This window comes from Phocaeicola sp. (assembly GCF_057861905.1).
Genome location: NZ_DBMACV010000027.1, coordinates 1 through 41,568 on the forward strand (window position 1 = coordinate 1; position 41,568 = coordinate 41,568).

Annotated in this window: 28 protein-coding genes, 3 tRNA genes and 1 pseudogene; 17 read left to right on the plus strand and 15 right to left on the minus strand. The window is 43.7% G+C overall.

The genetic code is table 11. From position 1 onward, the window contains the following. Nucleotides 1–883: 883 nt before the first annotated feature. From ACZM60_RS07040 to ACZM60_RS07060, 5 genes are all read left to right on the plus strand, one after another. A complete protein-coding gene (locus tag ACZM60_RS07040; RefSeq protein ID WP_489521141.1) occupies nucleotides 884–2,320 on the plus strand; it encodes a tyrosine-type recombinase/integrase in 1,437 nt (478 codons plus the stop codon). Nucleotides 2,321–2,357: 37 nt separating this feature from the next. Then, nucleotides 2,358–3,365, plus strand: a complete 1,008-nt coding sequence (locus tag ACZM60_RS07045) for a virulence RhuM family protein/type II toxin-antitoxin system death-on-curing family toxin (RefSeq protein ID WP_151259921.1) — start codon at nucleotides 2,358–2,360, stop codon at nucleotides 3,363–3,365. 97 nt (nucleotides 3,366–3,462) lie between these two features. Continuing rightward, nucleotides 3,463–4,302: a DUF6043 family protein gene (locus ACZM60_RS07050; protein ID WP_489521142.1), complete on the plus strand. Its 840-nt coding sequence runs from the start codon at nucleotides 3,463–3,465 to the stop codon at nucleotides 4,300–4,302. Between the two features lie 182 nt (nucleotides 4,303–4,484). Continuing rightward, on the plus strand, nucleotides 4,485–4,799 hold the full coding sequence (locus tag ACZM60_RS07055; protein WP_022125067.1) for a helix-turn-helix domain-containing protein: 315 nt from the start codon (nucleotides 4,485–4,487) through the stop codon (nucleotides 4,797–4,799). Between the two features lie 4 nt (nucleotides 4,800–4,803). After that, nucleotides 4,804–6,114 (plus strand): DUF3987 domain-containing protein, encoded by a 1,311-nt coding sequence (locus ACZM60_RS07060; protein WP_489521143.1) that lies wholly within the window; start codon nucleotides 4,804–4,806, stop codon nucleotides 6,112–6,114. A gap of 143 nt (nucleotides 6,115–6,257) precedes the next feature. On the opposite strand, the gene ACZM60_RS07065 is transcribed toward ACZM60_RS07060, so the two are convergent. Both ACZM60_RS07065 and ACZM60_RS07070 read right to left on the minus strand, forming a co-directional pair. Further along, the gene (locus ACZM60_RS07065; RefSeq protein WP_489521144.1) at nucleotides 6,258–8,618 is read right to left on the minus strand and encodes a TonB-dependent receptor domain-containing protein; all 2,361 of its coding nucleotides are present in this window, start codon (nucleotides 8,616–8,618) and stop codon (nucleotides 6,258–6,260) included. Nucleotides 8,619–10,457: 1,839 nt separating this feature from the next. Next, nucleotides 10,458–10,530 (minus strand) — tRNA-Phe (locus ACZM60_RS07070). 182 nt (nucleotides 10,531–10,712) lie between these two features. On the opposite strand from ACZM60_RS07070, the gene ACZM60_RS07075 reads away from it, so the two are divergent. Continuing rightward, nucleotides 10,713–10,785 (plus strand) — tRNA-Pro (locus tag ACZM60_RS07075). A 330-nt stretch (nucleotides 10,786–11,115) separates the two neighbouring features. Here ACZM60_RS07075 and ACZM60_RS07080 read toward each other — a convergent pair. The 5 genes from ACZM60_RS07080 to sppA form a co-directional block, all read right to left on the minus strand. Then, a tRNA-Phe gene (locus ACZM60_RS07080) sits at nucleotides 11,116–11,188 on the minus strand. A 177-nt stretch (nucleotides 11,189–11,365) separates the two neighbouring features. Then, complete coding sequence (gene thiL / locus ACZM60_RS07085; RefSeq protein ID WP_489521145.1) at nucleotides 11,366–12,406, minus strand: thiamine-phosphate kinase; 1,041 nt, start codon at nucleotides 12,404–12,406, stop codon at nucleotides 11,366–11,368. A gap of 6 nt (nucleotides 12,407–12,412) precedes the next feature. After that, a complete protein-coding gene (locus ACZM60_RS07090; protein ID WP_022231264.1) occupies nucleotides 12,413–13,222 on the minus strand; it encodes a purine-nucleoside phosphorylase in 810 nt (269 codons plus the stop codon). Further along, entirely contained in the window at nucleotides 13,179–14,288 is a 1,110-nt protein-coding gene (lpxK, locus tag ACZM60_RS07095) for a tetraacyldisaccharide 4'-kinase (RefSeq protein WP_489521146.1), read from the minus strand. The genes ACZM60_RS07090 and lpxK overlap by 44 nt, the downstream gene beginning before the upstream one ends. Nucleotides 14,289–14,302: 14 nt before the next feature. Continuing rightward, nucleotides 14,303–16,069, minus strand: a complete 1,767-nt coding sequence (sppA, locus tag ACZM60_RS07100) for a signal peptide peptidase SppA (protein WP_489521147.1) — start codon at nucleotides 16,067–16,069, stop codon at nucleotides 14,303–14,305. A 519-nt stretch (nucleotides 16,070–16,588) separates the two neighbouring features. Between sppA and ACZM60_RS07105 the strand changes: the two genes are divergently transcribed. Next, on the plus strand, nucleotides 16,589–16,999 hold the full coding sequence (locus tag ACZM60_RS07105) for a PH domain-containing protein (RefSeq protein WP_489521148.1): 411 nt from the start codon (nucleotides 16,589–16,591) through the stop codon (nucleotides 16,997–16,999). 86 nt (nucleotides 17,000–17,085) lie between these two features. Here the strand turns inward: ACZM60_RS07105 and ACZM60_RS07110 are convergent, their stop codons facing one another. Genes ACZM60_RS07110 through ACZM60_RS07140 form a run of 7 tightly spaced genes read right to left on the minus strand, consistent with a single transcriptional unit; the run spans nucleotide 17,086 to nucleotide 27,459 of the window. Next, entirely contained in the window at nucleotides 17,086–19,449 is a 2,364-nt protein-coding gene (locus ACZM60_RS07110) for an ABC transporter permease (protein WP_489521149.1), read from the minus strand. A gap of 18 nt (nucleotides 19,450–19,467) precedes the next feature. Next, complete coding sequence (locus tag ACZM60_RS07115) at nucleotides 19,468–20,058, minus strand: ABC transporter permease (protein ID WP_489521150.1); 591 nt, start codon at nucleotides 20,056–20,058, stop codon at nucleotides 19,468–19,470. Next, nucleotides 20,019–21,794 (minus strand): ABC transporter permease, encoded by a 1,776-nt coding sequence (locus ACZM60_RS07120; protein ID WP_489521151.1) that lies wholly within the window; start codon nucleotides 21,792–21,794, stop codon nucleotides 20,019–20,021. The genes ACZM60_RS07115 and ACZM60_RS07120 overlap by 40 nt, the downstream gene beginning before the upstream one ends. Before the next feature lie 11 nt (nucleotides 21,795–21,805). Further along, the gene (locus ACZM60_RS07125) at nucleotides 21,806–24,160 is read right to left on the minus strand and encodes an ABC transporter permease (RefSeq protein WP_489521152.1); all 2,355 of its coding nucleotides are present in this window, start codon (nucleotides 24,158–24,160) and stop codon (nucleotides 21,806–21,808) included. Between the two features lie 34 nt (nucleotides 24,161–24,194). Continuing rightward, nucleotides 24,195–24,824, minus strand: a complete 630-nt coding sequence (locus ACZM60_RS07130; protein ID WP_489521153.1) for a GIN domain-containing protein — start codon at nucleotides 24,822–24,824, stop codon at nucleotides 24,195–24,197. Between the two features lie 12 nt (nucleotides 24,825–24,836). Next, nucleotides 24,837–26,087, minus strand: a complete 1,251-nt coding sequence (locus ACZM60_RS07135; RefSeq protein WP_489521154.1) for an efflux RND transporter periplasmic adaptor subunit — start codon at nucleotides 26,085–26,087, stop codon at nucleotides 24,837–24,839. A 13-nt stretch (nucleotides 26,088–26,100) separates the two neighbouring features. After that, nucleotides 26,101–27,459: a TolC family protein gene (locus ACZM60_RS07140; protein ID WP_489521155.1), complete on the minus strand. Its 1,359-nt coding sequence runs from the start codon at nucleotides 27,457–27,459 to the stop codon at nucleotides 26,101–26,103. Nucleotides 27,460–27,659: 200 nt separating this feature from the next. Between ACZM60_RS07140 and ACZM60_RS07145 the strand changes: the two are divergent. Together ACZM60_RS07145 and ACZM60_RS07150 are read left to right on the plus strand one after the other, a co-directional pair. Next, a pseudogene (locus ACZM60_RS07145) lies at nucleotides 27,660–29,035 on the plus strand (sigma-54-dependent transcriptional regulator). Next, nucleotides 29,025–30,329 carry a sensor histidine kinase gene (locus ACZM60_RS07150; protein ID WP_489521156.1) on the plus strand — a complete coding sequence of 435 codons (1,305 nt, stop codon included), beginning with the start codon at nucleotides 29,025–29,027 and terminating at the stop codon, nucleotides 30,327–30,329. Before ACZM60_RS07145 ends, ACZM60_RS07150 begins: the two are co-directional and overlap by 11 nt. A 4-nt stretch (nucleotides 30,330–30,333) precedes the next feature. Here ACZM60_RS07150 and ACZM60_RS07155 read toward each other — a convergent pair whose 3' ends face one another. Next, a complete protein-coding gene (locus tag ACZM60_RS07155) occupies nucleotides 30,334–30,735 on the minus strand; it encodes a hypothetical protein (RefSeq protein WP_340318715.1) in 402 nt (133 codons plus the stop codon). A gap of 181 nt (nucleotides 30,736–30,916) precedes the next feature. On the opposite strand from ACZM60_RS07155, the gene rimP reads away from it, so the two are divergent. The 8 genes from rimP to ACZM60_RS07195 all read left to right on the plus strand — a co-directional run bounded on the left by rimP (nucleotide 30,917) and on the right by ACZM60_RS07195 (nucleotide 41,096). Continuing rightward, a complete protein-coding gene (gene rimP, locus ACZM60_RS07160) occupies nucleotides 30,917–31,384 on the plus strand; it encodes a ribosome assembly cofactor RimP (RefSeq protein ID WP_340318716.1) in 468 nt (155 codons plus the stop codon). A 4-nt stretch (nucleotides 31,385–31,388) separates the two neighbouring features. Beyond that, the gene (gene nusA / locus ACZM60_RS07165) at nucleotides 31,389–32,645 is read left to right on the plus strand and encodes a transcription termination factor NusA (RefSeq protein WP_489521157.1); all 1,257 of its coding nucleotides are present in this window, start codon (nucleotides 31,389–31,391) and stop codon (nucleotides 32,643–32,645) included. A gap of 65 nt (nucleotides 32,646–32,710) precedes the next feature. After that, complete coding sequence (infB, locus tag ACZM60_RS07170; protein ID WP_489521158.1) at nucleotides 32,711–35,635, plus strand: translation initiation factor IF-2; 2,925 nt, start codon at nucleotides 32,711–32,713, stop codon at nucleotides 35,633–35,635. A gap of 127 nt (nucleotides 35,636–35,762) precedes the next feature. Then, nucleotides 35,763–36,263, plus strand: coding sequence for a CvpA family protein (locus ACZM60_RS07175; RefSeq protein WP_340318758.1), 501 nt, complete (start codon nucleotides 35,763–35,765; stop codon nucleotides 36,261–36,263). 12 nt (nucleotides 36,264–36,275) lie between these two features. Further along, on the plus strand, nucleotides 36,276–37,751 hold the full coding sequence (sufB, locus tag ACZM60_RS07180; protein ID WP_021971664.1) for a Fe-S cluster assembly protein SufB: 1,476 nt from the start codon (nucleotides 36,276–36,278) through the stop codon (nucleotides 37,749–37,751). Nucleotides 37,752–37,766: 15 nt separating this feature from the next. Next, nucleotides 37,767–38,519 carry a Fe-S cluster assembly ATPase SufC gene (gene sufC / locus ACZM60_RS07185; RefSeq protein ID WP_489521159.1) on the plus strand — a complete coding sequence of 251 codons (753 nt, stop codon included), beginning with the start codon at nucleotides 37,767–37,769 and terminating at the stop codon, nucleotides 38,517–38,519. Nucleotides 38,520–38,521: 2 nt separating this feature from the next. Then, a complete protein-coding gene (gene sufD, locus ACZM60_RS07190) occupies nucleotides 38,522–39,865 on the plus strand; it encodes a Fe-S cluster assembly protein SufD (protein WP_021971662.1) in 1,344 nt (447 codons plus the stop codon). 13 nt (nucleotides 39,866–39,878) lie between these two features. After that, a complete protein-coding gene (locus tag ACZM60_RS07195) occupies nucleotides 39,879–41,096 on the plus strand; it encodes an aminotransferase class V-fold PLP-dependent enzyme (protein ID WP_489521160.1) in 1,218 nt (405 codons plus the stop codon). Nucleotides 41,097–41,568: the final 472 nt, after the last annotated feature.

A 41,568-nucleotide genomic window follows, 5' to 3' on the forward strand; every position in this document is an offset into this window, starting at 1 on the left:
TATTGTTTCTTTGAAAACAAACCGGATGCATTGCAAGGATACTATATTGAGGACTCAAAACAACTGGCCTTATTCTAAACTTATCCCGAACTCAGGTAACTGATATTGGAAAAATAGAAATAAATCTTGGATATTTCCCCAAATGGAGTGTTTATGATGAACAGGCATATTATGAGGGCAATGATGGCTTAACAACTAAATTCACCGATGAATTGACCATTAACAATTCATTGGTGGATGAATATGTGTATTATGTGTTACCACAAACAAACCGTTCCGTAAACTTTACTATTTATGATAAAGCCGGGGCAAAGTTAGGTTCAACAAGTGTCCGAGTTGATTTCTATCAAAACAGACGTACAATTGTCAGTGGCAATTTATTGGACATTATAAGTCAAAAGCCATTTTCGATAACAGTTACTGATGATTGGGAAGATGATGTGATTATTCCTTTGCAGTAACAATAATATTTGATACCTTTGCAAAGCATTGACCAAATGCACAAGACTTTTTTTGTCAGAATCATATTACCGAATTTGGGAATATGTTTTGCGCAATTAACATGGGGCGATTCCATTTTGGGGTTGCCCTTGTTTTTATATGTATTTTTGTATGTACAAAAATAAAATCCCCAATAAATCATTGATTTACAGGGGATTTTGTTTTCTTTATGTGGTGCCACCAGGAACATTAAAGTTAAATCACAATCCATCCGATTAAATCATACTTTGTTTAAAATTACTGACTATCAATTGTTTTGAATTGGATTAAATATAGATGACTGTAACCGAATTGATATTTTATAGTGACTATTGTAGTGACTATTCAAATGAAATTAGTATCTTTGTATTGTTGGATTCATAAAGGAATTGACCCCACAATTATGGCAAAATCACTTTCAAGATTTTATATTCGTAAGCAGGATGAACGGAACGAAACGGCAACTTTGTTCTTTCGCGTTCAAAATAAAAAGCATAAGGTGGATACATTGTTCTCCTCGCAAATCCGTGTGAATGTGGCTGAATGGAAAAACGCTTTGTCCAGTACAGAAAACTGGATGCGTCACCAGCGAAACAACTTCACCCTGCATGATACATTGAACAGAATAGAGTTTGTTGTGAAGTCAGAGGTGGAAGGGATGGTCTTTGACAAGGCGCATGTGGAAGCGGAAATTTTGGCTATCGCTAAACCTAAAAAGGCAGAGGCTTTACTGAAGGCACAGAAAGATGAGGAAATGCGTCAGCAGGAAGAACAACGCATCAAGGAGGAGCAGCAACAGCTGATACAGGAAGGGATAGATAGAGAACGTGCCAATATCTGGAATTTCCTGAATAGGTTTTGTGATGAAATCAAGACTGGTGAACGGCTGAATGGCAATAACCGTTATGCTAAAGGCACGGTGAAGGCATGGGGAAGTTTCCGTAAGCTGTATGACCTCTTTGACAGAAAGCACCGCTATACCTGGAACGATGTTGACCGTAGTTTTGTAACGAAATTCCTTGCTTTTATGGAAAAGGGTGACTACATGGTTTCTGCTCAAAACAAGTATCTTGTCGACCTTCGTGCTCTTGTCAATTATGCCTATTTGGATGGCTTGCATCACAACGACCGTGCCATGCAGTATTTCTCAAAAAAGAAAGTCGAAGAAAAGGATAAGGCCGCAGAGATTTACCTGACGGAAGCGGAATTGAAAGCCTTGTACGAAATGCCCCTGACCGGGAAACAGGATGAAGTGCGTGATATTTTTCTCGTAGGCTGTTATACTTGTCAGCGAGTGAGCAACTACAATCATATCAGTAAGGACAGCTTTACGACTACGGCTAAAGGAACTCCGGTAATCCGGTTGGTTCAGAAAAAGACCCGTAATGAAGTCAAAATACCCATTATGAATCCTAACCTGAAGGCCATCTGTGAAAAGTACAATTATAACCTGCCTTCTGTGGTCGATGTCATTCTCAACCGTTATATCAAGGAAATCCTAAAGGAGTTGTCTGAAACGGTTCCCTCTTTGGCTGCAAAGGTTCACACCAAATTGACCATGAAGCAGAAGAAACAGGAAACGGAAGGGCAGATTGTGGTGGAACGTAACAGTGAGGGGGAAGTGATGATGCCCCGTTACAACTGTGTCACTACGCATACAGCCCGTCGTAGCGGTATCACCAATATGTACCTGACGCACAAATACAGCATCTTGCAAATGATGCATGTAAGCGGACATAAGACGCAGAAGACTTTCATGGATTACATCAAGCTCTCTTCCGATGAGATTGCGGATGAGATTGATGCTATTGCCAATGGTGCGAAAGCTGATGTGTTTTAAATTAGATTACAATATAACAAACTGAAAATCATTTATTATGGATAATTTGAACCAGACAGATAGCATCGTTATATACCAAACTACAGATGGTGAGACCTGTATAGATGTTAAGTTTCAAGATGAAACCGTTTGGCTATCTCAAGCGCAAATGGCGGAGTTGTTTCAGAAGGACAGAACAGTAATCGGACGTCATATCAATAATATATTCAAGGAGGGAGAACTTGAAGAAAGCTTGGTGTGTGCAAAATTTGCACATACCAAGGATTATGGTCGTAGAGAAGGGTTTACCCAGCGTACAGAAACCACCCTTTATAATTTGGACGTAATCATTTCTGTGGGTTATCGCGTCAAGTCAAAGCGAGGTACTCAATTCCGCATTTGGGCAAACAAAATCTTGAAGCAATACCTGCTTCAAGGCTATGCCATCAATGAGCGCATAGCCAGCCAGAAGTTCGATGAACTCAGCCAGCTGGTCAAGGTGCTTGGCCGTACTATTCAGAATCAGGAGAAGTTGACCGAGGACAGCCGTTCGCTGCTCAATGTCGTAGTGGACTATACTTATGCACTCGATACGCTCGACCGTTACGACTATCAGGAGTTGACGATAGAAAAGACCACACCCCGGGCAGCCTTTCATGCCACTTACGAAAATGCCATGGAGGTGATTCGCCAGCTGCATGAGAAGTTCGGAGGCAGTCCGCTTTTCGGCAATGAGAAAGATGACTCGTTTAAAAGCTCCATCGGGCAGATATACCAGACCTTTGGAGGCGAGGATCTTTATCCCTCGGTTGAAGAGAAGGCAGCCATGCTGCTTTACCTTGTCACCAAGAACCATTCCTTCAGCGATGGCAACAAACGTATCGCTGCCACGCTGTTTCTGTGGTTTCTCAATGGCAATGGCATCCTTTACAATGAAGACGGCACCAAGCGCATTGCAGACAATACCCTGGTGGCGCTCACCCTGATGATAGCGGAAAGCCGTACTGAGGAAAAGGACACCATGCTGAAAGTGATTGTAAACCTTATCAACCAGAACAACAGATAGGGAAAATGAAGTCTGTTGAGTAGATTTATGTTGTGCATTTCTTTTTTGACAGGCAAGGCACTTATCTTTGCCTTTTTCAACCCTAAAAAGATTTGCCATGAAAAGAAAAGAAGAAGCTCCGGCCAAAGGAGCGGACACGGTAAAGGAGTGGATGGAAGCTCATCCGCAGGAATATGCCCAGTTTGCAGCCAAAATGAAAACGGAAGGAATAGGAGGCGTCCTGAAATTGGGTGAGGATGCTTTCCGGCTCTCTCCGGATTTCCAGCAGGAGGTGGAACGGATGGTCACCACCGGGCGGTTTGACGTTTCCTCCTTGTTGGAACACCTGGCATTATCGGACTTTGCGGAAAACTACTTGAGGGAAAAGAATGAGGACCACATGGCCATGGCTGCCTGGGTGAAGTACGGAGAGTCAGCTCCGGAACAGGTGGCCGACGAACTGGACAAGGCAGTCGTGGCACAGGACAAACGCACATACAGGGAGATGCTTTCCAGCCTGTTCAAGCTGTTCTGGGGGAAGTTCTTTCAGCGGGTCGAACTGCACCGCAGATGCCGGGAAGCGGAAGGAAAGGAAGCATTTACGGCAGAAAGTTTCCAGCACATGCTTGCCTCGAAGGATGAGAACCGGGTAAAGCGTATCGGAGCATGGCTGGGCTATGGCCGCAGCGGCATGGATATAGCCCATCTGTATTTCGCACTGGCAGAAACGGCGGAAATCAGCTCCAAGGTGGCCGTGACCGACTTTGTTGCAGCCTTGAAGGCAGCCTATCCACAACATTCAATCGTAGGACACCGCCAGGTACAGAAAAGCGTCAATTACCTGAAGAACCTTTCTCCCAACCGGAAGCAATACGGCAAGGATGAACCCGAACATCGCTTTGCCATCGACATCATCAAGACCGAAGTACTGCTCCTTGCCACTGAAACAGCCGACTGAAATCAATTCTTTTCAATTCGTTTAGTTCGTTTTCGGGTCAGCGAACCGAACGAACTCTTATTTCTTTTAAATTCAACTGATTGCCAGTTACTTTTGCGCCATCGTTCTATATCGGAACGCTGGCGCTTCTGTTTTAAATCCGTCCGCAGAAGCCGTCGTAACCCGGACGGAAACCAGTATGTATGGAAGATTTATTCAATATCCTCAGTGAGGGCAAAGCCCATGTGAGAGTGGAAATGGATGCCGCAGACCTCAAGGCATTTTCCGATGAACTAATCCGCCGTGCCAAGGATGAACTCGGCTCGATGGTGGAAGCCGCCCGTAAGGAGCGCATGCTATCCAAGGCAGAAGTAAAGGAACTGTTCGGTGTATGTGATGCCACCCTGTGGCATTGGGACAGGAAAGGCATCCTCAAACCCGTCAAGACCGGCAACAAGGTGCTTTATCCCGAGTACGAAGTGCGCAAGGCGCTTGGACAACGCAACCAAATCCTATGAGCTTATGGAAAAAAACATTCTTTTCCCTCTGGGTATATTTCCTGTGCCCGTAAGGCATATCGTGGAATCCCTGCAGAAGTACGAGCACTATCAGGTGGACTTTACGGCTGTTTCTTTTTTCACTGCATTTGCAGCCGCCATGGGCAATACCTGGTCAGCCCGTTTCATGACCGGGTGGGTCAGCCGTCCCATTCTCTATGTGGTACTGGTTGGTCCGCCCAGCTGCGGCAAGACACCTCCGTTGCGTCAGGCGGTAGCCCCGCTGCTCAAACTGGATGAAGCTTCAGACCATATCTATGCGCAGGAAATCAGGCAGTACCGCAAATGGGAGAGGCTGACCGCCAAACAACGCAAGCAGCACTCGTTGCCTGAAGAAATGGAAATGCCGCAGCGCAAGTGTCACGTGGTGGTCAACTCCACCATCGAGGCTCTTGTGTCCGCTTTGCGCGACAATCCCCGGGGCATACTCATCTACAATGACGAAATAGACAGCCTGCTCTCCAACTTCAACCGCTACAACGGTTCGGACGAAAGCTATTTTCTCAGCCTGTTCAGTGGTACTCCCTTCAAATACACCCGCAAGTCGAACAACGAGTATATCTTCTTGCCCAATCCTTACTGTTCCATTATCGGAACTACCCAACCCGGCATGCTCTCCTCGCTGTTTGGCGGGAAACGCTCGCAGAACGGCTTTTCCTCACGTTTCCTGAAAGTCTATCCGGATATAGCTGCCATGCCATCCTGGAACGAGGCTTCCATGCCGGAAGAAATTCTGGATGAATGGGAACGCATCATCCGTCAGGTGGATGCCGTTCAGCCTCCGGCAGGACAGGAGGGAAAAATAAATCCCTTTGAACTTTTCTTTTCACAGGCAGCTAAACAGCGTTTGATCAGGTGGAAGAACGAAGTGAACAGCCGTATCTATGTGGAGTCGGAAAGCGAGGCGGAGAAAGCCCTTTGCGGCAAGTTGGAAACCTACCTCATCCGCTTCTGTCTGGTCATTCAAGTCATGCGCGGCATCTGTGGAGAAGCCGACATGAACGAGATTGACGAAGAAAGCGCCGACCGTGCCATCCGGCTGACGGAATACTTCCGTGCCATGGAGAGCCGTATAGCGCCGGAAATGGAAGTCGGGATGCTAGACCAGCGGCACACCGAACTGCTATCTCTTCTGCCTTCCTCGTTTACCACCTCCGAAGCGGTAGGCATCGGCAAACGGATTGGCCTCTCGGAATCCACCGTCAAGCGTTTCCTGCGGGAGGGTGCCCGTGAATTCATCCGGAAAAAGGCTCACGGCCATTATTGCAAAATCTAAAAAGGTCAATGACACTTTGACCTTTTTGACACGATGACATTTTAAAAAATAAAAGCCTCCTCTGAAAATACTTTTCAAAGGAAGCTTTTGCTAGGATAGACCAAATAGACTCAACAAAACATATTTTGTTATAATTGATTTATCTATAGTCTGTTGATTTCATCAAAATTGCTGTTGTGATGACTATTTTTTTCTTTACCAAATCTGTAGGTCACATTGAGTCTCAATTGTCTGGATTCACTTTTACCCCAGTTCCATAGTTGGAATCCGTTAAATGAACTGTCATTATCCCATCTATTGGTCCAAAAAATATCGCTCATTGCCAGATTTACCGTCCATTTCTTATTGGCGAAACTTTTACTGAAACCTATATCGACATATCCGGATGGTTTGATATGCTCGTTGGATGCTCCAAGGTGTTTGGTGATGTACGATCCATTTAGCTCCATTTGAACTTGCCATGGCAATCTGATCGTGTTCTGTATGGAGAATATACCAGCAAAACCATCAAGATCGAACTTTCTGTATTGGTCAAATGCTATGTCATTCTTTACATAATATCCTATCAGGTTAAGATTCATTTCCCACCAGCGTGCGATGTTTATACCCTGATACAAGGTAAGCGAAGCCCGCTGCTGCTTTCCGATGTTTCTTGGTGTCATAATTACTTTATTGACCGAAAGTGTATCCGTTATCTGAGCCTTGTAATCCTTCATGTATGAATAAGAAGCAGTGATCGCTGTGCGGCTATGTGAGTAAGTCAAGGCTACCTTATGGTTTTTTTGAGGCGTTAAAAACGGATTACCTTTCCAATAGGATAATTCATCAAGCAGATACTCAAAGGAATTAAGGTCTTGATATGCAGGACGGTCTATGCGGCTTGCATAGCTTAGCGTCAGTGCATGACTGTCATTTATCTGATAGTTCAGATTGAATGTAGGGAATAAGTTGAAATAGTTACTTTTATTGTTTTCATCACCGTCTCCGTCAATAGTGTGCAGTAGACCGTCAGAAAAAGTATATTCTCCACGCAGTCCGGCTTCCATACTGATTTTATCGCCCAGAGAATGAGAATATAAAATATATCCAGCTAGGATCTTCTCTTTGTATCTGAAGTCGTTTGACTGTGATTTGTCTATTGTCTCTTGACCGTTATCTACATTATAGAACTGATATCCGTTATCAGCATTGACTGATGAAAACTTCAGTCCTGATTTCAGCTCTCCATTCCACAGTGGATGTTTCTGGTCGTATGATACGGCATATATATTTATATCTCTGCTGTTTACAGACTTATACAGATTATCCTTTAACACAGAACCATCAGGCGATACATATTTATTGGGCTGCCAGTTTCCTGAACCACCGTCAAACCAAGCATAGTTAAAATCCAAGTTATAGCTGACTCCTTCTTTCGGTGTTGCCATATAGTAAAGATTTCCTCCATATCTGTTTCCTTTCTGAGTATAATAATTATTACTTGCATAAAGAATCTGCTCCAGTTCCATTGTACTTGCATCCCTGATTTCAGTAACAGTGTTTGTTTGTCCGGGGCCGAACAAAGTATTTGCATCAATTCTTGCACCAATCAAATGTTTGTCATTCAAGGCGTATTCCATATTCAGATTACCTGATATAGTCTTACGCTTGTCTGTATCCTGTGTGGGACTATAATAGTCTTTCCCTTCTTGAATGCGGTGCATACCATAGTCCATATTGTAATACCCGAAAGCATGGTTATAGTTTCCAGACAAACTGAATCTGTTTTTTGTATAGCTGAAAGAAAGTTCCGTGTTCTCTCTCAAGTTTTCCCAATATGAAACACCATTGTTCAGAGAGAAGAAGAAACCTTCAGACTTCTTTCTATTCATATTGATGTTTATGATGCCTCCTGACCCTTCAGCATCGTACTGAGCTGATGGGTTGTGCATCACCTCAACGGAAGAAACGGAAGATGATGGAGTAGCTTTCAGAAGTGTTACAAGTTCATCCTTCTGCATATATGTCTGTTTGCCATTAAGGATTACCAGTACACTATTCTTGCCTCCTATACTGATGTTGTTCTCTCCATCAACAAAAACTCCGGGTGTTTTTTTCAGGACTTCAAGAGCCGTACTTCCGGCTATGATACTGCTGTTTTTGGGAGTAAAAATCATCTTTCCTTTTTCTATCTTTACGGATGGAGATTGTTTTTCTCCTACAATCACGATATCGTCCAATACAAAATTCTCTGATTGAAGTTTGATAGGCGGGATTATGGTGTCTGTTTCTATTGTAAATTCATGGCTGATGTGCTGCTTATATCCCATGCAGCTAACGTATATCTGAACCCTCCCTTCTGCGCTCATCTGGTATTTGCCGTCTAAAGAGGTGATTCCTTGTTGTATGACATTTCCATCTTGTGTGTTTATCAATACGACTACGGCAGCATCGATAGGTTTTCCAATAGAATCTGTTACCGTTCCAGCAAGTTGATGTTGTGCAAATGCTATGCAACTTTGCAAAAGAAGGGCGAAGGAGAATAGAGACTTTTTTATGTATTAAAAATATTGATATTGGCAAAGGTACGCATAATCTATAAGAAAACTAGTCTACAATCCCTATTTTGTATAAGATGCATTTTGCATTTTGGTCAGTAGTAGCTATGATTCTATGTATAGAGTAAACAAAGAACCATGCATTTCTATCTGTCGGTTAGCCATTTCTTCTGTGTTCTATAATGGTTTATTAAACACAGGGCGTTTGATGTATTGATGTCGAAAACGATTATCAAAGTGTTTTAGGTATAGCATTATCAGCAACCAATATTCTTATAAGCAGTTCGTTTTCTTTTAAAACGTTCTCTTTTGCAAAGCGAAACAGCGATTTATCGCTCCGCGGCGGTAGCAGTCGGCAAGTCACTTTTGAGGGGACAAAACGAATTTTGTGCCCACAAAAGTACAACTTGCTTAACAAATCCTGTAAGCCTAAATTGACTAATAAAGGATAGTTTTCCGGCCTGATTCTTCAAGCTTTTACCAAGGTGTAATAGACTCAGAAACTTGTTTCCCTCTTGTTGTTGGAACCTTTGCTTGCTGATACCATGGTCGTGGTACCTTTGCGTATTGGGATGCTCAGTCAATCGTGGCGAGCGTTCAATATACAAGAGTACCATGCACTTTGTGTTCGAGTTATGTAAGTCTTAGGATAGTCTTGTATATGGGTTCGGAGTTCTGAAGGCTGACGGTTATCAAGATAAGGATTTTTTTGCGTGCAGTTCTTGGTACATAGAGCGATAGAGCACACAAGCTTTGTGCACAAAGGAACGGAAATCTATGATACTTGGTGTTTAGGGTAAAACGAATCGTGAACTATCGGATGGCTGTAAGGTCTGAAAGAGTGGACAATCTCGGGAAATCCCGAAAAGTAGTCGACAGCTATACGGGAAGGTGACAGCCTATTTTGCATACAGAGCCAAGCAAGTTGTACCCTTGTCATTACAAAACGAGTTTGTCCTCACAAGGGTAACTTGCCGATTGCTGCGCAACGGAGCGAATAAATTCGCTGTTTCGCTTCGCGAAAGAGGGAGAATCAATGAATGTTGAATCTGTAAACTTAATTCTTTGGGGACTTCGGTCCTACGATGCAATGAACGGATAAAAGACAGCTTGATAAACCGGATGTATCCGTTTAAAGTTCTGCCTATATTTGTTTCAGCAGACAATGATTCAAGTTCTTTTATGTTAGATGGAATATTGGATTCCGGGCAGATGAACCGGTGTTTGCCGTATTGAACGTAAATCGTAAGCCAATCTATTGAAGCTGTGGCAAACAAGAAAAGGAAATGGAGCAATTAGGAAATGTATGGATATGGAATGGGATTATCATGATGAAAGGAAGCTATGGCTCATACTCTATTAGAATAATGAACTGAAGTCTTCTGGTCAGTAGTTTGTGTGTTCAGAGGAAGTGAATACGAGCATCAGTGGAAAAGGGTAAAAGGTCAAAAAGTTCAATAAGGTCAAAGTGTCATCGTGTCATTGGGATTTTTGAAAAGTCATAGGATGGGGGGAAGGAAGAAGGTAAAGCGAGTTGAGTAACTTAAGGGAAGGTGTGAGATAGTGACTATCTAATTAAAGGGAAAAGTAGTCACTATGTTTATTGTGTCATCAAAGCTGTCTGTTGCTATTGTACTTTGATTGGGAGTTAAGATTAAAAGAAGTCTTTAAATAGCCTTTAATCAAAGCGATTTAAGCAGGTTTACTGGGTTTTAAATAGTGACTTTTATAGTGACTATTGGGTGTAGTGGCTAAAACGAAAAACTCCGAAATGCTTGATAATGAAGCATTTCGGAGTTTTGCAGGTGGTGCCACCAGGAATCGAACCGGGGACACAAGGATTTTCAGTCCTTTGCTCTACCAACTGAGCTATGGCACCAATGTGTCGTTGCAAAGAATTTTTCTCGTTTGCGGTTGCAAAGGTAAATTAAACTTTTGGAGTATACAAATATTTTGGGAAAGAAATGATGAAAAATATTTTATGTAAATTTTTTCTTTATTTGTTTGGCCGTTTCTCAGAATATGCATATCTTTGCACCGCAAATCAGAAATGACTGCAATCGGAATGTAGCGCAGTTGGTAGCGCACTACGTTCGGGACGTAGGGGTCGGGCGTTCGAGTCGCCTCATTCCGACAGAAAAGGTTTAACTCTTCTCTCTGAGTTAAACCTTTTTTTGTGTCTGTTTGCAAACTGCTGTGCCGGTATGTAATCGGGATGAGAGCAGAGGCTGGGGTTTTATTAAGCGTGTGGAAGATGGAGTTTGCTTGAATTGAAAGGGTTGATGGTGCTTGTGAAGTCTTTTGTGGGCATGGATGGTGTTATTTTAAGCTTTGAAGGCGATTGTTTGTTTTTAGAAAAAGCGAATCTGTAGTTGAAGGTATTTGGGGTGATTGAGTTATGAAAGTGCGGGGTTGTATGTGTGAAAACAAAAAATCCCGATTCGGAAAGAATCAGGATTTTGAGTGGTGCCACCAGGAATCGAACCGGGGACACAAGGATTTTCAGTCCTTTGCTCTACCAACTGAGCTATGGCACCAATTTGTTATTGCAAAGAGTGTTTCTCGTTTGCGGTTGCAAAGGTACGCAAAGTTTTTGAAACTGCAAATTATTTATGGGAAAAATGTAAAATAAAATGCAACTTCTGTAGGAATTATATAAAAAATCCCGCTATTCCGTAAAGGAACAGCAGGATTTACGATATGTTTGTATTGGATTATTCTGCTTTCAGCGGATTCCATCCCTGAGCTTTCAGCTCCAGTTCGTTACCGTCGCGAGTAACCAATGCACAACCCAGTTCGGGCTTTGTAATATGACCGATGACTTTCACTCCTTCTATTTGTGAAACTCTTTCGTGATCGGTCAGAGGGACTGTAAACAGAAGTTCGTAGTCTTCACCACCATTCAGTGCGCAGGTTGTCAGGTTCATGTTGAACTCTTCTGCCATGACTGCCGTCTGGTAGTCGATAGGAATACGGTCTTCGTATACACGGCAACCGGTCTTGCTTTGCGAACAGATATGCATCAGTTCCGAAGAAAGACCGTCGGAAATATCCATCATGGCTGTTGGTTGGATGCCGGCTTTGGCCAGTCGTTCGATGATGTCACGGCGTGCTTCCGGTTTTAAGAAACGTTCCAGCAAATATTCTTTGCCAGCAAAATCGGGTTGCACATCCTTTTCTCCCTGAAAGACCGCTTTCTCACGTTCCATCAACTGAAGTCCCATATAAGCAGCCCCCAAGTCACCACTTACACAAATCAAGTCAGTATCTTTGGCTCCGTTGCGGTAAACCACCTTATCCTTGTCGGCTTCACCGATGCAAGTGATAGAAATAGCCAGACCCGTTACCGAAGAGGTTGTGTCGCCACCCACGATATCTACATGATGCAGTTGGCAAGCCAGTTTCACCCCGTCGTAAAAATCTTCCAGATCTTCGATACAGAAACGTTTGGATACCGCCAGCGATACAGTAATCTGCTTAGGAGTACCGTTCATGGCATAGATATCCGAGAAATTCACCATTGCCGATTTATATCCCAAATGCTTCAGTGGAGTATAAACCAAATCGAAGTGTACACCTTCCATCAACAGGTCGGTTGTGACCAGCACCTGCTTTCCGGCAAAGTCGAGCACGGCAGCGTCATCGCCTACGCCGTACTTGCTTTCCTCATTCTGTAATTTAATATCCTCGGTGAGATGCTTGATCAGTCCGAACTCACCGAGAGTTGATATTTCAGTTCTATCTCCTTCGTGCATAGTTTTTTACGCTCTGTTAATAAGTTCTCTCATGATGGTAGTCATGCGCGGCTGTGCTTCGTCGGCAGCCTTCTGTACCTCTTCGTGTGAAACCTCGACAATCTTGCCTTCCACGCCCAGGTCGGTAATGACTGATACGCCGAATACCTTGATGCCACAATGATTGGCTACGATTACTTCGGGCACGGTGGACATACCTACTGCGTCGGCTCCTAAAATACGGAACATCTTATATTCCGACGGAGTTTCGAAAGTCGGTCCCTGTGTGCCGATGTATACACCCTGCTGCACTTTTATACCCTTTTCTTTCGCAATTTCGAGTGCTTTTGCAATCAGCTCCTTCGAATAAGCCTCGCTCATATCCGGGAAGCGAGGTCCGTAGTCGATGTTCTTTCCACGCAGCGGATGTTCGGGGAAGAAGTTGATATGATCGGTAATGATCATCAGGTCGCCGATTTCGAAATTCGGGTTTGTACCTCCCGCAGCATTCGATACGAACAAAGTCTTGATGCCCAGTTCACGCATGACACGTACGGGGAAAGTTACTTCCTTCATCGAATAACCTTCGTAAAAGTGGAAACGTCCCTGCATGGCCATGATATCCTTGTTGCCCAGCTTGCCGAAAATCAGCTTACCGCTGTGACCTTCTACTGTCGATACCGGGAAGTTAGGAATTTCGGAATAGTTTATTTCATATTTATCGGTAATTTCGTGTACCAAACTGCCCAGACCTGTGCCTAAAATGATGGCTGTTTCGGGATGAGTGTGCATTTTAGCTTTTAAAAAAGCTGCTGTTTCTTGAATCTTTTCTAACATACTCGATTATATTTTGGTTAAATAAATGTTCTTCTTCGTTCAAAAAAGCTACCTCTACCGGCAGCACATATATATAAGGTTTCAGCGCTTCATCCAGTAGCGGATGGGTGATAAGCCGTGCCGCATCCTTTTCGGTGGTAACGATAAAGCGCTTACCTTCGGGAAGTTTCTTGAAGGCTTCCATTATCCGTTTCATATCTGCCGCGTCAAAGTCGTGATGGTCGGGAAAAGTCGACGGGGTAATGAACTGCGTGTAATCCGACAGCTTGTCGATGATAGCTGCGGGCGAAGCAATGCCTGTTACCAGCAGGATATGTTCATCCTTTCGGATTTCTTCTAACCTTTTTTCCGGTTCTGTCGAAAAGAGAGGTTGCAGCCTACCATACGCCAGCGTAGTAAAATAGAGCTGCTGGCAGGGCAGGGGAGCAATTGCATTTCGCAGAGCCTCTTGTTCCGCTTCACTCAGTTGTGCCGGACATTTGCTCACGATGATGATGTCGGCGCGTTTCTTGCCACTTTCCGGTTCCCGCAATCGTCCTGCCGGCAACATCCGGTCGAGATGAATCGGGCGATTGTAGTCTATCAGCAGGATTGTCAGTCCCGGCTTCACGTAGCGATGTTGGAAAGCATCGTCCAGCACGATGACCCGTACTCCGGGAGCCGTATGACCGTCCGTCAGTTGACTGATGCCGTGACAGCGGTTGCGGTCTACAGCCACATAAATATCCGGAAATTTATGTGCCATCTGGTAAGGCTCGTCGCCTATCGCTTCGGCTGTCGTTTCGGGAGTTGCCAGTACAAATCCTTCAGATTTCCGTTTGTATCCACGGCTCAAAACTGCTACCTGATAGTCTTTCCGCAACAGCCGGATAAGGTATTCCGTATGAGGAGTCTTTCCAGTTCCACCCACACTGATATTGCCTACGCAGATGACAGGTATCGGAAAGGACTGTGAATGAAGAATATCGCTGTCGAACATCCAGTTGCGTATACTTACCCCCAGCCGGTAAAGGCAAGCCAGCGGCAGCAGTCCGTAGTAGATTTTTATTTTTCTTTTAGGTTTCATCAGGCACCGGCGCTTTATTTGATAACCAGATCAAACGGCATACGAGCCTGTAAACGGTCGGCATCCTTGAGATTCTTCAGGAAACGAAGCCCGCTGTAATATTCACCGAAGTTATTCTGCATACGGCTGTTGATGTAACGTTCCGGAGTTGTGTTAAGCAGAGAAGTAAAGAAATCCTCTTTTTCCGGATAGTTTACCACGGTATAGCGGTCTATTTTGGCACGCGAAACCGCTGCATCTACAGCCTTATCCAGTCCTCCCAGTTCGTCGACCAGTTTCAGATCCTTTGCCATTTCTCCGGTCCATACACGTCCTTCGGCTATCTTTTTGATATCCTCAATATCCATTTTTCTGCCGTCGGCACAACGTTTCGTAAAGAGTTCATATCCTTTGTTGACCATATTCTGCATCAGTGTTCTTTCCTCTTCGTTGAACGGACGGGTTAAATTACCCAAGTCTGCCAGCTCATTGGTTTTAACAACGTCAAAATTCAGTCCTAACTTGTCTTTCAGTAATCCTTCCGCATTGGGAACCAGACCGAAGATTCCGATAGAGCCAGTCAGAGTTGTCGGCTCGGCCACAATCCAGTCGGCAGCACAAGATATATAGTAACCGCCCGAAGCGGCATAGTCACCCATGGACACAACAACCGGTTTTTCCTGTTTCAGCAGCGAAACCTCACGCCATATCTGTTCGGAACCGTAGGCACTTCCTCCCGGAGAGTTAACACGCAGCACAACTGCCTTCACGCTTTCATCTTCGCGTAACTTACGCAAATCCTTTATGACCTTTTCGGAGTTGATGCCTTCTCCGTCGTTTGACTCACTTCCGTCTATTTCACCATAAGCATAATATACGGCAATGATGTTACCACTTTTATCTTTCGGTACATTCCGTTTTACGTTTATCATATCTTCCAGCGAAAGCGTATTCAGCTTATCATCTTCCTTGCAATCAGTCAGCTGTTTCAGATAGGCCAGCACTTCGTCCTTATACATCAGTGTATCAGCCAGACCGGTACTGAGATAGAGTTCTGCCGGCTGAAGGTCCATGTTGCGACTGGCAAGAGCATTCAGAGAATCGGCAGGAATCTTTCTGGATTCGGAAACCTCGTTCAGAATCTGTTGCCAGATAGAGCCGATAAAAGCCTGTGTCTGCTCGCGGTTTGCCGGACTCATTTCCGTAGCAATGTAAGGTTCCACAGCCGATTTATATGTTCCTACACGGAAAACCTGCATTTCCACGCCCACCTTGTCGAGCAGACCTTTCAGGAACATGGTCTGTGCAGCCAGACCGTGCCAGCCGATGCTTCCCGAAGGATTGGCTATGACCTTGTCGGCAACACTTGCGATGTAGTAAGTTCCTTGTGAATAGGTTCCGGCATAAGCCACGATAAACTTGCCGCTTTTCTTGAAGTCCACCAGCGCGTTTCGTATCGCCTGCATGGAGGCTGTCTGGCAGGCAAAAGCACCAGCATCAATGTAGATTCCCTTTATTTTGTCATTTTCCTTTGCTTTGCGGATGGAAGTCAGAATGTCATCCAGTCCGTAAGTCGTATAATCTTCTCCCAAGAACTGCATGAGCGGATTCTCCTGGTAGCGTTCTACGACATTGCCCTTCAGTTCGAGAACAAATACCGAGCGGTCTTTTACCACGGTTTCCGTACCGGAAGAAGAGGCAACTATTCCGGCAAGACTGATGATACCAAGAATTGTGAAGACTACTCCCGTCAGGACCAAACCACAAACGGTAGCAAAGGTGTATTTCAGAAACTCTTTCATTGTGTGATACTTTTTAGAAATTTATCAAATAACAAAGTTAGTCTTTTTCATGGAATAACCAAAAGCAAACGAATTTTTTCCTGACGCTGGGAGAAGGAGTTGAAAGATATTAGGCAGGATGCGGGCATGTGTGAAATAAGCTTCAGCATGTTTAGAGAAAAACGTCTCGATGTTTTTTTATTTTTTGTACAAAAACAAAAAAAGTTTGTACAAAAAATAGCGGAGATTTTACGGCCTTTTCTTTTTGTGCCAGCAAGTCTTTTAAGGAATGTCGTCAATTATGTATGTTCGTTATTTTAATCTCTTGTTATGAAATCGTTTCTTCGTGAAAAAGAAATAATATACCGCGATAGCGGATAAAAAGTTGGTAACGAGATTATTGAAGAAACTCGGGCCGATTTTTTCTGTTGTAACATAAATTCTTTGCAAACATCATCCGTCGTACAATAAATCTTTGTAAATTCAGGCTTTGAGAATTAGTTTGTGTTTATATTTAGTTAATATAGTAACCGATAAGCCATGAAACAAGTATATAGATCAAAAGTAGATAGCTGGTTGCTGATACTCATTCTGGTAGCCTGGGGTATACCGTTGACACTTATTGTTGTGAACGAGTTTTCAGCAGTGAAATTCAGTATTGTTTCGTTTATGCTTATTTTTACTTTGTTACTCCTTTTCGGTATAAAATACACGATAGAAGGAAAGGTCTTGCGGGTACATTATTCTTTTTTTTATAGCGAGCGCATTAATATTGACGAGATAACAGAAATTGCCAATACCCATACGCTCCTATCGGCTCCTGCGGCATCCTTAGACAGAGTCAAGATAACGTATGGCAAAAAGTATGTTATACTATCTCCGAAAGATAAGCAGATGTTTGTGAAACAGCTTTGCGATATGTCTGCAAATCAGATTCGTGTGAATATATAGCTGCCTTATTTTTGCTATAAATGTGAAATAAGAGTGAATCTGTTCAGGACACTTGCGGAAAAGCAATGTCCTGAACAGGTTTATTGTTATTCGGTTTTGATATTGTTTACCGGATTCTCTCGTACAGCTTTCCGGCTGATAAGGTATACTGATCCCAGTGAGATGAGTGTGATGACGGCAAATGCTGTTGGTGGCACCCACCAGGGGAAGCTACTGTCGTAGGCTACAATCTTGTCGATAGTGTGTATGCCGAAAGCCATAAGCGGTATGGCTATTATCAGGCTGATAAGCAACGATGAGAATGAGAATTTCATCAGTTGCAGCATTTCGTTGCGGCTGCTGGAGCCGAAAGTCTTGCGAATAGCAATATCACGCTTGCGCTGAGCAATGAAATAGATACTCATGGCAGTCAGTCCCAGCAGTGAAATAATCAGTGCGGCACAAGTGAAAATACTAATCAGCTTGTTCATACTGATAATATCGCTGTACTGGTCGACAATCTGATCTTTGTACCAGCTTGAACTGAACGGTGCATCTTCGGTCAGTGTACTGTACAAGTCAGTTATTTGCTTGCTGTAAGTTGCCAGATCGCCGTCTTGTACTTCTACCAGAATACTCCACGGATAAATTTTGTCGGCTGGGAGTATCTGGAGACGCAAAGGATGTTGTTCACTCATGACCGAACGTATGTGAAAATCTCTAAATAATCCGGCAATGGAGAAACTACGTCCCCGCTCGTCGCTTACATAGTCGGTTGCACCTCCGAGGTCTTTGGAGGCCGATTCGCTGATAAACCAGTTGTTCTTGTCGAATGACGTTTTGTGATCTTCGTAGATCTGTATTCGGAACATGTCGATAAAGGCTGAGTCTACCTTAAATGTCTGAAAACTCATGTTCTTAGGAGCTCCTTGAACCATAACAACCATCGTATTATTATTTCCTCCGTCTATCGGAGTTCCTTGGGTAAGACTTACCCGTTTCACAAAAGGCAGTTTTTGTACTTCATTGCGGAAAGTGAGCAGAGTTTCCTGCTCTGCTGCCGGAGTAAGGCAGAGAATGTTTCCGTAAGTATAGCCTAATGGTTCGTCCAGTATGCGGTAAATTTGTACACTTAAGTAGATTGCACAACTCAACATGGCGATGGTCAGTCCGTCTTGTACAATGTTCAGCACACGCAAATATACAGCTTTGGTTTTCCGGCGGAAGTGTCCTTTTACAACGTCCAGCGGATTATAATTGGACAGGATGGTAGCCGGTACGAAACCGGATATGAATGACAGCACGACGATAAGCAGCAGGTAAGCCAGGCAGGTCACGAAAGACAAGTCGCCCGTCAGGTCGAGCTTTACGCCCAGCAGGTCCATGGCAACCGGTTCGGCGGCTTTTGCAAGCAGAAATCCCAGTATGAAGGCGATAACGGTCATAATGGACGATTCGCCTATCATGCGCCAGAATATGTCGGAGCGGGAAGAACCGAGCAACTTGCGGGTTGCCATTTCCTTGGCGCGGTAGGTGGTTTGTGCAATGCTCATGTTGACATAGTTGAATATGGCCATGAACAAGATGATAATACCGGTGACAAGGAAAAGTACGACCATGCGGAAGCTGTACTGGTTGACATCTGTAGGACCGGAAGGCGTTTCTGTGTGGAAGTAAAACTGATTGTATGGCACGAACTGTACTTCCTTGAATATTCCTCGGTTATAGATCCACCAGCAATCTTTCAGATAGGAGAGAATGTCGTTTGCCTTCGTATTCAGGTCGGCGCCTTTTGCGGTGCGGAAGAATACAAGTGCGCTGATGGCATTGCCCATCATACCATCTGTCAGGCTGATTGTTGCGTTCAGTCCGCTGATGTTTTCGTAAGGGATAACAGCTTCTGTCGATTCTTTGAGCAAAGAGTTTTCGATGTTTTCCATAATACCGGTTACAGTGAACTTCTGGTTGCTGTTTCCTTTCGCATCCGGCATGTCCAATTCCAGTACTTTTCCCAAGGCAGGTTCATTGCCGAACAGACGATTGGCGCACGAACGGCTGAGAACGATGCTATGGTCGTCTACCAGTACTTGTGCCGGATTCCCTTCTGCCAGCTTATAACTGAAGAACTGAAAAAAGTTCTTGCGGACAACGAGTGTCTGAATCTGGGTCGGGTTTTCGTTGATGCGGGTCTGTATTCCGAAATTTCCGGTGTAAGCACACCAGTCTTCTATTTCAGGATAACGGCTTTGCAACTTTTCTCCCAGCAGATAATGTCCGGCTGCTGTATTTTCGCTTGCAAATACACAGATACGGTCGGTATCTTTTAAATTTTTGTCTACCGATAGTTGGCGGGTTACCATGTCGGCTATTAGCAGAACAAACATCAGTGAGATACTTAGTCCTGCGATATTGACAACCGTAAACAGCTTGTTACGGTGCAGAAAAGTGAAGTAAGTTTTTAGTCCTTTCATATAATTAAATTGTTTTTATTATTCGGTTTTGATGCTGTTTGCCGGGTTCTCGCGAGCATTTTTCCAACTCTGTACAGTGATGGTAAGCATGGTAATAAGCGTAACCAGCAGGAATGACAGTATGAATATCCACGGGCTGACAGGAGTCTTTTCTGCGAATCCTTGCAGCCAGTGCTGCCCGATCCACCATCCGAACGGTGCTGCCACGATGAAGCATCCGGTAAGTATAAGTATATATCTCCGGTTGAACATGTACAGAATCTGTGTGGTCGAGCTTCCCATAATCTTTCTGATTCCGATTTCCTTTCTTCGGTACTCGCTTTCGAACATGGTGAGTCCGAACACTCCTGTCAGGCTGATGGCAATGGCAATGAGTGAGAATAGCAGGATCTGCTTGGTGAAGCGCAATTCGTTCCGGTAATTGGCATCGAGTACTTCATCCATGAACCGGAAATTGAAGTCGTGTCCGGGAGTAAACTTTTCCATCGTTTTCTGGAGTGACTGGATAATCGCAATCTTATCTACTCCTGCCGATACACGAACATTGATGGCTTGCTGCCATTGATGACCTATTTTCTCAAAGTTTTTTCCATAAATAAAAAAGGCCATAGGCTGCGTGTTGTCATCGTTACGGAAGCTGCTGTATTTGATGGAGCGGTCTGGTCGACTTTCATCCAGGGATATTTTTTGCGTGCCACTTCGTTGAAGATATAGACATCTCCGTCGCCCGGCTTGAAGTTTCGTCCTTCTGTTACATGGATTCCCATTACATCCAGAAAATGATAATCAACAGGCATTACATCAAATTGTACAACTGTATTGTTGTAATCCATGGCCCAGTTCATGTAGTTGTCGGCAGAGCTTAGAATGAACATTGAAAAAGCTACTCCTTTTACCCCGGGAATACGGGACAGGTCGTTTACTACGGCATCATTCTGTGCCTGAGTTTCCGTTGTCATGTTTCCTGTGATGATGACCTCTTTATCATATCCATAGTTGGATGTCCGGATATAGCGGCTCTGCATATACATGATTCCTACTCCGATTATGAGCATGTAGGCAACAAAGAACTGGATACATACCAGAGCTGTACGCAAGGTACGTCCTTTAGGAGAAAGACCAAAAGAGCCTTTTAGTGCCAGTGCCGGTGCAAACGATGTAACATAATAGGAGGGATATATGCCGGCTAAGAATCCCATGAGCAGACTCAGGCAGAAAGTAATGGTGAGCAGTATCGGATGTTCCAAAGGCTGTAGTCCGGCACTTACCAGGTCTTGCAGACCGGAATCTTTCAATAGCAGTACCTCTATCAGAGAAAGTATGAAAGCAATGGTACTGATAAGTACGGATTCTGCTATCAAACTGAAGCGAAGTGAACGGGTTGTTGCTCCCAATACTTTTTGGGTATTGATGCTTTTGATGCGCATCGGGGTTTCTGCCAGCGAGAAATTCATGAAATTGATAGTCGCTATTACTACAATCAGGAAAGAAATACATATCAACAGGTAAACTGTAGTACGGCTGCTTGCACTTTTGTTTGCTATGGTAGAAAAATGAACGTCCGCCAATGGTGATAAATGAACTATAGAGGAGGAAATGCTGTCACTCCCTTCTGATGCATATTCGGGATTATTCTTCTTGACAATTCCCTCTATAAGCGTTTCTATTTCGGGTGCCGAATCCGGATGATCCAAACGTATGTAACAAGTGTAATTCCAGTTGTTCCACCTGTCTTTATTTTCTTTGGGATCGTTGGGCATCATGATCCAGTTTCTTATCTGTGCGTTTTCTGGAAAGTCTTTGTATACCCCTCCGATAGTCCATTCATTATTGCTGGACCGTTTGTCTTTGAAAATGCTTTGTCCAACCGCATCTACTGTTCCGAAAAAACGTTTTGCCATTGATTCTGAAATGAGAATTGTTTTGGGCTGGTTCAGTGCATTGGCAGAACCATTTATCATTTTGGGCTGGAACGTTTCCAGAAAATTGCCAAAGCCGCAACAAGTCGTTTCGTTGAATATGTTTCCGTTTACTTCATAGTCGGCTTGCGCCATAAATGCATTGGTTATGGATATTGACTTTACGTGTGGTGAACAAGTCTGTATCAGTTCACATAACGGACGGGGCATCCACAACTGCCAGTCGGAGTCTGGTGTGGGTTTGACTTCTACTCGGAATATTTTTTCGTAGTCTTTATATCCTTTATTGAAATTATAGTCATAGTCCACCTGTGTCATGATGACAAAGAAGGATGCAAAGGCTATGCTTAGCCCTAAGATGTTCAGTATGCTTGCAGTAAAGAAGCGTCTGAACGTATGCGAAAAGTTGCGGACAAGTGTTTTCATGGGAAATAATATTATTCAGTTTTGATGCTTCGTACCGGATTCTCGTTGGCATTCTTCCAGCACTCGAAGGTCACTGTCAGTATCGTAATGAGGCTGACCAGCAGGAAAGAAATGACGAATATCCAAGCATGGATTGGGGTTTTGTCAGAAAAACTTTCCAGCCAGTCATGCCCAATCCACCAGCCGAAGGGGGCTGCCAGCAGGAAGCAGATCACCAGCATGACGAGATAACGCTTGGTAAACATATAAAGAATTTTACCGGTAGAGCTTCCTAAGATTTTCCGGATTCCGATTTCCTTGCGGCGGTATTCACTTTCGAACAGCGTAAGGCCGAATACACCAATTATGCTGAGTACGATAGCAATTAAGGAGAACAACAGAATCTGATGAGTGAAACGCAGTTCCCGATGGTAGTTCTGGTCAATCACTTGATCCATGAACCTGAAATTGAAGTCACGCCCCGGCGCTATCTTTTCTGCGGCCTCTGTCAAGCGGTGAAGCATGTCCACCTTGTCTACTCCCGGAGCTACCCGGATGTTCAAGATGCTGTTGGCATCCCAGTCAGCATGATCTTTTCCGTAAATAAAGAAGGCCATCGGCTCTGCGGCATCGTTGTTGCGGAAGCTGCTGAAACGGATGTTCTCACAGAATCCCACGATCGGATAATCTTCGGGGACAGCCGGTTCATCGACTCTCATCCAAGGATATTTCTTTCGGGCCGCTTCGTTGAAAATATACACATCTCCGTCACCCGGTTTGAAATCACGTCCTTCAGTTATCTTGATTCCCATCACCGACAAGTAGCGGTAATCTACCGGAAAACAGACCATATTGATGGAACGGTCTTCACTTCCTCTTCCCCACGACATGTAGTTATCGGACGAGTTCAATACGAACTGGGAAATGGAGATTCCTTCTATGCCCGAAATTCCAGACAATTCACTGACAATCGCTTCTCTGCGATCGAGGAGTTCGTCAGGAATTTCACCTACCAGAACCACACTCTTATCGTAACCATAATCACTGTTCTGTATGTAATGACTTTGCAGGTACATGATGCCTACAGAAATAATTAGCATGAAAGAGACGAAAAACTGGAAACAAACCAAAAACGTACGCAGCATTTTGCCTTTCGGGGAAAGACCGAACGAGCCTTTCAATGCCAGTGCCGGCTGGAAAGAGGTGACGTAATAAGAGGGGTAAGCTCCGGCCAGCAAACCCATGCATACGGCGATTCCCCCTAAAGCGGCCAGCAGGATCGGATGAGCCGTCAACGAAAGATCGGATGCCACTAAGGTACTTAGAGGGGTGCCTTTCAGCAGGTAGAGCCAGAGCAAGGACAACAGGAATCCGCATACACAAACCAATACCGATTCTAATAGCAGATATATCCGCAAAGAGACAGTGGAAGCACCCAGCACCTTCTGGGTATTGATGGAACGTAACCGCATGGGAGTTTCTGCCAGTGAGAAGTTCATGTAGTTGACTGCTGCCGTTAGCAGAATCAGTACTGATACACACAGCAGTAGGTACAAAGCTGCTTTGCTGGTAGCTGCCTTGTTGCCTATCGTAGAATAGTGTACTTCGTCCAGCGGCGTAAAATGAATGAAATTCTCCCAATCTTCAGTTCCGTTGATCCGGTCTCTTGGAATCTTCTGCTTGCAGTTTTCGATGACCGACTGCTGTACATCGGCCAATGAAGCCGGATTGTCGAGCCGGATATACATAGTATAATTCCAGTTTGTCCAGGAATCTTTGTTCAAATCCGAACGAAAAGAAGAGAACACACAGTTACCCAACTGGGAGTTTTCCGGCATATCCTGATAGACACCTCCAATTACCGATGGATAATTATGAGATTTATGGCCTGTGTAAAGGGTCTTGCCAATGGCATCCGTGGTACCGAAAAAACGACGAGCCATGGATGCGGAAATCAGGACCTGACCGGGTTCATTGAGAGAAGCAGTCGTGCCGCATACCATAGTAGGCTGAAATACCTCCAGGTAATCCCCAAATCCGGTAAACTCAAGTTCTGAATAAATGTGTTCATCTACTTCAAAATCACTGGGATAGTTTGACAATGAAGTTATCGAAAAGGCTTGTATATGAGGGGATGCAGTTCCTATTAGTTCACAGAATGGACGAGCCAGCCAGATTTGCCAACCGTATTCTCCACCTGGATTTACTTCTACCCGGTAGATGCGATCGTGTGCCGGATAGGCTTTGTTGTAGTTATAGTCGTAGTCTACCTGTGTCAGGATGACAAAGCAGGCTGCAAAGGCGATGCTTAACCCCAGCAGGTTTAGTATGCTGGCCGTAAAGAAACGCCGGAAAGTATGTGAGAAATTTCTGAAAAGTGTATTCATAATTCGTTTTGTGCTTAACTTGTAGCTGTAATTTTTAGTCACCGACTTTCAATCGTCGGGTAGAAACACTGCCGAGGCCATCTTTTGAAATATGAGCCGATTGGGCTTTCCCGTTCAGGGTAAGACTACCCACACCGTCCACATTGGCATCCAGTTGGTCACAATCTACTGTAAGTTCACCACTGCCTACTCCTTCTAAAGAGACTTTTACGTTGCGGGCATGCAAATCGGCTACATTCAGGCTGCCTACCCCTGCTATCTCAAATTTGATGTTTTTCAGGTTCAGACGGGATTTACACTCAAAGGAACCAACTCCGTCTAAAACAACTTCCTGTAAATCGGGTGCACTGAGGTAAATGAAAAGTCCATTTACCTGCTTGCTTGTTTTCTTTCTTTCTTTGGCCCACGTAATCAGTAATTTCCCATTCTTAACGGTGCATCTGGTCAGGTCCACCCATTCTTTTTCACCTTCTACACGAAGCGAATAGGTGTCGGATTGCGTGAAATATACTCCTGCTATACTTTCCATTTCGATGGAATGGAAAGCACTCACACTACGGGTTTCACTTACTTGTTCTTTGTTTCCTCCTTTTGCACTGGCACAGTTTACACATAAACAGGCCATTACCAAACTCGTTAATATAGTTGCTATCTTTTTCATCATTATCTTAGCTTTTTAGTTTAATACCAGTACTTCGTTGTCTTTGTAACTTTCATATCCGGAAACAATAACTCGTTCTCCTTTTTCCAGTCCTTCCAGTACTTCGTAATACTGCGGGTTCTGTCGTCCGATACGGATTTTACGGCGATAAGCTTTCTTCCCTTCTTTGTCGACTACGAAAATCCAGTTACCTCCGGTTACTTGGAAGAAGGTACCTTTAGGTATCAGAACACTTTCAGTAGGCTCTCCCAACTGCAGGTCGATGTAATAAGTTTGTCCGCTTCGGATGTTATCAGGACGTTTACCTTCGAAAACAAAGTCAGTGCGGAATCGGCCTTCACGAACTTCGGGATATACTTTGCGGACTTTCAACTTGAATGTGTTTTCCTGTCGTTCAAAGGTAGCTGGAAGTCCATTGGTTACCCGATCGATATAATGCTCGTCTATCATGGCTTCTATTTTGAAGTCGGAAAGGTCGTTTATTTGCCCGATCATTTGTCCGGCGGTAATATTCTGTCCTAATTCCGCATCCAACAGCCCAAGCTCACCGTCGATAGTAGCGCGAACTTCCAGCTTATCCTTTCTTTCACGAATCAGCAGTACATTTTTTCGCATGTTCTGTAAATTGTCCTCCATCTGGTCCATTTGTATGTTGCGATAGATAGAATCTTGTACCAGTCGCTCGGTAATCAATCCATGTTTCTTTTGTGCAACTTCGTAGTCTTCTTTAGCCTGAAGGTATTCTTCCCGACTAATAAGGCGTTCTTGATATAAACGTTTATATTGAAGATAGGTACGTTGCTTGCGGCGTGTATCAATATCGAGCTGTACTTTTTCGGTTTCGTTGTTTAGTTTATCTTGTTGCATGGTAACCTGCGTATTACGCAATAAGTTTTGTTTTTCGGCAAGTTCTGATTCTGCATTCAGAATCTGCAAGTCTAAGTTTGAATTGCTGAGGCGGAGAATGATATCTCCTTTTTTTACATGTGCTCCTTCTTCTACTACCTTTTCCTGTACGATTCCTCCTTCTTCCGGGCTCAGTTGGACGACGGAGATAGGCTGTACTTGCCCGTTCAGTCGGATATAATCATTGAATTTGCCGAATGTTACATCAGCTATGTTAAGCGAAGAGGCTTCCACTCTTAATGTAGATGCGTGGTTACCGAAAATGATCCAGATTAATAGTAGCAGAACGATGACTCCTCCAGCTATGTAAGGAATGTGTTTCTTTTGAATGCCTTTTTTCTTTTCCAGTTGTATATCCATAGTGCGTAATATTTTATTCTTTGTTTCTGATAATATCTTGTCCTTTATAATAATCTACCAGTCTGAATTTCATCAGATAGGTAAGTTTACTCTGTAATAGCCCTGTTTGGCTTTCCAGTAGTGTGGCAGCGTTATTTTGTACGTCAAGTGAAGTCATAAGTCCTTCTTCGTATTTGCGTCGCGTAACGTGGTAGGCGAGTGAATCGGAAGCTACCTTCTTTTCCATCTGGATGCTTTCTTTCAAGTAGCCTTCACGGTCTTGTACGGCTTGTTGTACCAGTTTTTGAAGTTCTTCTTTTTGCGCTTCGTACTGTTCGGTAGCTATGCGATAATTATTCCGAGCCTGACGCATGTTGGCAATACCCGACAAGCGATTGAAAATAGGGATACTCATACTAATGCCGAAATAAGAACCAAAATTGTTTTCGAACTGAGTGGAAAACTGCGGATATCCCGTTTTATGTAATTCTTTATAATAGGAACTTGAAATGCCTCCGTAGAAAGTAATAGATGGAACTACCGAGCTCCATGCTATTTTACGATCCATGTTGGCCGAACGTTTTTGCATTTCGGCTTGTCTTAGTGTTGGATTGTATGTCAGTGCAAGACGGAATACTTCGTCGGCGTGTTCTGTTGTCAGTTGTATTTGTTCGAAAGCTGATTGCTCCAACAGACATGTATCGAGTATCAGGGAGTCTTCGGTTGGAAAATTCATTTTTTGTTTCAGAGTCAGCATGGCTGTTTCGTATAGATTACGCTGATGAGTCAGGTTGTAGGCATCAGTAGCTTGTTGTGCTTCCATCTGTGCAACATCCGACATTCCTTTTAAACCCAGCTCTTCTTGCCTGCGAGTTTTATAAAGCAAGGAATCACTTTCTGTCAGTTTCTGTCTGGCAAGTCGTGTAGTGCCATAGTAATAAAGTGCGTCGATATATGCCTGAAATGTTTCCAGTGCGGTATTGTCGCGTGCTTCTTGCAGGGCTGCTTTGCCTAATAGCAGGTTGGCTTTGCTTTTTCGTACTTGATTAATCAGGCTTCCTCCTCGGAAGATCGAAATAGAGGCTTCCATACTATAACCATTGTTGAATGTCGATTCCGATTTATAAGTGTTGGTCTCTGGATCGACCGAACGTCCGAAATTATATTGTGCACTTACTCCTCCTGATACACCCGGCAAAAATTGTCCGATTGCTTTCATGCGTTCCAGACGGTAGTTGTCGGCTTCCAGATTACGCTGCTTAACCGTGCGGTTATGGTTGACAGCATAAGTCATGCACCGGTCTACGTCCCAAGCTTCTTGCGCTGTCAGATTAAGGCTGCATAAGCAAGTCAGTAGCAAGATTGATTTCTTTATTGTGATATTTCTTTTCATGCATTGTTCGTTTTATTCACTGTCTTTAATTCAAATATCGTGCCAAAAGAGTAATGTGTTGATTATCAGTTGTCGCGCTGTACTCGTCTTTCCTTGTTGTGTCAAAAAATTAGACAGTAGGTGTCTAATTTTTTGTCACCTGTTACCCATTTCGTTATTTTATCTTTACGTATCTTTGCATGACTGCAAATAAAAAGAGTATGGCTAAACAAGGAATTTTGCTGGTTGTTGATGATAACCGAAACATTTTGACTTCCCTACAATATTTGTTAGGAGAATACTTTGAGCGTGTAATAACAATAGATTCTCCTGTTACAGTCCCAACTTTGCTGAACCGGGAGGCTGTCGATGTGGTATTGCTTGATATGAATTTTTCATCAGGTATTAATAGCGGGAACGAAGGGCTTTATTGGTTACGCGAGATTAAACGCCTCCGTCCACAAACTGAAGTGGTGCTTTTCACGGCGTATGCTGATATAAACCTTGCTGTAACTGGAATAAAAGAAGGTGCTTCCGATTTTGTTGTAAAGCCTTGGGAGAATGCCCGTCTGGTACAGACGCTTCAGGAAGCATATGCCCGAATAGCAGATGCGCGCAAAGGTAAAAAAAGGTAGTAACAGTTCCGGCAACATCCGATGCCGGTATGTATTGGGGGAATTCGCAGGCAATTCGTCCTTTGCGTATGCTGGTTGAGAAAGTCAGTACGACCGATGCCAATATTTTGATTACAGGAGAAAATGGTACGGGAAAGGATATGTTGGCACGTGAGATTCATCGGCTGTCTAATCGTAGAGAGGGACCGATGGTTGCTGTGGACATGGGAGCCATTACAGAATCGTTGTTCGAAAGTGAGTTGTTTGGTCATGTGAAGGGTTCATTTACGGATGCGCATACCGACCGTGTTGGACGATTTGAGGCTGCTGATGGGGGAACGCTCTTTTTGGATGAGATTGCTAATCTGCCTTATCATTTACAGGCGAAGCTGCTTACGGCTATTCAAAAACGTTGCTTTGTGAAAGTCGGAAGTAATACACCTCAGCCTACCAATATCCGTTTAATTTGTGCTACCAACCGTAACCTGGAAGAGATGGTGAAGAATGGAGAGTTCCGTGAAGATCTGCTTTATCGTATCAATACTATTCATTTACATATACCTGCTTTACGTGAACGTAAGGAGGATATTCTTCCTTTGGCGAAACGTTTTCTTGAACAGTATGCGCAGCAATATGGCAGACCGGTACAATCTTTCAGCCCTGAGGCTGCCCGCCGTTTGCTGGAGCATCCTTGGTTTGGTAATATCCGTGAGCTGCAGCATACGGTGGAAAAAGCTGTTATTCTGTCTGATGGTGATGAGTTGCAGGGAGATATGTTGCAGCTAACACCAACGTCTTCTTCAGTTGATTCGGTAGCCGTGCATACAGAAGTTGAAACTCCTTTTCATACGCTTGATGAAATGGAACGTAGTATGGTGAAACGTGCTATCGATCAATGCGAAGGGAATCTTTCGCAAGCCGCAGCTATGTTAGGTATTACTCGTCAGACGCTTTACAATAAAATGAAACGTTATGGGCTGTAGGTGGATTTATTCGATTACTGTACGTACGTTACTGCTTGTTGCTGGAGTTGCGCTGATTACTTTGGGAATTACCGAAGGAAAAGGGCTGTTGATGGGGGGTGGGCTGTTGTTATGTGCTGCTTCCGTTTTTATTTTCCGAAAGATGCAGCAACAGTTGCGTGAAAAAAGTTGGTTGATGTTGGAGGCTATTCGTAATCGTGACTATTCATTTCGTTTGCCGATATCAGGTTTCTCAGGAGGAGAACGTGTGTTACAGGATACGCTCAATCGCTTTGGCGGGCTGATGAGTGAACAGAAGCAACTGATGGAGCAGTGTGAACGCTTTTACGAACAAATCCTTTCGAGTGTAACGTCGGGTATCATTGTACTGGATGAAAATATGAAGGTTGTACAGACAAATCCGGCTGCTGCACGTTTATTGGGGTTACCTGTGCTGAGTACTTTGCAGCAATTGGAACGTTATGGTACGGAAGTTTCTCATGTATTTCGTACATTGGGTGCCGGAGAAAGATATAATATACAATTCTCGACATCAAAGGGAGAAGTGCAGTTGCTGGTACGTGCTTCGGTTATGCAACTGGGTGAACAGAAGGTACGGATTCTGGCCTTAAATGATATTCGCAATGAACTGGACGCAAAGGAACTTGACTCGTGGATAAAACTGACTCGTGTGCTGACACATGAGATAATGAATTCCATAGCTCCCATATCGTCATTGAGTGAAACGTTCTTAAAACGCAGTGATGTTGTCGGAACTCCTTTGTACGATGGTATACGTGCCATTCATGAAACTTCTACAGGTTTAATATCGTTTGTTGATAGTTACCGTAAGTTTTCTTCCTTGCAAAAGCCTTCACCCGAACCTTTTTATTTGCTGGATTTGCTTCATCAGATAGAAGGGCTCACGCTTGTTCCTGAAAATATTTCTCTTACTTTGCAAATTGAACCGGTGGAACTGATGCTTTATGCAGATCCCAATTTGATACGTCAGGTGCTTATCAATCTGATAAAAAATGCGGTACAGGCTATTGGTGGAAGTAAAGGAAGGATACATGTGCGTGCATATAGTTCAGCCGATGAGCATGTGTTTGTGTATGTCAGTAACGATGGTCCGGCGATACCGGAAGCAGAAGCAGAACAAATTTTCGTACCGTTCTTCACAACCCGTAGTGAGGAAAGTGGTATCGGGCTTTCTTTGTCGCGTCAGATTATGAAGCTTTCAGGAGGAACTATCAGTCTGCTGCGTTCGGGTACGAATGGCTGGAATACAACCTTCGTGCTGGAGTTTGAATAAGAATTTATTCTCGTTCTGATTCTTTTATCGCAATTTTTCCGTTCTCCTTTTCTATATTGATGATGCTGCCTTTAGGATTCAGGCTGAACGGAGTGATTTCATCACTTTGATTGTCGACAATCATTAGTGCGTTTTCCTCTGCAAACCGGTTAACTTGAAGAGTGAGAGCTGTAGATCCCATTGTACAGTTGAGCAGCAGGCTATCGTTTACATATACCGAGATGCTGTCGCCTGCCAAACTGTTCCCTATTTGAATGGTATATAAATCACTTGATACTTTCTGCTCGGTTTTAGGAGCACGAAAACTCAGGTAGAGGAACAAGCATACGATGAAAAAAACTCCAAAGGCTAAAATGCCATTTCCTATCATAAATTGCTTGTTGCTATTGATGCTTTTATTGTTCATAATGAGATAAACTGTTTTATTTTGTCTGCAAAGATACCCCAAAAAGATAAATCTTGCTAAAAATGAAATATTTATTCTAATATTTTGCAGTACATTATATTATTTGTATCTTTGCAACCGAGATGGATGAAAAGGTGGAGGGGCGGTTAAGCTCCTTTTTTTGTTCTTATATAGTTAATACATGATAGATAAAAACGTTGTAACCCGGATAGTTGAAGAATGGCTGGAGGGTAAAGATTATTTCCTGGTAGATGTCACTGTAACTCCGGATGACAAAATTGTAGTTGAAATCGACCATGCGGAAGGCGTATGGATTGATGATTGTGTGGACTTAAGCCGTTATATCGAGTCGAAGCTGAACCGAGAGGTTGAAGATTATGAACTTGAGGTTGGCTCGGCAGGAATCGGGCAACCCTTTAAGGTACTTCAGCAATATATTATTCATATCGGAAAAGATGTGGAAGTGCTGGATAAGGATGGAAAGAAATGGACTGGCGTATTGGCAGAGGCGAATGAAGCTAACTTTACGATTACGGTACAGACAAAGGTGAAGCCTGAAGGCGCAAAACGTCCGAAGCTGGTAGAACAGAATGTTACCTTTACTTATGACGAAATAAAATACACCAAATACTTAATAAGCTTTAAATAAAATTATGGCGAAGAAAGAAGCAACTGTCAGTTTAATTGACACGTTTTCGGAATTTAAAGATTTGAAGAATATCGACCGCACCACGATGGTGAGCGTACTGGAAGAATCATTTCGTAGTGTGATTGCAAAGATGTTCGGTACCGATGAAAATTACGATGTGATTGTAAATCCCGATAAAGGCGATTTTGAAATATGGCGTAATCGTGAGGTGGTGGCTGATGATGAGCTGACAAACCCGAATATGCAGATTTCACTTACCGAAGCTCGCAAAATCGATGCATCGTATGAAGTAGGAGAAGAAGTAACTGATGAGGTGATATTCGAGAAGTTCGGTCGCCGTGCGATATTGAATCTTCGCCAGACATTGGCTTCTAAGATTTTGGAACTGGAAAAAGATAGTTTATATAACAAGTATATCGATAAAGTCGGCACAATTATTGCTGCTGAGGTTTATCAGATTTGGAAGAAGGAAATTTTGTTGCTTGATGATGAAGGCAATGAATTGTTGCTTCCGAAAACAGAACAGATACCAAGCGATTTCTATCGTAAAGGAGAAACTGTACGTGCGGTTGTAGCACGGGTAGACAATAAGAATAATAATCCGAAGATTATTCTGAGCCGTACATCTCCAGTTTTTTTGCAGCGCTTGTTTGAACAGGAGGTTCCTGAAATTAATGATGGACTGATTACAATCAAGAAAATCGCACGTATCCCGGGCGAACGTGCAAAGATTGCTGTGGAGTCTTACGATGAACGAATTGATCCGGTTGGAGCATGCGTCGGCGTAAAGGGATCTCGTATTCATGGTATTGTTCGTGAATTGCGTAACGAGAATATTGATGTTATCAACTATACTTCGAATATACAGATGTTTGTACAGCGTGCACTGAGCCCTGCCAAGGTTTCTTCTATTATTATGCATGAGGAAGAGAAAAAGGCAGAGGTATACCTGAAACCAGAAGAAGTTTCGTTGGCTATCGGTAAAGGTGGTATGAATATCAAGTTGGCAAGTATGTTGACTGAATATACTATCGATGTATATCGTGAGCTGGATGAAAATGCAACAGATGAAGATATCTATCTGGATGAATTCAAAGATGAAATCGATGAATGGGTTATCAATGCTATTAAAGGTATTGGTATTGATACGGCAAAAGGTGTACTGAACGCTCCACGTGAAATGCTGATCGAAAAAGCTGATTTGGAAGAAAACACAGTGGATGATGTGTTAAGAATTTTGAGGGCAGAGTTCGAGGAATAAATAAAACAGACTATCCGTGACTGAAAACCTTTTTCCCTGAACTCTATTAAAAACTAAAAGAATTTATGACGATAAGACTGAACAAAGTAACAAGAGATTTGAATGTAGGTATTGCTACGGTAGTGGACTTTTTGCAGAAGAAAGGATATACTATCGAGGCAAATCCGAATACTAAAATTACTGATGAACAATATGCTGCACTTGTGAAAGAGTTTAGCAAAGACAAAGATTTGAAAATAGAGTCTGAAAAGATTTTTCAGGAACGGCAGAATAAGGAACGTAATAAAGCTTCTGTTTCTATCGATGACTTGCAGGCTGAGGCTAAGCCGGAAGTGATAGAAACAGTTGTGCCCGAAGATGCACGTCCGAAATTTAAGCCTGTAGGCAAAATTGATTTGGACAATCTTAATAAGAAGAAGGTGAAGCCGGCTGTGGTGGAACCTGCTAAGGAAGAGAAAAAGGAAGTGGTGGAAGCTGTAAAACCAGTGGAAAAGCCTACACCAGTACAGGTGGAGGAGAAGACTGTGTCGGAAGTTGTACAGCCGCAACCTCAGATTAATGAACAACAGAAACAGCCGGAACAGAAGAAGGCAGAAGATTTGAAACCGGATTTAATGGAAGAAAAGAAAGAAGCACCCGAAGCACAGACCGTTCAGCAGGACAAGGAAGATGAAGTGTTTAAAATCCGTCCAACGGAGTTTAAGTCGAAAATAAATGTAGTAGGTCAGATTGACCTGGCTGCACTGAACCAGTCTACTCGTCCGAAGAAGAAAACTAAAGAAGAAAAACGTAAAGAGCGGGAGGAAAAAGACAAGCAGCGTCTGGAACAGCGTAAACAGATGAAGGACGCTATTATTAAGGAGATAAGAAAAACCGACGAAAAAGTTGATAAAGGCGGTCAGGGCGATGTTGCGGGTAAGAAGAAACGTAATCGCATCAATAAGGAGCGTGTAGACATTAATGCAGCAGGTAGTATGGCTGCACCTCGTGGAGGAGATAATAAAGCTGGCAAGGGCAATTCTAATGCTGCTCAAGGTAGCGGTAAGCATAATAAAGATCGCTTCAAAAAACCGGTTGTTAAGCCGGAAGTAAGCGATGAGGATGTTGCTAAGCAGGTAAAAGAAACTTTGGCACGCTTGACCAACAAAGGAAAGAATAAGGCTGCCAAGTATCGTAAGGAAAAGCGTGAAAGTATACAGAACCGTCAACTGGAACAGGAAGAATTGGAACAGGAAGAAAGCAAGGTACTGAAGTTGACAGAATTTGTTACGGCAAATGAGTTGGCAAACATGATGGATATTTCGGTTACTCAGGTTATTTCTACTTGTATGAGTGTGGGTATCATGGTTTCCATCAACCAGCGTCTGGATGCTGAAACTATTAATTTGGTTGCAGAAGAGTTTGGTTATAAAACGGAATATGTAAGTGCGGAAGTTGCTCAGGCTATCGAAGAAGAAGCTGATGCAGAAGAAGATTTACAACCGCGTGCACCGATTGTTACTGTCATGGGTCATGTTGACCATGGTAAAACTTCGTTGCTGGACTATATTCGTAAAGCCAATGTAATTGCTGGTGAGGCCGGAGGTATTACACAGCATATTGGAGCATACAATGTGAAATTGGAAGACGGACGTCGTATTACATTCCTCGATACTCCGGGACATGAAGCGTTTACAGCTATGCGTGCTCGTGGTGCAAAGGTTACCGACGTAGTTATTATCATTGTGGCTGCCGATGATAATGTGATGCCGCAGACTAAAGAAGCCATCAACCATGCAATGGCTGCGGGAGTTCCTATCGTATTTGCCATTAATAAGATTGATAAGCCCAATGCAAATCCAGACAGAATTAAAGAAGAACTGGCTGCAATGAACTTCCTGGTAGAAGAATGGGGAGGTAAATACCAGTCACAAGATATATCAGCAAAGAAAGGTACAGGTGTTCCAGAGCTGTTGGAAAAAGTCTTGCTGGAGGCTGAAATGCTTGACCTGAAAGCTAACCCGAACCGTAAGGCTACTGGTTCTATCATTGAATCTTCATTGGATAAGGGACGTGGATATGTAGCTACCGTATTGATTTCAAATGGTACATTGCATGTTGGAGATATCGTGTTAGCCGGAACGAACTATGGTAAGGTTAAGGCAATGTTCAACGAACGTAATCAGCGTCTGAAAGAGGCAGGTCCTTCTGAACCGGTATTGATTTTAGGTCTGAATGGAGCTCCGGCTGCTGGTGATACATTCCATGTATTCGATACAGATCAGGAAGCTCGTGAAATTGCCAATAAGCGTGAACAATTGGCTCGTGAACAGGGCTTGCGTACACAGAAGATGCTTACTTTGGATGAAGTTGGTCGTCGTTTGGCACTGGGTGACTTCCACGAATTGAATGTAATTGTGAAAGGTGACGTGGATGGTTCTGTAGAAGCATTAAGCGATTCGTTGATAAAATTGTCCACCGAGCAGATTCAGGTAAATGTTATTCACAAGGGAGTCGGTCAGATTTCAGAATCAGATGTATCGTTGGCCGCTGCTTCGGATGCAATTATTGTAGGTTTCCAGGTTCGTCCGTCAAGTAATGCTGCTAAGCTTGCTGAGCAGGAAGGTGTGGATATACGTAAGTATTCTATCATTTACGATGCAATAGAGGAAGTGAAAGCAGCTATGGAAGGAATGCTTGCTCCTACATTGAAAGAACAGGTTACCGCTACCATCGAAGTCCGTGAAGTCTTCAATATTAGTAAGGTGGGTATGGTTGCCGGTGCTATGGTTAAGACAGGTAAGGTAAAACGTTCTGATAAAGCCCGTTTGATTCGTGATGGTATTGTAATCTTTACAGGAAGCATCAATGCATTGAAACGTTTCAAGGACGATGTGAAAGAAGTTGGTACAAACTTTGAATGTGGTATCAGCCTTACCAATTGCAATGACCTGAAAGTAGGTGACGTGATTGAAACTTATGAGGAGGTAGAAGTAAAGCAAACTTTATAATTACATTATAATATCTTTAATGAGGTGATGTCATCCTGAGCATAGCGAAGGATCTGTAAACGCTATCGGATGTGTACAGATTCTTCCCTGCGTTCAGCATGACATTTCCTTTTTTATGGAAGTGAATATGACAGTCCTCGATTGGATTATTATAATAGTGATAGGTATAGGAGGTGTATTGGGATTCACAAAAGGATTTATTAAACAACTCGCCTCTATTGTAGGACTGATAGCAGGTCTGCTTATAGCTCGTGCTTTGTTTGCTTCGGTAGGAGAGAAACTGGCAGAAGAGTTAGGTACCCCGCTGACATTTGCTCAGGTTATAGCTTTCATCTTAATATGGCTGCTGGTTCCAGTCGTATTTTTGATGCTGGCTTCAGCTCTGACAAGGGTTATGGATATTGTCCAGTTGGGTTTAGTAAACCGTATGTTGGGGGCAGGTCTGGGTGTATTGAAGTATATGCTACTTGTCGGTGTTGTTATACACTTTATTGAGTTTGTCGATTCTAAAGATAACTTAATAAAGTCAACCGTCAAGCAGGCTTCTGTGTTATATCATCCGATAGAAGATTTTTCGGGTATTTTTTATCCGACTATAAAGAATGTAACTAAACAACTAATAGACTGATATAAAAAGTATATGCAAGAAGAACTCAATAAAAAGGAAGAATCCCAGAAAAACGAGTTTGTAAAGCAGCTTACGCAGGAAAAATACAAATATGGTTTTACTACGGAAGTGCATACAGATATCATTGAAAAGGGATTGAATGAAGATGTGGTACGATTAATTTCGGCCAAGAAGGGTGAACCGGAATGGTTATTGGAGTTCCGTCTGAAAGCTTATCGTCACTGGCTGACAATGGAAATGCCTACATGGGCTCATCTCGATATTCCTGAAATAGATTATCAGGCTATTTCGTATTATGCCGATCCGACTCAAAAGAAAGAAGGGCCGAAAAGCATGGACGAGGTAGACCCTGAACTGGTGAAAACATTTAATAAACTGGGTATTCCGCTGGAAGAGCAGATGGCGCTGAGCGGAATGGCGGTAGATGCCGTTATGGACTCTGTTTCTGTAAAGACAACCTTTAAGGAAACACTGATGGAAAAAGGAATTATTTTCTGTTCCATGAGTGAAGCCATACGCGAGCATCCGGATTTGGTGAAGAAATATTTGGGCTCTGTTGTGGGCTATCGCGATAATTTCTTTGCAGCTTTGAACTCGGCTGTATTTAGTGACGGTTCATTCGTCTATATACCTAAAGGAGTACGTTGCCCGATGGAACTTTCTACTTATTTCCGTATCAATGCGGCGAATACCGGACAGTTTGAACGTACACTGATTGTTGCCGATGACGACAGTTATGTTTCTTATCTGGAAGGATGTACGGCGCCGATGCGCGATGAGAACCAGTTGCATGCCGCTATCGTAGAAATTGTTGTATTAGACCGTGCCGAAGTAAAATACTCCACAGTACAGAACTGGTATCCGGGTGATGCTGAAGGTAAGGGAGGCGTATACAACTTTGTAACGAAGCGAGGAAACTGTAAGGGAGTAGACAGCAAACTGTCGTGGACACAGGTAGAAACCGGTTCTGCTATCACATGGAAATATCCAAGCTGTATCCTCAGTGGAGATAATTCTACAGCTGAGTTTTATTCGGTTGCGGTAACCAACAATTACCAGCAGGCCGATACGGGTACCAAGATGATTCATCTGGGAAAGAATACTCGCTCTACCATTGTAAGTAAAGGTATCAGTGCCGGAAAGAGCCAGAACTCATATCGTGGACTGGTTCGTGTATCGGAACGTGCAGACAATGCCCGCAACTATAGTCAGTGCGACTCTTTGTTGTTGGGAAGTCATTGCGGTGCACATACATTCCCTTACATGGATATACACAATGAAACGGCAGTTGTTGAACACGAAGCTACCACTTCGAAGATTTCGGAAGACCAGTTGTTTTATTGCAACCAGCGTGGTATTCCAACCGAAGATGCAGTAGGCTTGATTGTCAACGGTTATGCGAAAGAAGTATTGAACAAACTTCCTATGGAGTTTGCCGTAGAAGCACAGAAGTTGCTCTCTATTTCGTTGGAAGGCAGTGTAGGATAAATAAAAAAGAACGTTATGTTAGAAATAAAAGATTTGCATGCCACAATTAATGGCAAAGAGATATTGAAAGGAATCAACCTGACAGTAAAGTCGGGTGAAGTACATGCTATCATGGGACCGAATGGTTCTGGTAAGAGTACATTGAGTAACGTACTGGTCGGTCATCCGGCTTATGAAGTAACAAAAGGCTCGGTAACTTTCGACGGAAAGGACTTGCTGGCTATGAGTCCGGAAGACCGTAGTCACGAAGGATTGTTCCTTTCGTTCCAGTATCCGGTAGAAATTCCCGGAGTAAGCATGGTAAACTTCATGCGTGCAGCTGTAAACGAACAGCGTAAGTACAAAGGACTTCCTGCTCTGACTGCAAGCGAGTTTCTGAAGCTGATGCGCCAGAAACGTGAAGTTGTGGAACTGGACAGTAAGCTTGCCAACCGTTTTGTAAACGAAGGATTCTCTGGTGGCGAAAAGAAACGTAATGAAATCTTCCAGATGGCCATGCTGGAGCCGAAGTTGAGCATCCTCGATGAAACAGACTCCGGACTGGATATTGATGCGCTCCGTATCGTAGCCGAGGGAGTGAACAAACTGAAGACTCCTGAAACAAGCTGTATCGTGATAACTCACTATCAGCGTCTGCTGGATTACATCAAGCCCGATATCGTACACGTACTTTACAAGGGACGTATCGTAAAGACTGCCGGACCGGAACTGGCACTCGAACTCGAAGAAAAAGGTTACGACTGGATTAAGAAAGAATTAGGAGAATAAGCATGAAAGCAGAACAACAATATATTGACCTTTTCTCGCAGTGTGAGGCGATGATTTGCCGGCATAGCGCAGAGGTGCTGAATGCTCCTCGTGCAAAAGCGTTTGCCGACTTCGAAAGTCTGGGCTTCCCTACACGCAAGCAAGAGAAGTATAAATACACGGAAGTGAGCAAATATTTTGCTCCCGACTACGGACTGAACCTGAACCGTCTGGAGTTTCCGGTCAATCCGTACGAAGTGTTCAAGTGTGATGTGCCGAACATGAGTACTTCACTCTATTTTGTGGTAAACGATGCATTCGACAAACATGTACATCCTTCTGCACAATTGCCCGAAGGTGTGATATTCGGCAGTTTGAAAGATATGGCGGATCAGCATCCTGAACTGGTGAGAAAATATTATGGCAAGCTTGCCGATACGTCGAAAGACGGGGTTGTTGCCTTCAATACCATGTTTGCGCAAGATGGTGTGCTGATGTATGTTCCAAAGAATGTAGTAGTAGAAAAGCCGATTCAGCTGGTTAATATTTTACGTGCCGATGTCAATACGATGGTCAACCGTCGTATGCTGATAATCCTTGAAGACGGTGCGCAGGCCAAACTGTTGATTTGCGACCATGCAATGGATGAGGTGAATTTCCTTTCTACGCAGGTGGTGGAAGTATTCGTTGGCGAAAATGCCGTATTCGACCTGTATGAACTGGAGGAAACGCACAACAGCACGGTTCGCTTCAACAATCTGTTCGTCAACCAGCAGGCAAACAGTAATGTATTGCTGAATGGCATGACGCTTCACAACGGTACGACACGCAATACTACCGAAGTAACGCTTGCCGGACAAGGAGCGGAAATCAACTTGTGCGGTATGGCAATTGCCGACAAAAACGAACAGGTAGATAATAATACGTTCATCGACCATAAGGTTCCCAACTGTACCAGCAATGAGTTGTTCAAATATGTACTCGACGATCAGGCAGTAGGAGCCTTTGCCGGTAAGGTATTGGTACGCGAAGGAGCACAAGGTACTTCATCGCAGCAGACCAACCGTAATATTTGCGCTACGCGTGAAGCGCGCATGTATACTCAGCCGCAACTGGAGATTTATGCCGACGATGTGAAATGTTCGCACGGAGCAACGGTCGGACAACTCGATGAAAATGCGCTGTTCTACATGCAGCAGCGTGGTATCAGCCTGAAAGAAGCACGCTTGTTGCTGATGTTTGCCTTTGTAAACGAGGTTATCGACAATATCCGGATGGATGCATTGAAAGACCGTTTGCACTTGCTGGTAGAAAAACGTTTCCGTGGCGAGCTGAATAAATGTCAGGGATGTGCTATTTGTAAATAAATAATCGTGTGAAATGTTTTACGATGTACAAAAAATAAGAGAAGACTTTCCGATACTTTCGCGAAAGGTGTACAACAAACCGTTGATTTACCTCGATAACGGAGCAACTACCCAAAAGCCCCGTGTAGTGGTAGAGTCGATTACAGACGAATATTATTCGGTCAACGCCAACGTACATCGCGGCGTACATTTTCTTTCGCAGCAGGCTACCAACTTGCACGAGGCTTCGCGTGAAACCGTACGTAAGTTTATCAATGCTCGCAGTACTTCGGAAATTGTCTTTACGCGTGGTACGACCGAAAGTATCAATCTTGTGGCATCGACCTTTGTCGACAGTCAGATGAAGGAAGGCGATGAAGTGATTGTTTCGGTCATGGAACATCACAGTAACATCGTTTCGTGGCAGTTGCAGGTTGCACGTAAGGGAATTGTGCTGAAAGTGATTCCCATGAACGACCGCGGCGAACTGTTGCTCGACGAATATGAGAAGCTCTTCTCTCCGCGTACCCGACTGGTATCAGTGGCTCATGTTTCGAACGTGCTGGGAACCATCAATCCCGTAAAGGAAATGATTGCTACGGCGCATGCACACGGGGTTCCGGTGCTGATAGACGGTGCACAGAGCATTCCTCACATGCCGATTGATGTGCAAGATCTGGATGCCGATTTCTATGTGTTCAGCGGACATAAAGTATATGGTCCTACGGGTATCGGTGTGCTTTATGGAAAAGAAGCGTGGCTCGACAAGCTCCCGCCTTATCAGGGTGGAGGAGAGATGATCAAGAATGTCAGCTTCGAGCATACTACGTTCAACGAGCTGCCTTTCAAGTTCGAGGCAGGAACACCCGACTACATTGGCAGTACGGCACTGGCAAAAGCACTCGATTATGTTTCGGCTATCGGAATGGATAAGATTGCAGCTTACGAACACGAACTGACGGTATATGCCATGAACCGCCTGAAGGAGATTCCCGGCATGCGTATCTTCGGCGAAGCTGAGCACAAGGGAGGAGTTATTTCTTTCCTGGTGGGAAATATCCATCATTTCGATATGGGCACGTTGCTCGATCGTTTAGGCATAGCCGTGCGTACAGGGCACCATTGTGCCGAGCCGTTGATGCACCGGATGGGCATTGAAGGAACGGTACGTGCCTCGTTGGGCTTGTACAACACCAAAGAAGAAATCGATGCACTGGCAGCCGGTATCGAACGGGTAAGTCAGATGTTCTGATAGACTTTTCGACTGTTTCGTAATGCCGGAAGCCGATAATGCGATGCAGTTGAGAACGTGAAAGTCACTTGATAAATCAAATATTTATACAAAGGAAATCTCCTTGTTCCACCTTGTACAAAGAATGTCAGGGTTGGAGCAAGGAGATTTTTTATATCGTAATCAGTGGGTTTGTCGGCTGCTTTGAGACAGGTGCCAGCAGTTATTTCCTGTCGTGTATAAATTCTCGCCTTGTTTCGGAAAAAACGTCGGCGGGAAGTGGCGTAAACGTCCGCATGTTTTCAGAAATTTATCGCGACGTTTTTTTATTTTTTGTACAAAAAATAAAAACGTTTGTACAAAAAATAAATAGAAACAGCGAGGACTTTTCTTTTAACGTGAGTTCGACGAATTCAAAACAAAGCGAGCTGTGTGTCAAGAGTTCTTGTAACATTGATACACGGCTTCTTCGGAAAGCAACAATATGCAGCAA

Coding starts and splice junctions, on each gene's coding strand:
- ACZM60_RS07045 (WP_151259921.1), top strand. CDS start 2,358: ATGGATAATTTGAACCAGACAGATAGCATCGTTATATACCAAACTACA.
- ACZM60_RS07050 (WP_489521142.1), top strand. CDS start 3,463: ATGAAAAGAAAAGAAGAAGCTCCGGCCAAAGGAGCGGACACGGTAAAG.
- ACZM60_RS07110 (WP_489521149.1), bottom strand. CDS start 19,449: ATGAAAGGACTAAAAACTTACTTCACTTTTCTGCACCGTAACAAGCTG.
- sppA (WP_489521147.1), bottom strand. CDS start 16,069: ATGAAAGAGTTTCTGAAATACACCTTTGCTACCGTTTGTGGTTTGGTC.
- ACZM60_RS07115 (WP_489521150.1), bottom strand. CDS start 20,058: ATGGCCTTTTTTATTTATGGAAAAAACTTTGAGAAAATAGGTCATCAA.
- ACZM60_RS07060 (WP_489521143.1), top strand. CDS start 4,804: ATGGAAAAAAACATTCTTTTCCCTCTGGGTATATTTCCTGTGCCCGTA.
- thiL (WP_489521145.1), bottom strand. CDS start 12,406: ATGCACGAAGGAGATAGAACTGAAATATCAACTCTCGGTGAGTTCGGA.
- lpxK (WP_489521146.1), bottom strand. CDS start 14,288: ATGAAACCTAAAAGAAAAATAAAAATCTACTACGGACTGCTGCCGCTG.
- ACZM60_RS07120 (WP_489521151.1), bottom strand. CDS start 21,794: ATGAAAACACTTGTCCGCAACTTTTCGCATACGTTCAGACGCTTCTTT.
- rimP (WP_340318716.1), top strand. CDS start 30,917: ATGATAGATAAAAACGTTGTAACCCGGATAGTTGAAGAATGGCTGGAG.
- ACZM60_RS07055 (WP_022125067.1), top strand. CDS start 4,485: ATGGAAGATTTATTCAATATCCTCAGTGAGGGCAAAGCCCATGTGAGA.
- ACZM60_RS07130 (WP_489521153.1), bottom strand. CDS start 24,824: ATGATGAAAAAGATAGCAACTATATTAACGAGTTTGGTAATGGCCTGT.
- ACZM60_RS07090 (WP_022231264.1), bottom strand. CDS start 13,222: ATGTTAGAAAAGATTCAAGAAACAGCAGCTTTTTTAAAAGCTAAAATG.
- infB (WP_489521158.1), top strand. CDS start 32,711: ATGACGATAAGACTGAACAAAGTAACAAGAGATTTGAATGTAGGTATT.
- ACZM60_RS07140 (WP_489521155.1), bottom strand. CDS start 27,459: ATGAAAAGAAATATCACAATAAAGAAATCAATCTTGCTACTGACTTGC.
- sufC (WP_489521159.1), top strand. CDS start 37,767: ATGTTAGAAATAAAAGATTTGCATGCCACAATTAATGGCAAAGAGATA.
- ACZM60_RS07125 (WP_489521152.1), bottom strand. CDS start 24,160: ATGAATACACTTTTCAGAAATTTCTCACATACTTTCCGGCGTTTCTTT.
- ACZM60_RS07175 (WP_340318758.1), top strand. CDS start 35,763: ATGACAGTCCTCGATTGGATTATTATAATAGTGATAGGTATAGGAGGT.
- ACZM60_RS07040 (WP_489521141.1), top strand. CDS start 884: ATGGCAAAATCACTTTCAAGATTTTATATTCGTAAGCAGGATGAACGG.
- sufB (WP_021971664.1), top strand. CDS start 36,276: ATGCAAGAAGAACTCAATAAAAAGGAAGAATCCCAGAAAAACGAGTTT.
- ACZM60_RS07135 (WP_489521154.1), bottom strand. CDS start 26,087: ATGGATATACAACTGGAAAAGAAAAAAGGCATTCAAAAGAAACACATT.
- nusA (WP_489521157.1), top strand. CDS start 31,389: ATGGCGAAGAAAGAAGCAACTGTCAGTTTAATTGACACGTTTTCGGAA.
- ACZM60_RS07155 (WP_340318715.1), bottom strand. CDS start 30,735: ATGAACAATAAAAGCATCAATAGCAACAAGCAATTTATGATAGGAAAT.
- ACZM60_RS07150 (WP_489521156.1), top strand. CDS start 29,025: ATGGGCTGTAGGTGGATTTATTCGATTACTGTACGTACGTTACTGCTT.
- ACZM60_RS07195 (WP_489521160.1), top strand. CDS start 39,879: ATGTTTTACGATGTACAAAAAATAAGAGAAGACTTTCCGATACTTTCG.
- sufD (WP_021971662.1), top strand. CDS start 38,522: ATGAAAGCAGAACAACAATATATTGACCTTTTCTCGCAGTGTGAGGCG.
- ACZM60_RS07105 (WP_489521148.1), top strand. CDS start 16,589: ATGAAACAAGTATATAGATCAAAAGTAGATAGCTGGTTGCTGATACTC.